Origin of the sequence: Pseudoalteromonas lipolytica, from assembly GCF_001306915.1 — a bacterium.
In the GTDB taxonomy this organism is placed as follows: Bacteria; Pseudomonadota; Gammaproteobacteria; order Enterobacterales; family Alteromonadaceae; genus Pseudoalteromonas; species Pseudoalteromonas simplex.
Genome location: NZ_LJTC01000015.1, coordinates 57,672 through 101,570, shown reverse-complemented (window position 1 = coordinate 101,570; position 43,899 = coordinate 57,672). Strand labels below are relative to the sequence as shown.

Sequence of the window (43,899 nt, the reverse complement as noted above, 5' to 3'; positions counted from 1 at the left end):
CCTTAGGAGCTTTATATTATTTGTGTACAGAGAACTGTTTTATTTTTGCCAGAATAATACGCCTATTTTTATAAAGATCAATATAAATGCAAATTGTTCCTATTTGCATTATTGTAATGGTGTGTGTTTTCACGTACATTTGAGCCCGTCAAATTTACTGGGGCAATAATGTGAATATCCAAATAATCGAACAACTTATGGCTGATGTGTCAGCTCTTCTAATGGCACCTGTGATTTTAGTGATTGCAGTACTCTTTGTTTATGCGTTTTTCGCAGCAGGGAGGTTTGTATCTGAATATCTAATCAGAAGAAAAAATCAGCTTGCTTATCAGCGAGATATCGATACTAAAACGGCCACGAATTACAGAGGCTTTTATGTCCATAATTACTATGTAGCGAATCCAACTGCATCTGAGGATGAGCTTGAAGTGTTTGCGTTAAAACAACTAGAAGTACTTAGAGTTGTTACCCGTATTGCACCTATGCTTGGACTAATTGCGACGATGATCCCAATGGGACCTGCATTAAAAGCCCTTGCCGATGGCAACATTCAGGGGATCAGCGAAAATTTAATCATTGCCTTTGCAGCGGTTATTTGGGGCTTGGTTATTTCGACCCTAACGTTTTGGCCAGCTTCGGTTAAAAAACGTTGGTGCGCTCAAGAACTTATCAATATTCGTAAATTAAGAGGGCAATAACATGCGCTTTTTAGACGAAGATGAAGAGTTAAACCCAATTGTCAGTGCCGTTAATCTGGTTGATGTATTTCTGGTGATTATTGCTGCACTTCTTATTGCAATTGCACAAAACCCACTCAGCCCTTTTACGGCAGAAAACGTGACTGTTGTTAAAAATGCCGGTGAGCCAAATATGGAAGTAATTGTTAAAGAGGGCAAGGAGATTAAACAATATAAATCTAACGGTGAAATCGGTTCTGGCGAGGGCATGCGCGCTGGTGTGGCTTATAAAATGGCTGACGGTAGCTTTGTATATGTCCCCGAAAGTGATGGCTCAGCAACGGGCAAACAAGAGAATACACAATGATAAGAATAATAACGTATGCGCTGCTTTTATTCAGCGCACTGACTTCACATGCAGCACAAAAGCCTGAAGTGCTTATAATGATGTCGGGTCATGTGGCTAAATCGAAAGGGGCATTGCTAACAAGCCTTGCTGAAGATCAACCGTTCACCTTTACTAATTTTAGTACTAAAGGCAAAACAGACGAAGAGATTAAACAAGCTTGGCAAAATGCTGAGCTGATTTTGTTGGATGGCATCAACCCTGCGCTTTCAAAATATATGTTTGCTAAGTATCAGCCATATTTAACTGAGTACCCCAATGTGCCAGTGATCTCACTCGGTGATATGGAAAACTCAGCAATGAATAGCGGTTTATCTGAGCAGCAACATACTCACCTTGGCGGTTATTACAATAATGCTGGGCGCGATAATTATCGTAATATGATGCTTTATATTGCAAATGCCATTTTTAAACTCTCAGATGTGCCAGCAGAGCCAGTTAAAGTCATTCCAAACGTTGGTTTATATCACCCTGAGTTTGACGGCCATGTTAGTGCTGATGAAACGCAGTTTTTTAATTGGTTAGAGGCTAAGCCAACTCAACCAGTTATAGCGATAGCGATTCATCGTTCAGTCATTGATTATGAACAGCAACAAATAGTTGATGCATTAATTACTGGTCTTCAGAACAAAGGTGCGAAAGCATTGGCGTTTTTCTTTGAAGGCAATGACGAAGCATTAACCTACCCAGAGTTACTGAGTGATGAAACTGGCTCACGGGTAGATTTAATCATTAACTATCGCTCATTGCACTATGTTGAGAAACGCCGCGCAGAGTTTATGCAAATTGGTGTGCCTGTTATTCATGCACTTAACTATACCGAAGGCGATGAACAGGCTTTTAAAGAAGATCATGCGGGTGTATCACCAGCACTCACTCCGTTCTTTCTTGTAATGCCAGAAGATACGGGTAGCACCGACCCAGTTATTATTGCCGCTAATGAAAAGGGCAGTAAGGTGGCAATGCAAGCGCAACTTAATGCGTTGGTTGAGCGTGCATTTAACCATGCCAATTTAGCGCACATTAAAAACACAAATAAAAAAGTCGCCACCTTTATTTGGAACTACCCGCCGGGTGAAAAGAATATTGGCGCTGCATTTTTAGATGTACCGAGTTCGATTGCTAACATCGCAAAAGCGATGCTCGATAAGGGTTACCAAGTAAAACAAACGGATACAGCCACGTTAGTTGAGCAAGCGGGTAAGTTGCTCCGTCCTTATTATCGTGGTGAAGATGCTGAGGCTTTGGTAAAACTCGGACTCGCAGATTATTTACCGCTAAGTATCTATCAAACTTGGTTTGATAGCCTGCCTCAGGATGTCACTCAGCCAATTATTGATAAATATGGCCAACCAAGTGAAAGCGGTATGTTGCGTATGCACAATGGCGAAATGATGTTTGTCATTCCGCGCATGGAACTGGGTAACATGATTGTACTTCCTCAAGGTGTGCGTGGTGAAACGGCAAAGCAGCATGCTGCCCAGTATCACAGTACTAAATCGGTCATCAATCATAGTTACTTAGCTATTTATCTATACGCACGTGATGTTTTTAATGCTGATGCGGTGGTGCATTTAGGTACTCATGGTTCACAAGAGTGGCTTAGTGGTAAAGAGCGAGGCTTATCGGTTTATGATGCGCCAAACTTAGCGATAGGCAATATTCCTGTTTTCTATCCGTACATTATTGATAATGTCGGTGAAGCGATGCAGGCAAAGCGTCGTGGTCGTGCCACCATGATCAGCCACTTAACCCCAGGCTTTGCAAAAGCAGGGCTATACACTGAAGTGGCAAAATTAAACGAACTGATCACCAACTATTTAATGTTGGATGAAGGGCAAACAAAATCAAATACGCAGCAAGAAATAATTAAGCTTGCTAAGCAATTGAATATGTTAAAAGACCTCGACCTTGATGAAGCTACTTTAGCAGCTCAATTTGCTGACAAGATTACCGTCTTACAAGATCACTTAAACACACTGGCACAGATGAGCCAGCCGCTGGGAGTTCATATTTTTGGTGAGCTACCAATCAATGCCCATCTTTACAGTACTATTTTGCAAATGCTTGGTGATGATTTCACTAAACAAGCAGGTGAATTTGAGCGAGAAATCGGTATTGCTATTGGCGAGTCTGAACGTGAGGACGAGCGCAAGGTTGTAAAGTTAGAGGCATTAGAAGGATTTCAGTTACTAGCGCGAGTGCTGGGCGAAAATAGTAACTTAGCCATCCCTGAGTCGTTACAAAGTGATATTGCGACAGCAAAAGAGTACTGGCAAAACTTTCACAAAAGTGAAGAAATCACCGGTTTGCTAAACGGTTTGAATGGTCAGTATATACCAGTAAGTCACGGTAATGACCCTATTCGTAATCCGGCGGCTGTACCAACAGGTCGAAACTTAATTGGCTTTAACCCAGCGAAAGTACCTTCGAAAGAAGCTTATCAGGCTGGGGTAAAGATGCTTGAACAAACTGTACAGCAGTATCAAGCAGAACATGGCCGCTACCCACAGAAGCTTGCTTTTTCACTTTGGTCACTTGAAACAATGCGTCATCAAGGTGCATTAGAAGCACAAATTCTCCATGCAATGGGGATAAAGCCGAAGTGGAATAATCAGGGCAACATTGTTGGCACTGAAGTGATCCCATACTCAGAGCTTGGCAGGCCACGTATTGATGTAGTGGTTTCTGCGACAGGCTTGTACCGTGATGCATTTCCTAATGTCATGCTTTGGATTGCCGAGGCAATAGATAAAGTGGCAAAGATGAAAGAAGACAATAACTTTGTTTATCGTCACTCAATGACCCTCAAGCAAACACTATTAGACGAAGGTAAAAGTGAAGAGGATGCAGATTACTTATCTTCTGTACGTATTTTTTCTAATGAAAGTGGAGCATACGGTACAGGGCTTGCGGGGGGAGCGCTTGACTCTGATAGCTGGGAAAATGACAGTAAGCTGGCTAATTTGTATTTAGAACGAATGGGCTTTGGTTTTGGTAAAGATGAGGCTCGCTGGAGCGAAAATTTATCAGAAACAGGGCTATACGAAAAGGTGTTGTCGGGCACAGATGGGGTGGTGTTTTCTCGTTCAAGTAACCTTTATGCACTCATGACAAATGATGATCCGTTCCAATACTTTGGTGGCATAGGCCTAGCGGTTCGTAATATTGATGGTAAAACACCACAAATGTATGTCTCTAATTTGCGCCGTAAGGGGCAGGAGAAAATTCAAACTTTAGATCAGTTTATCAGTAACGAGATGCGCAGTCGTTATTTTCACCCTCGCTGGATTAAAGCGATGCAAGACTCAGGTTATGCTGGGGCTACTGCTATTTTAGACCGTATGAACAACATGTGGGGCTGGGAAGTTATGACCCCCGACGCGGTAAGAGATGATCAATGGCAAGAATTCTTTGAAGTGTATGTTGATGATAAATACGATATGCAAATGCGCGAATTCTTTGAGCAACATAACGCTGAAGCATTAGCACAAATCATTGAGCGAATGTTAGAGGCTGTTCGCAAAGGTTATTGGCAAGCTGATGCCGAGACACTGAAGAAAATGCTTGAAACCTACACTGAAATTGCTAATCAACATGATGTTGTTACAGACAATGAAACATTTACCGAGTTCGTAAAAGAGCAAAATGCTGGCTTTGGTCTTGCACCTTTAGTACCTGGGCAAGCGGCACCAGAACTTGCCAACAGTGTAAGTTCTGCTAGTCAGCAAGTGAGTGGCCAAAAACTTGAACAGGTTGAACAAGGTAAACAGACAGAATCTGACTATACATTATGGTGGCTATTAGGCGGGATTTTCTTTACTGGAATGATTAGCCCCTTTATAAGAGTGAAACAATAGCATTACCTTACAAAAGGCGGTCGAGGCTAGGTTTTTGGCCGCCTTTCATAACTTTTTAGTGCGTTTAGCCGCGTCACGTATTACAATTGCGACTTTATATCATTTCCATCTCCAGCGAATAGGTTTTCCACTTCTTCATGACAGATATTACAACACACCAAGCTTCTAGACGCCGCTTGTTAATTGCTTTAGCCATAACGTGCTCGTTTATGGTTATTCAGATTATTGGTGCCTATTATTCTAATTCGCTTGCTGTACTTGCTGATGCTGGGCATTTGTTTGTTCATAACAGTTCTTTATTTATTGCACTTATTGCTTCAAGCATGGCGATTTACTTTGCAAAAAACTTTAACGATGGTTACCAACGAGCTGAACTGACCGGTGGCTTGATCAATGGTGTTTTGTACTTAAGCATTAGCTTAGTTATTCTTTACGAAGGTGGAGAACGTTATTTCCATCACAGTGATGGGCATGAACTACAAATCAATAGCTATTTGATGTCAGTTATATCTGCTATTGGATTTTTGTTTCATGGCGCAGCTGCATGGGTTTTGTATAAAGGGCGTAAGGCAAGCATTAATGTATATGCGGTATTTCTCCATTCGTTCTTTGACTTAATTTCGACAGTTTCTACTTTCTTTGCTGGAATTTTAATCTACTTAACCGGGTGGGCAGAAATCGATATTATTTCGAGTATGCTCATAGCGATCTTTGTATTGTTCACTGGGGTTAAAGTGATTATTCGCTGTATTAAAGGGTTACTGGAAAACCGTAGTAAGCTTCCTGATGTAGCAGCTATTGAGCAAAGTATTGCATCAATAGAACACGTTCAAAATGTGCATAATGTAACGGTAATGCGCCAAGACAAAGATATTGTTGTGGGAGCACATGTGGTGTTAAAGCAGCATTGTACCGTGGAAAAGCATGATGAGGCGTGTCGACTTAAAGTAGAACAGCTATTGCTTTCACGCTTTAAAGTAAACAAAAGTGTTTTACAAATCGAAAGTCATGAATGCCATTATGTTAATTAAAGTGGCAAAATGTTTAATTTTCTTTTAATTTAAAGGTATCGCTAGGGTGTTAGGATGCCTTTTTTGCTTCAAAATAAGCCATTTTATATTAACTTTTTAGCTGCGCTGTTGCTTGGTTGCATTGCAGGTCTAGTTAATTTATTGCCAGTATTTTTTTTGGATAGCTCTGAGTTTCTGCTTGGGCAATTTTTTGTCATTTTAAGCCTGCTTTTACTCGGTTGGCGCTATGCAATTATCACCTTTATCATTAGTACTGGCTTCATATTTTATCGCTGGGGCCATGCTTGGCCATCCATTGTTTTTGCCTTAGAGCTTATATTTTTACAATTATATTGCCTGTCTAAGGCGCGTCCTGTCTTTTTGAGAGGGATGCTTTTTTGGTTTGTTATAGGTTCACCCATTCTTTGGGTATTTGGGCACTATTTTTTAGCATTACCCACACTCACTCTGTTGATAGCATTGGCTAAGTACTGTTTAAATGCAGTTATTTACTTGTCTGTAATAGATTTATTGAGCTTTTTCTTTAGTCGATACTCTTGGCACAAATATTATTCCTCTTTGGATAAAATACTTAATTACGTGGTTAGCTTGTTAGTCATTTTAGTGGTAATACTCACTTCAATTGTTTTGACTAACAATCACTATGCTCGCATAGAGTATGAGGTTAACGCTCAACTTAATGAAAAAGCGAATGAAATAGCGCGAGTTATCGATTCGCATTTAGAGCACCATAAAAAAGGAGTGGTTCTAACCGCAAAAAGTATTGCTCATGGGCTACCCAAACAGGTTGCACTTGAGAATATGGCTAATCTGTACCCAGATTTTAGAACTCAAATCATCACTGATGCTTTTGCAGATGTTACTCATTTTTACCCCCAATCATTAGCTGTAAGTTTGCAGCAGTCAAACATTCGCGCAAATGTTTCAGATCGTGATTACTTTATTCATGCACCGTCCAATAAGCAGGGTTATATTTCGACTATTTTTAAAGGGCGTGGTTTTGGTTCTCTGCCCATTGTTGCGGTTTCAGCGCCTATTTATATTGAGGATATGTTTACTGGCGTGGTCGAAGGCTCGCTGATGTTTGATTACTTTGCTAGTTTACGTCCAAGTTTATTTAGTCATCAAGGTGATTTACTAATACTCGATGCGGCTAATAAAGTTGTGTTTAGCACCATCGATGATTTTAAAGAGATGCAACAACTAAGCAATGAAGAGATTGATTCATTTGCGAATGAAGAGCGTTTTATCATATTTGATGCACACAATGAGCAGCAATATTATGCTAAGCAAGCGCGCTTAGCTGACCATAATTGGATGGTTATGACCATGCTAAACCGAAAACACGCGAATGATGTCGCTGTAAATGCATGGGGACAGTCATTGGTTATGATCATTTTTATTATTTTACTAACAAGCGTTTTCATCACTCAACTAAGTCGTTGGCTGACAACACCGATACGCAAACTTGCTGAACAAATTGATAAATTTGAGCCAGAAAATGCTGATACTGACACGTATTTACCGCAAACTTGGTTAGAAGTGAGCCGCTTGCAATCACAATTTTCGAGCCTTGCGAATAAGCTCGCACTGAGCTTCAATCGTCTACATCAAGCGAACCACGAAAATGAATTACTAAACGTAAGACTGAAAGACTTTAATGCACAACTAGAAAAACAGGTTGATGATAAAACCAATGAGTTGGTTGAAGCTGTACGGGCTGCAAATAATGCTAACCGCACTAAATCTCAGTTTTTGGCTAATATGAGTCACGAAATTCGAACTCCGCTAAATGGTATTTTAGGGATGACTCAGCTGTTACTAGATAATAAAGATTTAGCAGAAGAAGAACACGAAGAGTTAGTGATGATCCATCAAAGTGCGAATAACTTACTGCTGATTTTAAATGATATTTTAGATTTCTCCAAAATAGAGGCGGGTGCTTTAAAATTAGAGTATCGTGCAGTTGAAATAACTAAGTTACTTGAACAAATTGCCAAGGTGTTTAGTAGTACAAGCGTAAAAAAAGGGGTGACGTTTAAGCTTAACATTAGTGACTCTGTACCAAGTTGTATCAGTTTAGACCCTTTAAGGTTTAGCCAAGTTATAAATAATATTTTGAGTAATGCCGGCAAGTTCACAGAGTCGGGCGACATTACCATGAGCTGTACTATGGTTAATGACCGAATGCAGATCAGCATTCGTGATACAGGCATCGGGATTTCAAGTGAGCAGCAGGCAAAACTGTTTACCGAGTTTACTCAAGCCGACATTTCTACCACACGTAAATATGGCGGAACGGGACTTGGGCTAACCATTAGTAAGCGAATTATTGAGTTAATGGCAGGGGAGCTTAAGCTAACAAGTCAAGAAGGCGTTGGTAGTGAGTTCACCATCACGATGCCTGTAATTATTAGTAATTCAGCCTCAGTGGATAACCAAAGTACTGCGACTCCCCAATTAGCAGGTTTGAATATCTTACTAGTTGAAGATAACCCTGTTAATCAAATTGTATTGAAAAAGATGCTGCGTTCCACTCAGTGTAATCTCAAACAAGCAAATGACGGCCTTGAAGCACTTGAGATACTGCAGAGTTATCAAGCTGATATTATCCTTATGGACTGCCAAATGCCAAATATGGATGGCTATCAATGTACAAAAGAAATAAAACAGAACCCGCACTTGTATGGTCAGGCTATAATCATTGCCATCACTGCGAATGCATTTGAAGAGGATCAGCAGCGTTGCCTTGTTGCTGGCATGGATGATTTTATCTCAAAGCCAATTAATAAAGACCAATTATATGCGTGTTTAAACAAATGGCTTAAAGCTCTTTTAAACGAGCAACAATAGATTGCAAGTTTTGTTCTGCAAGTAGGTCTTCAGAAAGCATAGGTTTTGCAAAGTAGTAACCTTGAAAGTCATCACAGCCCATGTGTTGTAAAAATTTAATTTGCTCAATAGTTTCAACGCCTTCGGCAATACAATAAAGGCCTAAATTAGCGGATAACGCATGGATTGTTTTGATAATTGATTCGTTACTTCGATCATGCCCAATATTGCGCACAAAACTTTGGTCTATTTTAATGACGTCAATTGGAAACTGACTGAGGTAAGTCAGTGAAGAATATCCGGTACCAAAGTCATCAAGTAATAGTTTAAAACCCGCATTTTTTAACTTTCGTAGCTGCTTTGAGGCTTTATCTTTGTCTTCTAGTAATGTGTTTTCAGTAATCTCTAAGCGCAATTGCGCAGGCTTAATGCGAAAATTATTCAGGATCAACAAGAGTCTTTCGGTTAAGTTCGCCTTTAATATGTGCGTTGGCGATACATTTAAAGAAAGGTAAAAACGAGGGTTTGATCTTAAAATTGGCTGCAATTCTGTTAAAGCTCGATTTAAAGCCTGTTCTGTAAGTACATCGATTAAACCAATTTCTTCTGCAATAGGGATAAACTCAGCAGGTGAAATAAAACCTTGTTCTGTCTTCCAGCGCATTAATAATTCAACACCATTAATTTGCTTCGTTTTAGCATTAACAATTGGCTGATAATTATTAAAAAGCTCATCATCTTTAAAGGCATCTTTTAACGCATTTTCGAGTAATAACTTTTTAGTGAGCTGGTTATTCATCTGCTCGGTAAAGTATTTGAAATTGTTTCGCCCAGATTGTTTGGCATGCATCATGGCAATATCAGAATTGCGTATTAACTCATCAGCTGTTTTAGCATCAAAAGGATAGAGTGCAACCCCAATACTGGCTGAAATATTGATAGAAAAATCGTCAATAATGACTTTATTTGCTAATTCTTGTGTAAGTTGCTTAACTAATTCGCTCAACGTTTGAGGCGAATGAAGATCTTTGACTAACACTAAAAACTCATCGCCACTTTGTCTACCAACCGTTGCATTATTAGGTAAAAGTAAACTTACACGTTGCGTAATATTGCACAGCAATTGGTCACCAACAGCATGGCCAAAAGAGTCATTCACTGGCTTAAATTTATCTAAATCAATAAATAACAAGGCTGCTAACTTGTTGTGCTTTTTAGAATGATTTATACAATTATTGATTTTTGAATGCATTAATGAACGATTTGGTAAGCCCGTTAATGGATCGTAATTCGCTAAATAACGTAACTCATCTTCAGCACGCTTTTGTTCTGTAAGATCTGAAATAACAATCACATAATGACTAATCGCTTGATTATCTTTCGCAACTGCAGTAACACTGATATGAACAGGGTGGGATGGATTTTTTTGAGTGTGTATATAAGCTTCTGTTTTCCAGTTTTGTTTTGGTTTTAATGTTTTTAACACATTGATGTATCTTAAGAACTGAGCCCTACCTATTGTGCGAACAAAGTCCTTAATTGTTAGATCAGTTATATTGCCTGTAATAGCAAATGTATCACTGAAGCTTGTATTTGCTGAAAATGGTTTTAACTGGCTGTCTAAAATTAAAAGCCAGTCATTTATCTGGCTGAAAGCTTCACCGAGCACACTTGCTTGTAGTGCATTTGCTCTTTGTTCGGTAATGTTGGTATAGATACCTGTTACTTTTATTGGCTTATTTGCTTCATCAACTTCGACGACACGGCCAATGTCCTGATACCATAACCACTTACCATTTTGATGATTTAAACGGTAGGTGATATTCCATTGTTCTTGATTTGATTGTTTTGCAAAGGCATTCCAATGGTTTAAGTAGGCACTACGGTCTGCTGGATGAATAAAATCAAGGAACTCAATGAGGGCTAAACTCTCGTTACTCTTGTGGTAACCCAGCTCTGTCACAAAGCGATTATTTAAAAGCGTTTGCTGGCTTAAATTGGCTTCCCATACCCCACTTTTGTTACTGCTCAGTGCTAATTCAGTTTGTTGTTGCGATTTAACAACATCAGCATGCGCTTTATTCAGTACTTGTTGACGTGCTCTGTATTGCCAAAAAAAGAAAAAGAGTATGGCAAAAATGAGCAGCACATAACCTGTTATCGCAACTGGTGAAGACCAAGGTGCATAGGCAATATTAAACTGTAGTTGTCTTGTTGCTGAACTGACTTTGGAGCTCTCGGAGTTAGAAGCAACAGACAAGATATATTGTCCGGGAGGTAGCTTGGTAAAAAATACTTTGTTAGTGGTTAATTTGTCGTAATTTAATGACGTTGGTCCCTCTAAAGTTACTTTATAAGTTGTTTTATCCTTATTGATAGTATCAAAGTTAGAAAAGCTAACCTCAAGACCGATGTCTTCAGCAGTCATTTGAAGAGGGTTATTGATATATTTGTATGGATGATAGTTCAGCTCGCGAGAGAGCAAAGAAACATGAGTAATTTCAGTATTTATCGCATCTAATTCTGTTGGTGAAGTTAAAAAGTCTTCAGGTGCGATTAACAATAAGCCCCTTGTCGAACCAAAGCCAATTTGGCCATTGTCTAGCGTTGCATCGGCATCAACATTAAACTCATTAGCTGAAAGGCCATCACGGATAAAATACGAATTGATACTTCTTGAACTTAAATCAATTCTATACAGGCCATTTTGCGAACTAGCCCATAAAAAACCAAAGCGGTCGATTTGTAAGCCATACACTGATTTTGCATTGAGACCAGATTGAGTGCCTAAGCGATGTTTAATAGCGTAGGAGTGAGAGTCAACAGCAATTAACCCTTCGTTAGATGAAGCCAGCCAAAGTGTATCATTGTGGTCAATAACCCAATCATCAATCACAGAAAATGTGAGTGGATTGAAGTTTTCGACTTGATAAACAAGTGTCAATTTTTCAGTTTGCTCATTATAACGATACAAATGGCCAGACATACTTAACAAATAGTCGTTAGGGTGACTCGAGAGTGGCTTTAAAAAAGAGTGCGCATTGATAATATCGACTTGTTCTTTTAGTCCCTTAATAGTTCGTAATTCACCTGTTTTACCATTGTAGCGATAAAAGTTTTCTTGAGTAATAAATGCAAATTGATCTGAACCTAAAGTATGAAAGCCCCAACTTGGCTCATTTTCTAATATATTAATCACTTCTTTACTGCCTTTTAAAGGCACTAAATCACCGCTGATCTTATCAAAGAGCGCTAAGCCTCTGTACTTCATAAGCCACAGAAAGCGTTCAGATGGTTCTATTTCTGCCTGTGCAATGCCATATACAGCATGTTCTCCATGAAAGGCTTTTATATCATCATTAACTAGGTAAGGGCTGATGGAGTTTGTTAATTGGTTATACTTCAGCATGCCATTTTCGGTGCCGATCCAAATAATGTTTTCGCTGTCTTGCAATACCGCCCAAACACTATTGTTGACATTACCAGAAGTAGACGTTGATTCGATATGCTTAAAACGCCTTGCTAAGGTGGACCATGTAAAAACTCCCTGCGAACGAGATGCAAGCCATAGCAATCCTGTTTTATCAATCATCACGTCGACAATTGTATTGTCGGTCATTAAAAATTTACTTTGCTCATAGCTCAAAATAAATTCGGCGGATAGAGTTTCCCTATTAAATTCGAATAAGCCTTTTTCAGTGACAATATACTCACCAAATTTACTAGATGCGAAATCCCAAATATTTAATTCAGGAACCAATAGTTTGGTTTTATCTACTGCGAGAAGTTTATCTGCATTAAATGGAATGTTGTACATTCCTTCGACTGTACCAACTAACAGACCTAATTGAGGATCCAGATGCAAAAATTTTGCGTTTTTATTATCGTTATTTAATTTATTTTCATCAGCAAGCTCAATACGAGAAACATGATCATCCACTAAGTTTTTTGAAAAAAGTCCTGCGGTTGTTCCAATGTATAAAAAATTATCATGCAGAGCTAAAGCACGAATAAAGTCATCTTGCTTATCGATTGAAAACTCATGCAAAAACTTTTTGGTTTGCTTATGGTAAGAATAAAGGTGCTGATTGATTGCGAAAAAGAAATGACTGTCATCTTCTTCGAGTGCAAGAATAGGGGAAAAATAAACATCTTCAGGGGTTAGTTTTCCTGAATAGACTTTTTCGACACTGAGTGTTTTTGGGTTTATGAAGTAAGCACCTGAAAACTCAGTACTCACAAAAATCTTGCCATCACTGGTTTTAGTCATAAAAGTGATCTGTCGTTGATCAAGCATATATTCGCCAGCAAAAGCGGCTACTTGATAGCCGTCATATCTATTTAAGCCTTGATAAGTGCCAACCCAAATAAAGCCTAAATCATCTTGCACGATTTTAGTAACACTACCTTGGGTTAACCCTTCATCTGTAGAGATCCGCTGCATTTGCAAAGCATAGTTTTGTGCATTCACTGAAAAGGTGAGCGTGAAGAACAGCAAATTGAATATCAAAAGAAAAAGTTTAGGCACCGACTGATTAACCCTAAATTATTATTTGCATATAATTTTTAACAAAATATAGCACAATTATGAATGTTATTGAGTCAGCTGAAAAGATAAATTAGTAAATGTTTAATTAAGGTACAACATAGTGTTAGCTGTGCTATAAATAGCCCATAGGCAACCTAAGGGAAAGTTATGCGTCATTCATTTATAAGTCAAAAGAATCATGCCTTGTTATTAATTATTGACCTTCAAGCAGGGCTTGAGCCTGTCATAAGCGACTTTGGCCAAGCTGTTAATTACACCGAAAAGTTGATAAATGCAGCTAAAGCTTTAGACATTCCCTATTTATTTACTGAACAAAACCCAACCAAGTTAGGTAAAAGTAGTGAACAGCTTTTACCCTTCATAAATGGTAATAATTGCTATCACAAAATACATTTTAGCGCATGCCAAGAAGCGCAATTTAACCAACAATTAGCTGGCTTCAATCGTAAGCAAATAGTGGTGACGGGTACAGAGTCGCATGTGTGTGTACTGCAAACCTGTTTAGACTTAATTGCTAATGGCTATCAGGTGTTTGTGGTTGAAGATGCCATTGCATCACGCAACGAAAAACACAAAGAGTTAGCAATTAAGCAGCTATTGGCAGCAGGTGCTATTATTACCTGTACAGAAAGTGTGATATTTCAATGGCTAGAAAAAGCAGGGACCGATCAATTTAGAGCATTATTGCAATTAATAAAGTGAACCACGATGCGGTTCGAACCGTATTGGCTCGATTAATTGTATTTTTGTAAAGTATTTAATCATTAAGGCTTTATCTATGACGAGTGTGCGCCGCCTTTTTACTTATTTGTTCCTTTTATTGTTTGTTGAGTCTTTGGTTTTAGGCTTTATCTATTCGACCTTGATAACGGGTGTAGTAACTGGTTTATTATTGCTGTCTTTACCACTTTGGATGCTTCATCAATACCCAACGAGCAAATTAACGGCTCATGTTGTAGCTGCCGGTTGCATGATGTTTTCGTTTTTACACATCCAACAAAGCTACGGCCTTATTGAAGTACATTTTGAAATTTTCATTTTAATGGCCGTATTGATCATGTTTGTTGAATGGCGCGTGTTTATAACTGCACTTGCTTTTGTGGCCGTTCACCATTTGAGCTTTTACTTTTTACAGATTAACGAAGTAGGCTTATACGTTTTTGACCCAGACAGATTATATTTTAGCACGGTACTTATTCATGCCGTGTATGCCATTGTTGAAGCAATTGTAGCGGGTTACATTGCTAAAACCCTTCACCGCGAACGCAGTTCTGGCTTATCGTTAAGCACAACGACTGAGCAGATAATGGCTGACGAAAACAGCATTAATATTAGTTTAAGAGCAGACGACTCCCACAGTGAAGCCGTAGCGGGTTTTAACCGTTTACTGGGTTTTGTATCGAGTGTGATAGGTGATGTTCAAAGCCAAAGTAGTGTTTTAAAAAATCAGTCTAAACAATTACTTGAAGTACACGACGAATTACATGAGCAAGCACTTCATCGTGAGCAGTTATCTGCAGATATCGCGCAGTCAGGCGAGCGAGTCGCCGAAGGCTTTGCCCATGTTGAACAAGAAAGTAATGAACTACAAACACAGTTTGAGCAGCTCCATTTAAGTGCCACAGAGGCACTCAATGAAGTGGCGAATACCGACAGCAAAACGGCGGAGCTTGCTAATAACCTTCAAGAGGCTGACCAAAATATTAGCCAACTGGTGAGTGCATGTTCGCATATCTCAGAATTACTCAATGAGATTTCGTCAATTGCTGAGCAAACAAACTTACTTGCACTAAACGCTGCAATTGAAGCTGCGCGTGCTGGAGAACAAGGTCGCGGCTTTGCAGTGGTGGCTGATGAAGTGAGAAACTTAGCAACACGCAGCAAAAACACCACAGATAAAATAACCAATACGCTTGAAAGCTTGATGCAAAACAGCGCATCATCAACTAAGTCGATGCAGGGTAGTGTTGCGCTTATAGAGCAGTTATCGGCCATTAGTTCGCAGATGAAACTGCAAATTACCGAGATGACAGAGCAGGTGAATGTTGCTGCAAGTAGCTCACAATCGGTTGCACATGTAGTGCAAAATCAAGCGGGTAATACGCGTGCTATTGCCGAGAACTCACAAGCCTTAATTGCTAACCAAGCCAACGATAATCTGATGATTGAAAAACTCACCGATCGCGTACAGTTAATTGATGTAAGTATCGATGTACTGGAGCAAGGTATTGCTAAATTCAAATAGCAAATGGCTGATAATGGCAACTCTACTTTGGGTTGCCTCTGTGGCATTAGCCTTGGTATTTGCTTATTCTCAACAAGCAAGCACCTTTGATCCAGATAAAAAGCTGGCAACAGCTAACTGGCTGACTACATTTCAACAAAGTATGGGACTTGGCATCACCCATACAGATACCTTGTACATTATTGATGAAAATACCTGTGTATGCTCAGAGCGCTCACAACCGCACATAACAAGCCTTAGCAGCTATGCAGCAGAGCACGGTATTGAAGTAATAAAACTTAAACCAACATCTGCGGTTGCTGCAATATTACCCGCTCAACCTGCCGCAGTACTTGTTTCTGAAAATCAACAGCTTGTGTATGCAGGGCCATTATCAAAAGGACTCGCGTGTTCAAGTCAGAATGGCTTTGTTGAGTTAGTAATTGCAAACTTACGAGCGGGTTTTAATAGCCAGTTTATTAATTCAGACGCCGAGGGATGTTATTGTGAAATTAATTGAGCTTGAAAGGTAAGTAAAAGAGGCCAAGTATGTTGGCCTCTGTATTTAATATTTATTGAATTTGGCCTCGTATCTCACCGCTTGGGTTTGCAGGGGTATGAATGTTTACATAATGACCGCCTGAAACTAAAACTGAAAAGATATCGGCGTCTATCATTAAGCCTGTGCTACTCATCCAGCGATTCATATCATCACTGTCTTGTACAAGTGGAGCTAACACAGGGCCATTTTCACCTGCTACACCGGTATGAATATGGGCAGCAGTTGCATCGCTTACACCTGATGTAAGCACTTGCAACTCAACACTGTAATCATTGGTATTCACTAGCGCATAACCATCGCCAGACGCATCCGTTGTGACCGCAGGTACTTCTTGTTCACCACTTAGCGGAAAGGTGACAAACACATAGTTGTCGGTAAGGATTTGACCGCGAAGTTCGCCACTTGGGTTAGCAGGAGTATGCACATTAACGTAATGACCACCTGATGCAAGTACTGCAAAAATATCTGCATTGATCATGGTGTTTTCAGGTGTTTGCCACAGGTTCATGTTATCGCTTGATTGCTCTAACGCGGCAAGTACGTCGCCATTAGTGCCTATACGACCCGTATGAATGTGAGCAGCAGTGGCGTCACTCACACCTTCGGTTAACGCTCTTAATTCTAGATGGTAGTTATCCATGTTAACTAATGCATAACCACTACCTGATGCCATCGTATCAACCGCTGGAACTTCTTGCATACCACTAAGTGGGAAAGTAACGAGTTGATAGTTATCTGTTAGGATCTGACCTCTAATTTCGCCACCCGTGTTAGCAGGTGTATGTACGTTAACGTAATGACCACCTGATGCAAGTACCTCGAAGATCTCTGCGTTGATCATGGTATTTGCTGGCGTCATCCACATGCCTGCATCAGTTGTTGACTGCTCAAGCGCTACTAGAACGTCGCCATTGGTGCCAATTCGGCCAGTATGAATGTGTACACCTGTCGCATCATCAACACCCATTGTGTTTACTAATAGCTCTAAGCCATAGTTATCCATGTTAATTAATGCATAACCTTCACCACTTGCATCAGATTCGACAGCAGGAACTTCTTGCTCACCGCTTAGTTTAAAGCTCGTAAAACCATAGTTACTGGTTAGGATTTGCCCACGAAGCTCGCCGCCAGCATTAGCAGGTGTATGAACATTGACATAGTGACCGCCAGAAGCCAGCACTGCAAAAATATCCGCGTTGATTTGTGTGTTGCTTGGTGTCATCCAGACGTTACTGTCGTCCATTGATTGTTCAAGAGCCACTAATACATCGCCATTAGTCCCGATACGACCTGTATGAATATGCGCAGCACTTGCATCGTCTAAGCCTGATGTTACAACAGTAAGCTCTACGCTGTAGTCTGTTGTATCAACAAGGGCATAACCATCACCATCAGCCATGGTGTTGACCATAGGCACTTCTTGATTACCACTTAAGTCAAAGGTCGCAACTGCATAGTTGTCTGTTAAGATTTGGCCGCGAATTTCGCCACCGGCAAATTCAGGCGTATGAACATTAACATAGTGACCGCCGTCTAAAAGTACTGCCAGAGTGTCGCTGTCAATCATGGTATCTTCTGGTACAACCCAGTCAGTCATGACTTCGTCGTCTTGCTCTAAAGTTACGAATACGTCACCATTTGAGCCTAATTTACCCGTGTGGATATGAGCTGCTGTTGCGTCATCAACACCCATAGTCACCGCGCGAAGCCGAAATTCTGTCGTGGCGCTATCATAAGATGCATAGCCATAACCCATTGCGTCACTGTCGTTCATAGGCACTTGCTGATCGCCATTTAAAACAAACGTGATGATACTCGTTGTATCTGGCACAATTTGCGCACGAAGTTCACCGTTTGCATACTGTTCGGTATGAAGGTTTATATACCAATCGCCATCCATTAAATCAGCAATTAGGCTTTCATCAAGGTCGGTAATTGCGACTTCATACATACCATCGGTAGTGGCTTCAAATGCAAAAGCAACATCACCATTAGCGCCTAAATCGCCGTCGTGTATGTGTGCTGCGCTAAAACCTTCGACTGAGCTTGCATCAAGTGTTGCACGAAATTGCATTAAACTTTCGTCAAGCTCTACCGTTGCAGACGCTGTTTGCATTGAGTCATTCATTGGCACTTCTTGTTTGCCACTTAAAGTTACAGAATAGGTTTTACTTGGAGTGAATTCTTGAACTGGGGGTGGGGTAACAACTTCGGTATTATCGTCATCATCATCGCTACACGCGGTGAGAAAAAGTAAGCTGCTAGCCAGGAGTATGTATTTCATCGTTGTTCCTTATATCTTTGTATGTTCGGACGTTACGACGTGTCCACTTCAATAAGGCGTACGGGCGGTGTTTAAAAAAAGATCAAAAAAGGTTGTTTAAAAGTTAAAAAGTAGTTCTTTAGTGTTGGTTTATTTGAAGTGAGGATTCAAAATTAAAGTTTAATAACGCTAACTTTAGAGGATTTGACATATTTAGCCGTATAATGGCTTTTGGGTTCCAAATGGGTACGGATCGTGCATCTAGTTTGATTTTAAAAAGTTTATAGCTAAACGCCAAAAAATTAACGATAGGAAAGCTATGCAGCTAACTTCGTACACATCTTCATTCCTAAAAGAGCCATTATTAGATCAGCAAAATAAAAATGAGCTAAACCCAGCAAGTGAAAGAGCAACAAACCTTCAAGGCTCTAAACAACAAGAAGCGGGCGTTGATTCTGAACCGGAAGTTGAGGCTCAACCAAAGACATCACAAACACAACAAGAGATAGTAGTAAAAATAAAGGAGTTACAAAATAAGATTAATAGTTTAAAAAGTAACGAAGACCTAGCTCCAGAACAACGAGAAAGTGAGTTACTAGAGCTTAATAAACAACTTGATGAAGAAATAAATGCAGTCCAGCTTGCCGTAAAAAGTAATGTTTCTACGATGATAAACTCTTTGTTTGCTCCTACGTCTAGTAATCACTCTGGTATGCTGTTTAACAATAAAGCGTAAGTTTAAGGCAAAGGCTTGTTCGCAGTTACTTTGCCAATTGCATATTTATAAGTCCGCTAAATTACATACTTTATAAGTGAGTAGATGAGAGTACATATAAAGGTAAATAGGAAGAACCATTTTATGTGAACTGTTATTGGTGACCCGCGTTTGGCTGTTCTGATCATAGTGACTGGGTAATCATACTCAACAAGTGTCTTGAAAAGCTCAGGATGTTCTAAGCTCCAGTCATTTAAAGGAATTGAATCACCATAGCGAGTTTTAAAAATAACAGAAAATAGATAGGCACGCCTAGGTTGTGGATCGTTAATATCGTAGCCGCTTTTGGTGCGTGTAAAATTCCATACGGCCTCAACATTAAGTAAATCTTCTCTTTTAAGTGTTCGTGCTTTTCTGTCATCGAATAAAAGTGCAGGCAGGTAAACCTCTTCTTTGTTTATTTTAATTTCGCACAAGGGAGATTCATGGATGAAATAACGCTTATTGGCAATAAACATCTGAATTAAAAAATAACTAAGATAAGTAATGACCACAGCGGCAATTGCACCTGCACCGGATTGTGTTTTCCAAACAAGGTGGCAAGCAATAATGAAAATAACGGCAGTAATTAATTTTGCCTTGAATTTCTGTGCTTTCGGTAAAGGCACTGCGCATCTTATGATAGGTATTTCAGGTTGCACTTTCGTTTTTATGAAAGTCTGAAAAAAGATTGAGTTAAAGTTATCACGGGTTAATTCAAAAGTAGGCGCTTCCATGTGTCCTCGATTACTGATTTAGTGTTAGACGTAAAATAGCAAACGCAGTGCTTTACTATCAACTAAAAACACCAGATTGTGTTTAAGTTTGGTTGGAGCATAACTTGCTTTTTATTGGTATAGTAAGTTACTGATAAATATGTAAATGTGAACTGGTGAAATGATAGATTATTTTCTTATTATTTTGATGGTACTTTCGGCTGTTTTATTTTTGTTTGTAATGGTTTTGTTTATCTTAGCTCCAAAATACGCAAAAAAAGAGCTTTTCATAAACTACTACAGTGGAACAGGTGCAATTTATCATGGTTTTAAGCTGTTCAGAGTTGAATCCTATCGGGAAGACAAAGTGTGGGCTTGTAAAGCCATTAAATACTCATCTATAGCAATTGTAGTAATGTTTTTCATTATGGTTTTTTTAATAAAATTGAATGGAGTTCAACAGAGCTAGGAGTCGGCTCTTGTGTTTCTTTCGTGGATTATGGTTAAGCACTATGCCAAAAAACGTAACAGTTTTTTTCTGAGCTAATCGAAGAGACTCAAGTTAAATAGTGGAGATACTATGAAGTATTTAATTTTTATCCTTTTATTCCAAAGTGGCATTTGCATGGCGTTACAGCCCATATCAGAATATTGTGAAGACACTAACTTGTTAAGCAGTTTTGCTGGTGATACCTTTGCAGCAACAAATTGCTTGGCTTATGGATTTAATGCGGAGAATGCGTTCTTTTCTAAAGCTATTAATACAAGTATTAGATTTGAAAAAATTAAGCCTGCAATTGATACATTTGTCAAAATTGTCAATACCGATGGAGGGTCATCCTTTGACAAACAAGAAGTTTTTTATAAGTACGTTGGGGAAATAGATAGTTTCTCAGTGCCTCTATTTGGGAGCTATGATGAATTCGAAGATGCTAAAGCTTCATTAGTATTTTCGATTAACTACACAACTCATTGTAACATATCAGTTTTAGATTACAGTGGAGGTGATAAATTCATGATTGGATATAAACTTAATCGAATGACTGATGAAGGTAAATATAACTATGATTATTTGTATATAGAGCTCCCTAAAGAAGCAAAAATAAATAAAGCGGATAGTGATGGTTTAATAGATGCTTTTTGTCATAATGATTTAAGCTTTAAAAATAAAGAATAATGGTAAGTAGCTTTTATCTATCCAAAGAGGTCGAGCTACATTTTCCTTCTAAATCATAATAACCACTTCAGTTTAGTCTTTAATTTAGGTAAAAAAGAGAGGCCTGAACCCATTTTGTGTTCGTTCGATATTGGCTCGGGGAAAAGAAACTAGCATGGTTCATACGGCAACTTCGGCCCATAGATTAGCCATAGGAGATTTAGTTAATGTATGAACTTTATTTTCAGTCTGATTTTTCAGGCACCAGGCTTGGGTTTTATTTTTCACTTGTTTGTTCTGTTCTACTAATATTGTGCTGCCCGAAAATAAAATACTGGTACGAAAATAAACTACAGTTTGAAAAGAAAGTTAACTTCTGGTTTGGCTTCTTATTTTTATTTGGCTTTTCTGTAATGCAGTCACTGCCATTTTATTGCCTAGTATTAAAATCTAATGACATAGATTCTGGAAATTATTCTACAGTTGAAGGAGCTATTGAAGATATTCAAATTGTTGAAAGAAATAGTAGAGAAGAGGTTTTTACTGTCGATGGAGTACGCTTTAAGTACAATGATTACGGAACTGAAAACTCCTTTTTTGCGAATAGAAAGCATGATTCAGATACAATCCAAGAGGGGCGAGTTGTTAAAATTGCTTACCTTAAAGAAGGGAATGAAAACCTGATTTTTGAGTTGAGTGTCAAAAAGTAGTGTTTTAGGATGCAAACCAATAGAGTCAGGTCTTTCTTTTTACCTTTTAACTAGTCCAAAGTTGTATATAAGCAATGGTTTAATAAAAGTTCTCAACGTGTTGGTCATTTTGTGATGGGAAAGCTCAAGCTCCGGAATGAATTTAAACCGATAAAATGTTACTTCAATTTGGCAAATCTAAAGCGATAGCAAGCCGAAAATTTGCGCTAGCTATTTGTCGAGCAAGGAAAAAGTTGGGTGATTATCTTAAGCTTCATTACTCCTACTCAAGCGCGAGTCGGTTAGTGGCAAAAGAAAGACCTGACCCCTATGGTTCAAGCTCGGGGGATACTAGGAGTTTGGGGTGCTACCTTAACTGCAGATCAGTACTATTATAAATCAAACTCTTTCATGAAAACTATTAATGAAATTGAAATGTCATGTATAAGAGATATAGCTCAAAAATGAGGGGAAACTATGTGATGTTGGTGAGGTTTTTTTTATTTTTGATAATAGCTTTCCCTGCTTTTTCGTGTGAAAAGTCACTGGAAGCTGTAAGGCTTATTGATATTGATTATGTAACAGATATTGAAGGTATATTTAAAAAATATAAAGTTGAGGTTGAGAAGAAGGTTATTTTTGGACAAGAAATATTAACTGCAAAATCTGATTTTATAAGTAGAGGTTTTTTGGATGTTGAAGTTTATAAATTCGAGATTATAAAATTTAAAGGTGAGCGTTTGATAATTGAATATTCAATAAACAATGGGCGTTCATTTAAACACGATATGATTAATTTTGATGATTTGATTAATAAAATTAAAAATATAGAAAAATCTACTACATGCAGTGATGAAATTTCTGAAGCTTGGATGGATCTGGCTGTGCTATTAGAAATCACAGCTAAACCAAGAAAGCGTAATCTTTATGTAGATGAACAAAATAGACAAGTGATTATCTTTGATGGTGATAACTGGAACAGTTTTTATCCATCTAAGGATGGTAAAAGTATCATAGTTGCAAGTGCCTACATTGATAACTGATTTCATAGTTTTTTGGTTCTTACAAAGTTTATAAAAGAGGTTAAAGATATCTATTAGTAAAACAAACAGGCTCAGGTCTTTCTTTTTTACTTTTACGAATCAAATGGTGTGTTTATGTAATGGTCTAATAAGAATCATTAAAATGTTGGGCATTTTACGATGTACAAGCACAAAGTCAGATAGTGGCAAAATGAAAGGCCTGCCCCCATGGTTTTGGAATGAAATTAGGGCTTATCAATGGGGGCTGTCAAACTCTAAAGTTATGGGTCTCAGTAATAGGGGATGAACTTTGTCCGAGATAGCATGAAGGATAAGAGAAGCTTTTTAAAAGATGATAATAACTATTGGAAAGCAAGAGATTTAAATATGCCTAAAATCATAATATTTCTTATATTAGTTACAACAATGGCCAACTCTCAAGAAATAGAATTAGCACTCCAAAAGTTAGATGAAGATACAGTAACTTTAACTATTTCAAGCTCTGATAATTTAGAACGAAATGATATGGATGATCGTAATCTATGCTTACGCCCTATTGGAGGGGTTGACTTTTATATTGTGGATGAAAAATTAAATATGTACTTATCTTATACTCATTTGAATTCAAGGTGCATTTCTCCATCAGAGCAGAAAGTAAAAGGTGATGATCCATTTTCAAAAAATTATAATTTTAAGAGATTATTTAATAGTTTTGCTTTTTACAACGATGGAAAGTATATAAAACCTCCAAAAGGAAGGTACACTGTAAAGTCAAAATCTTGTATTTATGGCAAAAATAGAAAAGTAACTGATTGTATTTACAGTAATGGTATAGGCTTAATAGTTTCAGAAAATGGTGCCTATAAGCTTCAAGTGGAACAAAAAAATTAATTGGAGAAACATAAAAGCTAGAGGCTGAGTAAAGTTTAACGAAAAAACAAATAGGGTCAGGTATTTCTTTTTGGTTTTTAGCTAGTCCAATGTTGTTTATAAGCAATGGTTTAATAGAAGTTCTCAACGTGTTGGGCATTTTACGATGGGCAAGCACAAGCACCAGAGTGGCTTGAAATCGACAAAATGTTCGTTCAATTTGGAAAATCTAAAGCAACATCAAGCCGAAAGTTTGCTTAATTTGATAGCAAAGAAAAGAGTTGGGTGATTATTTTCAATTACACTATTCGCGTGTTAGTAAGATTGTTGCAAAAGGCAAGACCTGACCCCTAGATGCTTGTGACCCCTAGATACTTGCTGACACTGCTACAATCTCAATGACCCCAGTTGGTAAATAATGGACAAAATATTAGAAAAATTTTTACGTAAGCGTAAGCTGGCGATAAAAAATCCTGAAAAGTATAGAAAGGTTTATATAAATAATACAAAAGAGCTTAATTTTTATATTGAGCAAGGAGAAACGAAAAGAGGTATACCTAGCAATGATAAATTGCCTTTCTTTAACTGGGAGGTATTAAATACAGAGTTGTCAATTCCATGTGATTATTATGAGATGGATGCACAAGCTAGTTTTGTAGATGATAACTTACTTGATTTAGGTAAGTTAAGCATATGCTTAACTTATGGATATCACCTGCTTATGATAGAAAACTATAACCTAAAACGCTTCACACATCGCTTTAGTCGTGAACCTTTAAGGTTGGTATCACCAACATCTGTATTTCAGCTAAGTATTGCAGTGATATTGCATAATAATGAATATGCTCGCCAAATTTATACGTTATATCAAGCAGGTTACATGAAGCACTGGGTGAATAGATCAAAAAGTCACATTGGTGATTTTATTATCTTGCTGTTTGATAAGGTAAAAGGTGGTAATACCCTAAAGCCGATCGTAGATGATTTTGCTTATCAAGCTATTTTAGATAACTGGGATAGTACAGACTTAACAAAAGTTACCGCTTATCTAAATCAGTTATGTGACGATCAAGTCGCTCAGGTTGCATCACCACCGAGTAAGATGTTTTTTGAGTTCGATAATATGAACTGGCAATTTACACCTTATGCTGCACTTATGCTGCTAACGCTAAGAGCACAACATGGCCTTGAAAACCCTGGTTTTGAGCACCCTGGTTTTGGTAATGTGACTTCTTTACTATTAACGCAGCCTGTAGCCCCTGAAAAAGATGACGTGCTTGAACAGCTTGTAGTCAAATTACATGAGCAGGGCTTTGATGAAAAAGCGTTACTAGCGTAGCATCTAAAAACTGTCACTAAAATGGTCAGGTCTTTCTTTTTGCCTTTTAGCTAGTCCAATGTCATATATAAGCAATGTTTAATAAAAGTCATCAAAATGCTGAGCATTTTGTGATGGGCAAGCACAAACTCCAGAATGGATTTAAATCGGCAAAGTGTTACCCCAATTTGGAAAATCTAAAGCAACATCAAGGCGTAAGTTAGCTGTAATTGTCGAGCAAAGAAAAGAGTTGGGTGATTATTTCAAGCTGCACAATTCAAGCATGAAGTATGGTAGTGGCAAAAGAAAGACCTGCCCCCTAGATGCTTGCTGACACTGCTACAACCTCAATGACCCCAGTTGGTAAATAATGGACAAAATATTAGAAAAATTTTTACGTAAGCGTAAGCAAGCAATTAAAAACCCAGAAAAGTATAGAAATGTCTACGATAGAAATATAACGAGAATTACTTTTTACTTAGAACATGGCAAAACAAAAGGTGAAGAATTTTTTAATGAGAGTTTACCTTTTGCTCCTTGGGAAAAGCTTAATGTTGAATTGTCAATTCCAGGTTATTTTTATGAAATGCAGGCACAAGCTAGTTTAGTGAAGGGTAGCGTACTCAATATCGAGCAGTTGGGATATTATTTGAGCTATGGGTATTATCAGCTAACTATTGCTCATATAAGACAAAAGCGCTGTGTTATTCGCTTCGGGGAAGATAATGAAAGAGTGATATCACCTGGAAGTGTATTTCAATTAGCTACAGCTGTTTTATTACATCAGTATGATTATGCGCAGCAATTTTATAAATTATTTCAAAATGGTTACATGAAAAATTGGATAAACCGTTCGAAAAGTCATATTGGTGATTTTATTATCTTGCTGTTTGATAGGGTCAAAGGTGACAATACTTTAAAACCGATCGTAGATGATTTTGCTTACCAATCTATTATAGATAACTGGGATAGTACAGACTTAACAAAAGTTACCTCTTATCTAAATCAGTTATGTGACGATCAAGTCACTCAGGTTGCATCACCACCGAGTAAGATGTTTTTTGAGTTCGATAATATGAACTGGCAATTTACACCTTATGCTGCACTTATGCTGCTAACGCTAAGAGCACAACATGGCCTTGAGAGCCCTGATTTTGAGCACCCTGGTTTTGGCAATGTGACTTCTTTACTATTAACGCAGCCTGTAGCCCCTGAAAAAGATGACCTGCTTGAACAGCTTGTAGTCAAATTACATGAGCAAGGCTTTGATGAAAAAGCGTTACTAGCGTAGCATCTAAAAAGTGTCACTAAATGGTCAGGTCTTTCTTTTTGCCTTTTAGCTAGTCCAATGTTGTTTATAAGCAATGTTTAATAAAAGTCATCAAAATGTTGGGCATTTTGTGATGGGCAAGCACAAGCTCCAGAGTGGCTTGAAATCGACAAAGTGTTACTTCAATTTGGAAAATCTAAAGCGATAGCAAGCCGAAAGTTTGCTTACTTTGTTGAGCAAAGAAAAGAGTTGGATGATTATTTTAATTACACTATTCAAACTTGAGTCAGGTAGTGGCAAAGAAATACCTGCCCCATAGATGCTCCGTTTTTAATGCTAAATAATACTTAGTGAGGATTTTGGTTTGAAAATTCAATCGAATGAAATTATTTCAGTAAAAGTTAAAAGCATTGAGCAATATGGTGTTCTAGTAGAGGCAGATGGTTACGAAGGGATTGTTCACATTCCTAATTTATCATGGAATATTTATGGAGTTCAAAAGGGAATGAGCAACTATTTTTCCATAGGTGATATTTTAGATGCAATGGTGCTTGATAGCTCAACAGTACCCTTTAATGCCTCTTTTAAAGACGCTCACCAAGAGCTAAGTCCGTGGAATAAAGTAAGTAAATACTTAATAAATACTATTCATAAAGCAAAAGTAGTTACGAGAACTGATTTTGGCTATTTTCTGGAACTAGAAAAAGGATTGAGAGTTCTGCTACATAATGAAAAGTCTATACCTGAGATGTCTGAAGGTGAAATTGTTTCAGTTAAAATTAACTCCATTGATCAGGAAAAGAAAAAGATTGTTGTTTCTTATGTTTTTCCTGAAAATAATAGCAATAAACCCCAGTAGAACAGTGCACTACACTACTAGCTGATTGTGCAATCTGTGTCGGAGCCACTAATGAGACAAGCAATAGCTCCAGATTGGCTTGAAATCGGCAAAGGAAAAACAAACAGGGTCAGGTCTTTCTTTTTGCCTTTAAGATTATTGAAGCCTAATTTTTAGTTATTAACTAACCAAGATTGATACGTGAAAGGATGGCTAGGCTACTACGATTAGAGTTTGCAGGTGCTTTGTATCATGTTACACCGTAAGGGAATGAGCGCACACTCAGCTAGCTGAGGTCTAGACAAGTCCCCCCTTACAGCATTAAGCAACTTGAGTATTTTCTAGCTCATTTTAAAAAGGTAATGCATTTGCATTGCCTGTTCGTTCGTACTAGAATCAAAGCTAATGAAGCAAATAAAAGACAGAGGTTGTTATGGCACAAGTTGCTTTAGAAACTGAATCAACATTGACAGACCGTTTTCAAACTACGGTGCCTAGCCCTGTTCGTCAGGCGTTGCACTTAGGTAAAAAAGATAAAATTAAATACACGATTCAATCTGATGGCAGCGTTGTTATTTCGCGTGCAGCAGTGCAAGAAAGCGATCCTGTGCTTGGCGAGTTCTTATCATTCATAGCGCGTGATATGCAGGCTCATCCTGAAAGAATAGAACCGTTATCAACAAGTATGCGAGAAAACGTTGATGTGTTGATTGAAGGTGTTGAAATCGATTTAGATGCTCCGTTATTGGATGAGGACGAGTAAGTTTGCAAAAAACGATACCAATGGTCGTAAATGGTTGGACACTTTACACTCATCCATTGTTTAAAGAGCAATACATAAGCCTTAAAGTTCAAGTTGAGGCTCTTCGGAATAAAGATCCAAAGGGCTACCTTAAAAAAAATGCCACGAAACGATTAGCCGCTATTCAACGGTTAATCTTTGAACTCATACCGCACGATCCTACCAGCCCTGAATTTCGCCAAGGAAGCACATTAGGTGATGATAACAAGCACTGGTTTAGAGCAAAGTTCTTCCAACAATACCGTTTGTTTTTTCGATATCATTTAGGGTCAAAAATCATCGTTTATGCATGGGTCAATGATGAAAATAATAAACGTGCATACGGTAGTAAAACCGATGCCTACAAAGTATTCGAAAAGATGTTAAATTCTGGTCATCCACCTGAGGGATGGGATGAACTTTTAAAAGCAGCTAAGGACGAGTTGCTCTTCCCTTAATCAAGGCGCATGTTTTTCCAGTTGTTGAAGTGTTGGCTTCTCTGTTATTTACCAATGCTCTGTATCTGAGCCATCCTCTCTTTTTCTTTCAACTCCAAACCAAACCCTCTCAAAAAAGTTAGAAATTTTTTCTTTATTCGCCTTTAACTAACTGCCCAAATCATAAGGGAAAATTTTTAGCTGTGTGCCATTTATGAAATTTCAGTATAAAAGTTATGCAAATATTGCCTATAACACTATTGCGAACTATTACCGTTTAGATTAATATGCTGACCATCAAGAGAAATGAGAGTGGTTTGCATTCATGTATATCTGTTTATGTCATGGTGTGACTGATAAAAAAATCGAACAAACAATTGATGATGGCGCTATGACGATGCGCGATTTATCAAAAGAGCTGCAAGTGGGTAGCCAGTGCGGCAAGTGTTGCGGTTGTTGTAAAAAAATTCTTAATCGCAAACTGATCGAAATTGCAGATATCACTGAGCAAGTAGCGTAGTTACTTGCTCTTAAGCATGCGTGCTTAACTATTTTTTCTTCGTTCAATTGTTCTAATTAATCCCCATACTTACGAGTTTTTATTTGCTTTTAACCCCTTCATTTATTAGGGTTATAACAAAGCAGATACGTGTATCACACGGTCATTGGTAGGAAGCCATGATAATAGACTCTTCAAAATCACTTTTTTGTGCAGTACTGATTTTAATCACCGCGGGCTGCGCGCAATTACCTTCACGAGAGTCCATTCAACCAAGCTATGCCATTGCAGCAGATACACCCAGTACCATAGGAGATGCAGTGGGTAATAATCATCCTGGGTTATCAGGGTTTTATCCTTTAGCAGATGGGGTCGATGCCTTTGTAGCTAGGTTGGCGCTCATTGATTCTGCAGAGCACACCATTGATGTGCAGTACTATTTATACCACAGGCAGCAAACCACCATTTTATTTACGGCCTTTTTATTAAAAGCCGCAGATAGGGGGGTAAGAATTCGCTTGTTGCTCGATGACTTATCGCAAGCCGACAGTGAGCTTGATTTAGCCGCTCTGGCTGTTCACCCTAATATTGAAGTTCGATTATTTAATCCATTCCCTAACCGTCGTTTTAGGGCGCTCGGCTTTATTACCAACTTTAGACAGCTTTCTAGGCGCATGCATAATAAGAGCTTTATAGTCGATAATCGTATTTTTATTACTGGTGGGCGAAACATTGGTAATGCGTACTTTTCGGCTGAAGATCATTCTGAGTTTATTGATTTAGATGTAATGAGTGTTGGTGAAATTGTTCCAAATGCATCAAAAGCATTTGATTTATATTGGAATCATCAATTGTCTTATCCAGTTGAAGATTTACACGGTAAACGTGATGAACAATCACTTATAGATATCACTAAAACATTGTCGACCTATGTTGAACAAAACCGACAGAGCAATTATGTTCAGCAGCTACATGAAAGCGAGTTTGTTAAACGCTTGCTTGATGACGAAATTACATTTGACTGGCAAACCTCAGAGCTGTTTTTTGACCATCCTGATAAGGTTTTAAATGATGTACGTGAAAAGTCGTCAAATATGTCGCCACGTTTACTTAAAAGACTTGGGCAACCACAGCAAAGAGTTATTATCATTTCGCCTTACTTTATTCCCAAAGAGCAAGGCGTTAAGTTGCTAACAAACTGGGTGCGGCAGGGCGTTAACGTTACTGTGCTAACAAATTCACTAGCCGCCACGGATGTCTCAGCTGTGCATGCAGGATATAAAAAGTACCGCAAAGATTTAATTTCTGGAGGGGTAAAACTTTGGGAATTAAAGCCAAGTGACTTGATGGCCGTTAAGCGCAAAGCAGGGCGTAAGGTTACTGGGTCATCACAAGCAAGCCTACACGCAAAAACCATGACCTTTGATGATGAAAAGATCTTTGTCGGTACCATGAACCTTGACCCTCGCTCACTTGATTTAAATACTGAAATGGGTGTATTGATCAACAGCTCTAAATTAAGCCGATCATTATCAAAGTGGGTTGATATTGATATGGCTGAGTATGCTTGGAAAGTTGATTTAAAGGGTGATGATTTAGTTTGGCTCGACACAGTGAGTAATGAGCAATTTGATGAAGAGCCACAAACTTCTTCTTGGCGACGTTTTCAAGTGTGGTTTATTTCGTTATTCCCTATCGAGGATGAGCTATAAAGCATTCCTTCAGCATTTACACCTAAGCCCAACTTTTTAGTTGGGCTTTTTATTGTCAGCCTTTAGTTGTTAACCATTTTGGGATAAAAAATAGCGTTTGAGCTTACACGTGTAAACCCATTGTATTCAAGTGCTTAGCATGCAAAGAAAAAATAAATATAAAAAAATGTTAAAAAAACTGGTTGGACCAATTGATCTATTGCTTATTTTATGACGTAATGTAGGTATTACTATCTGGTCGGATGAGTTTATTATGAGCTTACGTACAAAATTAAAAAAAGTATTACCTAGTATTTCAATTACAGAACAAGAAGCGTTAGATGCGGGTGATGTTTGGTTAGAAGGTTCAATCTACCAAGGTAAACCTGATTTCGATGCACTTCGTGACGTGCCAGCAGCTAAGCTGAGCGCTGAAGAGCAAGCATTCTTAGATGGCCCTGTGAAAGAATTATTATCAATGATTGATGATTCTGAAATTCAAAATGGTGTTCATCTTCCTGACTACATTCTTGATTTCTTGAAAAAAGAGCGCTTTTTCTCGCTTATCATTCCTAAATCATTCGGCGGTTTAGAATTCAGCCCATATGCAAACTCAACAATCGTTGCGACTATCGCGACTAAGAGTTCTGCGGTTGCGGTAACCGTGATGGTTCCTAATTCATTAGGCCCAGGTGAGCTATTACTTCACTTTGGTACTAAAGAGCAACAAGATCACTACTTACCACGTCTTGCAAATGGTCGCGACATTCCTTGTTTCGCACTAACTAGCCCAGAAGCGGGTTCAGATGCGGGTGGTATTCCAGATATCGGTGTTGTTAAACGTGGTCAGTTTAATGGCGAAGAAGTGCTAGGTTTAGAAATTACCTGGGACAAACGTTACATCACACTTGCGCCAATTGCGACAGTATTAGGTTTAGCATTTAAAGTAGTTGACCCTGATGGTTTACTCGGTGGCAAAGAAAACCTCGGTATTACCTGTGCGCTAATTCCTAAAGATCACCCTGGTGTTGAACTTGGTAATCGTCATGATCCTATGGGTATCCGTTTTTACAACGGTACGACTCGCGGTGAAAAAGTATTTGTACCAATGGACTTCATCATTGGTGGTCAAAAGAACATCGGCCGTGGCTGGCAGATGCTGGTTAGCTGTTTAGGTGCAGGCCGTGGTATCTCTTTACCGGCACTAGGTGTTAGTTCATCACAGGTAGCATTTAAAGGTGCTTCTGAGTACGCAGCAGTTCGCGAGCAGTTTGGTCTGGCGATTGGTCAATTCGAAGGTATTCAAGAGAAGCTTGCTGATATCGCAGGTAAAACTTATCTTCAAGAAGCAATGCGTGTATTAACAACAGAAGGTTTAGGCATGGGCTTAAAACCATCTGTAGTCACTGCTATTGCTAAATACCACATGACAGAAATCGGTCGTAACGTGCTTGATTCAGCAATGGATATTCAAGCAGGTAAAGCAATTCAAAATGGCCCGCAAAATACATTAGCAAGTGGATATGTTGCACAACCAATCGCAATCACGGTTGAAGGTGCAAACATTCTTACTCGTAACCTAATGATTTTTGGCCAAGGTGTAATGCGTTGTCACCCTTACCTTCAATCTATGGTTGAGTCTATCCATAGCGAAGACAAAAATGCAGATAAAGAATTCAACAGCATCTTACGTAAAACAGTAGGTTACAGCGTAGCTAACAGCTTACGTGCTTTCCGTTTAGGTGTATTACCGTTTACTGCCGGTGCTAAATCGTCACTACCCGAAGTACGTGAATACGAAAAAGCAGCGCATAAATTATCTGCAAAACTTGCAGTTTACGCTGACTTCTCGTTATTGGTACTGGGCGGCAAACTTAAGCAAGCAGAAATGCTATCTGCACGTTTAGGCGACGTAATGAGCTTCTTGTATGCGGCGATGGCATCAATTAAATACTACGAGCAAAAAGTAGCAAGCAGTGAACGTGAGCAAGCTGCGCCTTACTTCCATTATGCGACTCGCTTTGCACTACAAAGCGCTGAAGAAGCATTGCATAAGTTCTTAGATAACTTCCCTGCAAGTGGTACTCGTAAGTTCATGCGTTTCATTACGATGAACTACTCAATGAAAATGCCTAAAATCAGCGATGATTTAATCCGTGAACTTGCCACTCAAGCGCAAATGGATACGGCATTTAAAGCGCAAATCACTCACTTGGTTAATCCAATTGAAGGTGATGGTCATTACATCAATGAGCAAGCGTACAAAGCGAAAATGGCGTGCCTTGATTTACTTGCAAAAGTTAAAAAAGCACTGCGTGCTAAAACTATTAAGCCGGGTGTTCGTTTTGCAGAAACGCTTGATAATGCACTTGTTGCAAGTGTTATCAACGAAGAAGAGTATGCAAAACTGATTGATTACAACAAGAAACGTGAAAAAGCGATTCGTGTTGATGAGTTCGACTTTGACATGAACTTACTGGATGACAATGCAAAGCCAGTAAACCCACTTAAAAGTGTGGTAAACGAGTAATTCAACAATGCAAGTCCTGAGCAGTATTAGGACTTTATCTTCGAAAACCCGTGCTTAGCACGGGTTTTTTATTGCTTATAGGTCGTTGTACCAATAGCCAATATCACCTACCATTGCCATCGGTTTATATAAATTACAGAGCGTTATGGATCTTAGGCAATTTGTTACTTCTCACTTTTCAAACATTACAGAGCTACGGCAAGCGGCATCAGTATGGAGTGGTTGCGGTGAGATTATTCGTTGCCAAATGAATGGTGCTGCTAGGGTAATTAAAGCGATTGAAGTGCCAAGTCAAATTAATCATAGTCGTATAAAACAAAGTGATTTTGCGCTTGCCAGAAAGCGGCAATCTTACTTAGTCGAATTTAATTGGTATCGGCATTACGCTAAGCAATTGCCCCATGAAGCTGCGGCTATTCATTGTATTGAGGCAATCCAAGAGGGCAGTAAGCAAGCGCTGTTATTTAGTGATTTCAGTGCACTTGGCTACCAGCAAGCAAGTGCTACACACCGCGACATTGAAGCAATTATAAACTGGCTTGCACACTTTCATGCTTTTCATTTAGCAAGCTCTGCCGATGGCCTTTGGCCGCGAGGTAGTTATTGGCATTTAGCAACACGGCCCGATGAGCTAAAGCGTATGAGCGATTTAAGCTTAAAAGCGCAGGCACACGCTATTGATACTGCGTTGAATGAGTCACCTTACCAAACATTAATTCATGGTGATGCTAAGCTTGCCAATTTTGCTATTGCGCCACAAAACCAGCATGTTCTTGGCTATGATTTTCAATATGTAGGCAGGGGTGTTGGGGTGATTGATGTCATGTATTTTTTAGGCAGTTGCTTAAATGATACGGCATTAAAATCAGTTGCAGATGACTATTTAAATCGCTATTTTGACACCCTCACACAGGCACTAAAACGTTATCAACCAAATGTAAACCCAGCGCATGTTGTTAGCAGTTGGCGAGCGCTTTGGTGTTACGCATGGAGCGATTTTTATCGCTTTTTAGCAGGTTGGAGCCCTGCTCATGCAAAAATAAACGGCTACATGCAGCAGCAATTTGTAACGTACTTAAAAATAAAGGATTAGCAATGAATAAGCCAATGCGATTTGCCATTATCGGCTGTGGTGCTGTAACCGAAGTGAAAAGCGGCCCTGCTTATCAACACGCAGAAGGTATTGCGCTTATTGGGGTAACACGCCGCGACTTAGAAAAAGCCCATGATTATGCTAAACGCCACAATGTTGCAAAGGTGTTCGCATCGCCGAGCGAACTCATTAACGATAACAGTGTTGATGCCGTGTATATTGCCACGCCGCCAGATAGCCATAAAGCGTTTGCTCTTGAGGTTGCTGCGGCAGGTAAACCGTGTTGTATCGAAAAGCCACTGGCGCCAAGTTATCAAGATAGCCTTGACATTGTTACAGCATTTAAAGAGGCTAAACAGCCGCTATTTGTGTCTTATTATCGCCGTTCATTACCACGCTTTAATCACGTTAAACAATTACTTGAGCAAGGTGCCATTGGTAAGCCTCGTCATGTAAGTTGGCATTTAAGTAAAGCTCCTAACGCTCTTGATTTGTCGGGTGAATACAACTGGCGCACAGATCAAAACGTGGCACGAGGAGGTTACTTCGACGATTTAGCCAGCCATGGTCTTGATTTACTTGCTTACCTTTTAGGTGATTTTAATAAGGTGCATGGTTTATGTGCTAATCAACAAGGCTTATATTCTGCGTTCGATGCTATTACCGCGCACTGGCAGCATCAATCTGGTGTTACCGGCACTGGGAGCTGGAACTTTGCTTCATCTAATCGTTTTGATGATGTGATGATTTTTGGCAGTGAAGGCGAGCTTAGCTTTAGTGTTTTTGACGAAAAACCGATTTTGCTTAACAACGCACAGGGCAAACAACAGTTCGTAATTGATAACCCCGCGCATATTCAACAATATCATGTTGAAAACATGGCGAACTATTTTCATGCTCAGCAACCACACCCATCAAGCGGTGAAAGCGCACTTCATACAAGTTGGGTTATGGAGAAAATACTATCGGGTTGAAGAAGTTATACAGGTATGTTTGCTTTTTATTGAATAAAATTAAGTCATTTAAAAGAATTAATGCAAATGTTGTGCATTTTTTGCAGTAGAGCTCATTAATTTACGCTAAAATAGGCGTAATTTATTTCATTTAGGTTCTACTTATGTCTATCCATGTAATTACTCATCCGTTAGTTCAACACAAACTTGGCCTTATGCGCGCAGAAGGTATTAGTACTAAAAGTTTCCGTGAGCTAGCGTCTGAAGTAGGTACCTTGCTTACTTACGAAGCAACAAAAAACCTACCATTAGAAAGCGTACAAATCACTGGATGGGATGGTTCAACATTAGATGTAGAGCATATCAAAGGTAAAAAAATTACTGTTGTGCCTATTCTTCGTGCCGGCCTTGGTATGATGGATGGTGTAATGCAGTTATTACCTGCGGCAAAAGTAAGTGTTGTTGGTCTTCAGCGTAACGAAGAAACACTTGAGCCAGTTCCTTACTTTGAAAAACTCGTGGGTAAAATTGATGAGCGCTTAAGCCTCGTTATTGACCCAATGCTGGCAACCGGTGGTTCAATGATTGCAACTATCGATATGCTTAAAAAAGCTGGCTGTAAAGATATTAAAGTGATTGTATTAGTTGCAGCGCCAGAGGGCGTAGAAAAAACCCTTGCAGCCCACCCTGATGTTGAAATTTTCACAGCATCATTAGATAGCCACTTAAACGAAAAAGGATACATCATTCCAGGCTTAGGAGATGCCGGTGACAAAATTTTTGGCACAGTGTAAGGCGCTCACGTGGAAAATCATCAAACATTTTCGTTAAAAACCATTCTAACTGGCGCGCAAATGCTGTTTGTTGCATTTGGCGCCTTGGTACTTGTGCCGCTACTGACAGGCCTTGATCCTAATGTGGCTTTATTTACCGCAGGTTTAGGAACCTTGTTGTTTCATGTGGTTACCAAAGGCCAAGTTCCTATCTTTTTAGCATCGTCTTTTGCTTTCATCGCACCTATTATCGCCTCGGTACAAATGTGGGGCATTCCCGCAACTATGGGCGGTTTGATGGTGGCAGGCTTTTGTTATGTTGCGCTTAGCTTGATTGTAAAATTTAAAGGCGTGAATGCGCTGCACAAGGTGTTACCGCCTGTGGTTGTTGGCCCTGTGATTATGGTGATTGGTCTAGCCTTAGCCCCCGTCGCTGTGAATATGGCAATGGGTAAAACAGGGGATGGCAGTGCACAATTAGTTCCTTATGATCAAGCAATTTTAGTGTCTGGTTTATCATTACTGGTTACGCTGATTTTTGCGGTATGGGGCAAAGGTGTATTTAAACTTATTCCTATTCTTGCTGGTGTGGTAGCAGGTTACCTTGCTTCGTTATTTATAGGTATTGTTGAATTTAATGCGGTCACTGAAGCAAACTGGCTAGCAGTGCCTGCATTTACTTACCCTGAGTTTAAGTGGCAAGCTATTTTGTTTATGGTGCCAGTAGCCATTGCACCAGCAATTGAACATATTGGCGACATGATGGCTATTAGCCAAGTAACAGGTAAAGACTATTTAAAGAAACCAGGTTTACACCGCACTTTACTAGGTGATGGCTTAGCAACCTCTGCGGCATCGGTTTTTGGTGGTCCACCTAATACAACGTACTCTGAGGTAACGGGGGCAGTAATGCTTACGCGTAACTTCAACCCTCGAGTGATGCTTTGGACCGCAATCATCGCTATTGTGCTGGCGTTTGTGGCAAAAATGGGCGCGGGTTTACAAACGATTCCGGTACCTGTGATGGGCGGCATCATGATTCTACTATTTGGCTCTATCGCCGTTGTTGGTTTAAATACCTTAGTAAAATCAGGTGAAGATCTTACCGCGCCTCGCAACTTGACTATCATCGCACTGATTTTAGTGTTTGGTATTGGTGGCATGCATATAGGTGGTGATGAGTTTAGTTTGCAAGGTGTGAGCTTATGCGCAATTTTGGGGATTATCTTAAATGCTGTTCTCCCCAAAGCAGTGCAACAAGCTGATTAGAACTTAAAAACAGCTTGAATATTGCACCAAAAAAGCGCATTTAATATGCGCTTTTTTTGTAACTAACTAAAATTTAAGGAATTATAAAACTGGTCTACTAACTGCATTTATCTCTATGTCATACTGGTAGGAGCGATTATGCAAGAGGCAAATGTTGTGGATATTACCCCGTTTTTAGCGAAGCATCAGTTACCACTCAAGTATCAATACTTAAGTGAGCAGTTTTTTATACCCCTCGCGCACGATATCTTAAGCGCAAAAATGACCGGCCAACCTATGCTGGTGGCGATTAACGGCTGCCAAGGCTCAGGTAAAACGACCCTCGCTGACTTCTTAGTGACCTGGGTTAATAGCAATACCGAATTTAATAGCGTGTCATTATCAATCGATGACTTTTATTTAAGTCGTGATGCACGAAATGAGCTTGCTAAAGATGTTCATCCTTTGTTTGCGAGTCGTGGTGTACCGGGTACACATGATACGCAATTAATGGAACAAACCTTATCAGCTTTGTTGGCTGGTAAAGTGGATGTGCCATTACCTCAATTTGATAAGCTAACTGATGATCCGGTGCCAAAAGAGCAGTGGCCTAGTAACCAAAAGCCGATTGATATCGTGTTTTTTGAAGGCTGGTGTGTAGCCAGTACGCCCCAACAGCCTTATCAACTGCAAACTCCGGTAAATGAATTAGAGCAACTAGAAGATGCTGACGGTATTTGGCGCCGCTGCGTAAATAGTTGCTTAGCGAATGAATATCAACATGTATTCGCAATGGCCGATTACACCATTATGTTAAAAGCGCCTTCATTTGAAGATGTGTATGCGTGGCGCTTGGAACAAGAGCATAAACTAATTGCCAAAAAAGGCCAGGGGCAGGGCACGTTTGACGAAGTGAGTTTAAAGCGTTTTATCTCTCATTTTGAACGTATTACGCGGGAAAACTTAGCCACGCTTGCGCACAGCGTTGATGCGTTATTATTGCTTGATACTGAGCGTGATATCACCAAGATGGAACTTCTCGCAGACCAGATTGCTCAACCAATTATTTTTACTGATTTAGACGGCACATTGCTCGATCACGACAGTTACGAATGTGAAGTGATCAAACCATTTTTGGCAAAGTTGAATGATACCGGTGTCAATGTGGTTTTTAATACCAGCAAAACCTTTGCTGAAGTTACTGATATTCAAAAAGGTTTGGATCATCACCAACCCTTTATTGTGGAAAATGGTGCGGCTGTTTATATCCCGAAAGACCATTTTAAAGTAAAGCCAATTGGCTGTGATGAATATAAAGGTTATTGGCGCTTTGCCATGACGCAAAGTACCGATAAATTGCATGACGACCTTAAACAATATGCCAGTCAATTTAGCCATTGTGTACGCTTATTTAGTCAATTTAGTGCACAAGAAATAGCCCAGTTAACAGGACTACCCGTCGATAAAAGTGAACTGGCTTTAAAGCGTCAATATTCAGATCCGGTTTGTTTCTCTGGCAGCAATGAAGAAAAGCAAGGTTTGATAGATGCAATGAGCCAAGCAGGCTACGAAGTGCTTGTTGGCGGCCGTTTTATCCATTTAACTAAAGGTAACAATAAAGGACTTGCACAAAAGTGGCTGTTAAATCAGTTCAAAAAAGCCTACCGCAATCCATTTACTGTGATAGCGCTTGGCGACAGTCAAAACGATGTAGCCATGCTAAAAGCGGCCGACACCGCTATTTTAATCAATAACCCTGGCAGCCAAGTACAATCACAAATATTACAAAAAGCATGGCAGCTCAGCGAAAAGCCCGCCCCTGCAGGTTGGGTTCAAGAAGTTTCTGCGTTAACTATCATCAAAGCGCGTTTTGCAGCAAAACAGGAGCAATCTCATGGCTGATTTTTATCAAAATGGCATTATCACGACCTTACACAATATTGCTGACCGCCCAGTAGAAGAACTAGAACAAGAGTTACTGAGCTTTTCAAAACAACGCCCAATGGGCCTAATTTTACCCTCGCTTTACAGTGAGTTAGAAGGACCCGCTCTGCAAAATATTATTGCTGAGCTGAAACATGTGCCTTATTTATCGCAAATTACAATTGGTCTAGATCGCGCTGATGAAAGCCAATACCGTCTTGCACTGCAGTTTTTTGCGGAGCTTGATCAGCCTCATAAGGTACTTTGGAATGATGGCCCGCGTTTACAAGCGCTAGATAAAGAACTACAAAAATTGGGCGTTGCGCCACGAGAGCTAGGTAAGGGCCGTAATGTTTGGTATTGCATGGGTTATAAGCTGGCAACCTCAAAAGTAGAGTCAATTGCACTGCATGACTGTGATATTTTGACTTACGACAGAGCGCTATTAGCACGTTTAATTTACCCCGTTGCTCACCCTCGTTTTAACTATGAATTTTGTAAAGGGTTTTACCCGCGCACCGCTGAGGGCAAAATTAATGGTCGCGTGTCACGATTGCTGGTAACGCCGTTATTGCGTTCATTTAAAACCATTTTAGGCAGCAACGATTACTTAGAATATATGGATTCTTTTCGTTACCCGTTAGCGGGTGAGTTTTCATTCCGTCGCGATGTACTTAACGATATTCGTATTCCAAGTGACTGGGGCTTAGAAATTGGCGTGTTATCAGAGATGTATCGCAATTACTCGCATAACCGTTTATGTCAGGTCGATATTGCTGATAACTATGATCACAAACACCAAGACTTATCGCTAGAAAACCAAGCGGCGGGCTTGTCGAAAATGTCGATTGATATCACCAAAGCTTTATTCAGAAAGCTCGCTACCCAAGGCGTTACCTTTACGACAGAAACGATTCGTTCATTAAAGGCAACCTATTACCGAATTGCACTCGATTTTATTGAAACCTATCACAACGATGCGTTAATGAATGGCTTAACACTTGATATTCACCACGAAGAAAAAGCCGTTGAAATGTTTGCTCAAAATATTATGAATGCGGGTCAGCACTTTTTAGAAAATCCAATGGAAGCACCCTTTGTGCCGAGTTGGAACCGAGTAGCTTCGGCAATGCCGGAGGTGTTTGCTCGTTTAGAAGAAGCCGTAGAGCTTGATAACAAAGAATATATTTAACGGGGAAGGCACGTGACTTTAGAGCTTTTGCAACAAAGGGTTATTCAGCATTTAACCTGCATCTACAGCGAGGTTGAGCTATCAACAACGCTTGAACAACTCGCAGACAGACTAATTAGTACCATGTTAGGTGATGATCCTGTTCGAGACCCAACGCCGCATAAAAACCGTTGGGATGAGCAAGATATGATTTTAATCGCCTACGGTGATTCGATTATTCGTCATGCTAATACGGATGAAGCCGTTGCCAAGCCCGAAGAACCACCTTTGCAAACGTTACATCGCTTTGTAAAAAACCAATGCTTACCTGAACTTAATGCACTGCACATCTTGCCGTTTTACCCATATAGCTCAGATGAAGGCTTCGCGGTAATGAATTATGTGCAAGTGAATGAAGCGTTAGGTAGTTGGCAACATATCCGTGATATTTCAGCGGATGTTAGGTTGATGGCAGATTTGGTGATCAACCATTGCTCTAGCCGCAGCGTTTGGTTTGAAAACTTTATTCAGGGTAAAGTGCCGGGAAAAGGGTATTTTAAAACGGCAAGCCCAAGTGACGATCTTGTACAAGTTGTTCGCCCGCGAACATCGCCCCTTTTACAAGCGGTTGAAACAAAAGATGGTTTGCAGCATGTGTGGTGTACCTTTAGTCACGACCAAGTTGACTTTGATTTTGCTAACCCAGATGTGCTTAATGAATTTGTCAGCATTATTCGTCATTATTTAGATAACGGTGTACGTATATTCCGCCTTGATGCGGTGGCTTTTTTATGGAAAAAACTCAATACCCGCTGCATTAACCTGCCTGAGACACACGAAGTGATCAGGCTGCTTCGCACCCTTATTGAGCATTTTGAGCCTAATGTGATTATTATCACAGAAACTAATATCCCGAACCGCGAAAACCTATCGTACTTTGGTAATGCCAACGAAGCGCATTGTATTTACAACTTTTCATTACCACCGCTGTTATTACATACCTTACTCAGTGGCGACAGTACCGCATTAAAACACTGGATGATGAGTATGCCACCTCCTCAAGAAGGGACGGCATACTTTAACTTTATAGCTTCACATGATGGTATTGGCCTGCGCCCCGTTGAAGGCTTGTTAGAGCAAAGTGAAATTGCCGAAATGGTGAATACGACTGCGAAATATGGCGGTAAAGTTTCATTACGTACCGCCCCAGATGGCACCAATACCCCTTATGAGTTAAACATTGCCTTATTTGATGCGTTGCAAGGTACCCATAAAGGCCCAGATAAATGGGGTGTTACACGATTTTTATGTGCGCATGCCATTATGTTTGCGCTTGAAGGTATTCCAGGTTTGTATATTCATAGCTTACTCGGTACTACCAATGATTATGAACGCTTTGAAAATAGCCAACATAACCGAGCGATTAATCGTCACCGCTGGCAAGAGTCAGATTTACTGGCCAAGTTAAGTAACGAAAATGCCCATCATCGTACTGTGTTTAAAGCGATGAAAAGCCTAATGGCTATTCGAAAGGCGCAAAGTGCATTTCACCCCAATGCGACGCAATATACGTTACATTTAAGCGAAGGGCTCTTTGGTTTTTGGCGACAAAGCATCAATCGTTCGCAAAGTATGTTTTGTGTTTATAACATTAGTGACGAGCCGCAAACGCTTACGCTTGCCGACTTAAATTTGATTGGTACCGAGCAATGGCGAGATTTAATTAGCGGTGAGCAAATTACCGAGCAGACAAAAACAATGTCGCTAACGCCATATCAAGCTGTATGGCTCAGTAATAAGTAATGTAAACGCCCTTTACAGTGCGCTTTTGGTTGCTTCTAACAGAAGTGATTCAACACTGAAGGGAAGGGGATTTTCATTTGATTTACTGAAAACGCGAAAGTTAATTGCTAAGTTATCACTGTGAATTTGTTCAACAAGCTTGAGTGTTTGTTCGTTATGTTGGCTGAAAATTGCCACTTCATGATGCATAGGTGCGGTTTCGTGTTTATTCAATAAATCATAAATATTTACCAAAGCAAACGCCCCCAACGTAACATGGCCGCCGATAGTGACGTCTATCTTCTCTGATACGGCTCTGAGCGGCCAATTTATTGCTCCAACTAATACATCTTTGCGTTTGTTTAACTCATCAAGCGCAGTAATTGCTCCTAATGCCATAGCATCGTTGGCAGCCCAGACAATATTCATGTTTGATTGATGGCTAAAGTAGCCAAGACTAAGGCGATACGCTTGTGTTGCTGACCAGTTGGCAACCGTTTTTGCGGTGATATTAGCATTCTCATGCGTTTGAACACTTTGCTCTAAACCTTCTTCTCTATCAAGTGCTGCATGGGTGGTGTAATCACCATTTATAGCGAGAAAATTGGCCGCGTACTGAGCTTTTTCAATCAGTTTATCTGCGAGTAATTGCCCTGCTTGTTTGTTGTCGGGTTCCACACTACCTGCGATTTTAATGCCATGATCAATCAAACGTTTTAGTTCTAATTCTGATGGGCGGTTAAGTAGAAAATAAATAGGTGTAGAGGTGCTATTTAAGCTTAAAAGTTGTTGGGTGAGCACGCTTTTTTCGTCAACTAAAATCAGCATATCAGGCTTTGCTTCAATCGCCTTAGCTACTAATGACTTCATTTCAATATGATTTCGATTGGCATAATGAATCGTTAAATCGAGATCAAAGTCTTTGGCAGCATCACGCATCAACTGAGACACTTCAAACCAAAATGGGCCTGTGACATTCGTATTTTCATAGCCAGGGTTTATAAAAATAATACTTTGTTTGGCAAAAACACTTGGTAAGTAAAATAGGCAAATAATGAAAAATACTGTTCTTGGCATAATCTGATTAGGTTAAAAGGTTGTTATGGTGAAGTATAGCGCGAATTGGTAGGTTTGAGATTGGGTTTATTATTTGTTTCGCTTTATAATGGTCCATAAATAGCATTTGGTTGAGGGTGTATGAAAGCCATTATTATTAGTATTTTAATCGTTTTTTCGAGTGTGAGTGTAGCCTCTGATATTGATCTTGAGGCCAATATGAAAAATATGGGGCTTGCTTATAAAAACTCCGTACGGGCTACTGATTTAGCTACCTTTAATGCCGCTATTGATGAGTTTATTGTGTTGTTAGAGACAGCTAAAACAGCTGATTTTAAACAGCATAAAACAGCGTCTCTAGAAGGGCTTGATAAAGTCATAAATCAAGCAAAGCAAGCGAAGCAACTTGCAACGACTCGTGGCCTTGAAGCTGCAAAAGCGCCGCTTAAATCTATTGATGAGTTACGTAAAAAATACCATGAGCTACATGAGCCGCCAGGCTTTTGGGAGTTGTTATTTGGCAACTAAGCTATTGAGTTAGATTTACTTTAATTAAAAAAAGGTGCCGAGGCACCTTTTTTAACGCTTTTTCTTTTTACCTTGAACTGCTTTAAAACGCGGGTTGTCTTTATTAATAACATAGACACGACCTTTACGTTTTACGATTTGGCAGCCCGGGCGGTTCTTAGCGCTTTTTAATGAACTTAATACTTTCATGTTCTTTCCTTAAAGCAACTATTTGCTCGCCAAGTTTTTGAAACGACGATTAAACGCTGCAACACGGCCATCGCTCGCAACGGCTTTTTGTTTACCGGTATAGAACGGGTGCGAATCGCTTGATACGTCAATTGGTACATAAGGATAAGTTTTGCCTTTAAGTTCGATCGTACGTGTAGTTTTAATTGTCGAACCAATAATAAAATAG

At 39.4% G+C, this 43,899-nt stretch carries 35 protein-coding genes (1 of these 35 cut by a window edge); 29 read left to right on the top strand and 6 right to left on the bottom strand.

Going from position 1 to position 43,899, the window contains the following annotated elements:
• Positions 1-170 precede the first annotated feature (170 nt).
• From AOG27_RS19130 to AOG27_RS19110, 5 genes are all read left to right on the top strand, one after another.
• Positions 171-698: a MotA/TolQ/ExbB proton channel family protein gene (locus AOG27_RS19130; RefSeq protein ID WP_054554592.1), complete on the top strand. Its 528-nt coding sequence runs from the start codon at positions 171-173 to the stop codon at positions 696-698.
• A 1-nt stretch (position 699) separates the two neighbouring features.
• A complete protein-coding gene (locus tag AOG27_RS19125) occupies positions 700-1,044 on the top strand; it encodes a DUF2149 domain-containing protein (RefSeq protein WP_054554591.1) in 345 nt (114 codons plus the stop codon).
• A complete protein-coding gene (cobN, locus tag AOG27_RS19120; RefSeq protein ID WP_054554590.1) occupies positions 1,041-4,943 on the top strand; it encodes a cobaltochelatase subunit CobN in 3,903 nt (1,300 codons plus the stop codon). The genes AOG27_RS19125 and cobN overlap by 4 nt, the downstream gene beginning before the upstream one ends.
• A gap of 137 nt (positions 4,944-5,080) precedes the next feature.
• A complete protein-coding gene (locus tag AOG27_RS19115; RefSeq protein ID WP_054554589.1) occupies positions 5,081-5,974 on the top strand; it encodes a cation diffusion facilitator family transporter in 894 nt (297 codons plus the stop codon).
• 579 nt (positions 5,975-6,553) lie between these two features.
• A complete protein-coding gene (locus AOG27_RS19110) occupies positions 6,554-8,827 on the top strand; it encodes a response regulator (protein WP_235523722.1) in 2,274 nt (757 codons plus the stop codon).
• On the opposite strand, the gene AOG27_RS19105 is transcribed toward AOG27_RS19110, so the two are convergent.
• The gene (locus AOG27_RS19105) at positions 8,799-13,250 is read right to left on the bottom strand and encodes an EAL domain-containing protein (protein ID WP_054554598.1); all 4,452 of its coding nucleotides are present in this window, start codon (positions 13,248-13,250) and stop codon (positions 8,799-8,801) included. The two genes, AOG27_RS19110 and AOG27_RS19105, sit on opposite strands and share 29 nt — an antisense overlap.
• A 252-nt stretch (positions 13,251-13,502) precedes the next feature.
• Between AOG27_RS19105 and AOG27_RS19100 the strand changes: the two genes are divergently transcribed.
• The 3 genes from AOG27_RS19100 (at position 13,503) to AOG27_RS19090 (ending at position 16,099) form a co-directional block, all read left to right on the top strand.
• A complete protein-coding gene (locus AOG27_RS19100; protein WP_054554587.1) occupies positions 13,503-14,057 on the top strand; it encodes an isochorismatase family protein in 555 nt (184 codons plus the stop codon).
• Positions 14,058-14,133: 76 nt separating this feature from the next.
• The gene (locus AOG27_RS19095) at positions 14,134-15,600 is read left to right on the top strand and encodes a methyl-accepting chemotaxis protein (RefSeq protein ID WP_054554586.1); all 1,467 of its coding nucleotides are present in this window, start codon (positions 14,134-14,136) and stop codon (positions 15,598-15,600) included.
• 13 nt (positions 15,601-15,613) lie between these two features.
• The gene (locus AOG27_RS19090) at positions 15,614-16,099 is read left to right on the top strand and encodes a DUF6436 domain-containing protein (RefSeq protein WP_082389332.1); all 486 of its coding nucleotides are present in this window, start codon (positions 15,614-15,616) and stop codon (positions 16,097-16,099) included.
• Positions 16,100-16,151: 52 nt separating this feature from the next.
• Here AOG27_RS19090 and AOG27_RS21325 read toward each other — a convergent pair whose 3' ends face one another.
• Entirely contained in the window at positions 16,152-18,425 is a 2,274-nt protein-coding gene (locus tag AOG27_RS21325) for a CHRD domain-containing protein (RefSeq protein WP_082389331.1), read from the bottom strand.
• Positions 18,426-18,723: 298 nt separating this feature from the next.
• Between AOG27_RS21325 and AOG27_RS19080 the strand changes: the two genes are divergently transcribed.
• Complete coding sequence (locus tag AOG27_RS19080) at positions 18,724-19,140, top strand: hypothetical protein (protein ID WP_054554584.1); 417 nt, start codon at positions 18,724-18,726, stop codon at positions 19,138-19,140.
• Between the two features lie 56 nt (positions 19,141-19,196).
• Here the strand turns inward: AOG27_RS19080 and AOG27_RS19075 are convergent, their stop codons facing one another.
• Positions 19,197-19,895 carry a hypothetical protein gene (locus AOG27_RS19075; protein ID WP_054554583.1) on the bottom strand — a complete coding sequence of 233 codons (699 nt, stop codon included), beginning with the start codon at positions 19,893-19,895 and terminating at the stop codon, positions 19,197-19,199.
• A 559-nt stretch (positions 19,896-20,454) separates the two neighbouring features.
• On the opposite strand from AOG27_RS19075, the gene AOG27_RS19065 reads away from it, so the two are divergent.
• The 19 genes from AOG27_RS19065 to AOG27_RS18975 all read left to right on the top strand — a co-directional run bounded on the left by AOG27_RS19065 (position 20,455) and on the right by AOG27_RS18975 (position 41,939).
• Entirely contained in the window at positions 20,455-21,051 is a 597-nt protein-coding gene (locus AOG27_RS19065; RefSeq protein ID WP_054554581.1) for a hypothetical protein, read from the top strand.
• A 206-nt stretch (positions 21,052-21,257) separates the two neighbouring features.
• On the top strand, positions 21,258-21,740 hold the full coding sequence (locus AOG27_RS19060) for a hypothetical protein (RefSeq protein WP_054554580.1): 483 nt from the start codon (positions 21,258-21,260) through the stop codon (positions 21,738-21,740).
• A 419-nt stretch (positions 21,741-22,159) separates the two neighbouring features.
• Positions 22,160-22,762: a hypothetical protein gene (locus AOG27_RS19055; RefSeq protein ID WP_152967173.1), complete on the top strand. Its 603-nt coding sequence runs from the start codon at positions 22,160-22,162 to the stop codon at positions 22,760-22,762.
• A gap of 303 nt (positions 22,763-23,065) precedes the next feature.
• Positions 23,066-23,632, top strand: a complete 567-nt coding sequence (locus tag AOG27_RS19050; protein ID WP_152967172.1) for a hypothetical protein — start codon at positions 23,066-23,068, stop codon at positions 23,630-23,632.
• Between the two features lie 397 nt (positions 23,633-24,029).
• Complete coding sequence (locus AOG27_RS19045; protein ID WP_054554577.1) at positions 24,030-24,950, top strand: hypothetical protein; 921 nt, start codon at positions 24,030-24,032, stop codon at positions 24,948-24,950.
• A 349-nt stretch (positions 24,951-25,299) separates the two neighbouring features.
• On the top strand, positions 25,300-26,220 hold the full coding sequence (locus AOG27_RS19040) for a hypothetical protein (protein ID WP_054554576.1): 921 nt from the start codon (positions 25,300-25,302) through the stop codon (positions 26,218-26,220).
• A gap of 343 nt (positions 26,221-26,563) precedes the next feature.
• The gene (locus AOG27_RS19035) at positions 26,564-27,058 is read left to right on the top strand and encodes a S1 RNA-binding domain-containing protein (RefSeq protein WP_054554575.1); all 495 of its coding nucleotides are present in this window, start codon (positions 26,564-26,566) and stop codon (positions 27,056-27,058) included.
• Positions 27,059-27,470: 412 nt separating this feature from the next.
• Positions 27,471-27,800, top strand: a complete 330-nt coding sequence (locus AOG27_RS19030; RefSeq protein ID WP_054554574.1) for a type II toxin-antitoxin system PrlF family antitoxin — start codon at positions 27,471-27,473, stop codon at positions 27,798-27,800.
• Positions 27,801-27,820: 20 nt separating this feature from the next.
• Entirely contained in the window at positions 27,821-28,276 is a 456-nt protein-coding gene (locus tag AOG27_RS19025) for a type II toxin-antitoxin system YhaV family toxin (protein ID WP_054554597.1), read from the top strand.
• 304 nt (positions 28,277-28,580) lie between these two features.
• On the top strand, positions 28,581-28,775 hold the full coding sequence (locus tag AOG27_RS19020; protein ID WP_054554573.1) for a (2Fe-2S)-binding protein: 195 nt from the start codon (positions 28,581-28,583) through the stop codon (positions 28,773-28,775).
• 158 nt (positions 28,776-28,933) lie between these two features.
• Positions 28,934-30,466 carry a phospholipase D family protein gene (locus AOG27_RS19015; RefSeq protein WP_054554572.1) on the top strand — a complete coding sequence of 511 codons (1,533 nt, stop codon included), beginning with the start codon at positions 28,934-28,936 and terminating at the stop codon, positions 30,464-30,466.
• Positions 30,467-30,719: 253 nt separating this feature from the next.
• Entirely contained in the window at positions 30,720-32,975 is a 2,256-nt protein-coding gene (locus AOG27_RS19010) for an acyl-CoA dehydrogenase (RefSeq protein ID WP_054554571.1), read from the top strand.
• A gap of 145 nt (positions 32,976-33,120) precedes the next feature.
• Positions 33,121-34,068 carry an aminoglycoside phosphotransferase family protein gene (locus AOG27_RS19005; protein WP_054554570.1) on the top strand — a complete coding sequence of 316 codons (948 nt, stop codon included), beginning with the start codon at positions 33,121-33,123 and terminating at the stop codon, positions 34,066-34,068.
• Between the two features lie 2 nt (positions 34,069-34,070).
• Positions 34,071-35,042, top strand: coding sequence for a Gfo/Idh/MocA family protein (locus AOG27_RS19000; RefSeq protein ID WP_054554569.1), 972 nt, complete (start codon positions 34,071-34,073; stop codon positions 35,040-35,042).
• Between the two features lie 143 nt (positions 35,043-35,185).
• Complete coding sequence (gene upp, locus AOG27_RS18995; protein ID WP_054554568.1) at positions 35,186-35,815, top strand: uracil phosphoribosyltransferase; 630 nt, start codon at positions 35,186-35,188, stop codon at positions 35,813-35,815.
• Between the two features lie 9 nt (positions 35,816-35,824).
• Positions 35,825-37,063 carry a uracil-xanthine permease family protein gene (locus tag AOG27_RS18990; RefSeq protein ID WP_054554567.1) on the top strand — a complete coding sequence of 413 codons (1,239 nt, stop codon included), beginning with the start codon at positions 35,825-35,827 and terminating at the stop codon, positions 37,061-37,063.
• A gap of 138 nt (positions 37,064-37,201) precedes the next feature.
• Entirely contained in the window at positions 37,202-38,944 is a 1,743-nt protein-coding gene (locus tag AOG27_RS18985) for an HAD-IIB family hydrolase (RefSeq protein WP_054554566.1), read from the top strand.
• Complete coding sequence (locus AOG27_RS18980; protein WP_054554565.1) at positions 38,937-40,157, top strand: hypothetical protein; 1,221 nt, start codon at positions 38,937-38,939, stop codon at positions 40,155-40,157. Before AOG27_RS18985 ends, AOG27_RS18980 begins: the two co-directional genes overlap by 8 nt.
• A gap of 12 nt (positions 40,158-40,169) precedes the next feature.
• On the top strand, positions 40,170-41,939 hold the full coding sequence (locus AOG27_RS18975; protein ID WP_054554564.1) for a sugar phosphorylase: 1,770 nt from the start codon (positions 40,170-40,172) through the stop codon (positions 41,937-41,939).
• 12 nt (positions 41,940-41,951) lie between these two features.
• Here the strand turns inward: AOG27_RS18975 and AOG27_RS18970 are convergent, their stop codons facing one another.
• On the bottom strand, positions 41,952-42,995 hold the full coding sequence (locus tag AOG27_RS18970) for an ABC transporter substrate-binding protein (RefSeq protein ID WP_054554563.1): 1,044 nt from the start codon (positions 42,993-42,995) through the stop codon (positions 41,952-41,954).
• Positions 42,996-43,115: 120 nt separating this feature from the next.
• On the opposite strand from AOG27_RS18970, the gene AOG27_RS18965 reads away from it, so the two are divergent.
• Positions 43,116-43,502, top strand: coding sequence for a cytochrome b562 (locus tag AOG27_RS18965; RefSeq protein ID WP_054554562.1), 387 nt, complete (start codon positions 43,116-43,118; stop codon positions 43,500-43,502).
• Positions 43,503-43,553: 51 nt separating this feature from the next.
• Here AOG27_RS18965 and ykgO read toward each other — a convergent pair whose 3' ends face one another.
• Both ykgO and AOG27_RS18955 read right to left on the bottom strand, forming a co-directional pair.
• Positions 43,554-43,691 (bottom strand): type B 50S ribosomal protein L36, encoded by a 138-nt coding sequence (gene ykgO, locus AOG27_RS18960; protein WP_054554561.1) that lies wholly within the window; start codon positions 43,689-43,691, stop codon positions 43,554-43,556.
• A gap of 18 nt (positions 43,692-43,709) precedes the next feature.
• Positions 43,710-43,899: the 3' portion of a type B 50S ribosomal protein L31 gene (locus AOG27_RS18955; RefSeq protein ID WP_054554560.1), read on the bottom strand. 62 nt of this gene lie beyond the right edge of the window; the window shows 190 of its 252 coding nt (coding positions 63-252); its start codon lies beyond the right edge, outside the window; it ends in the stop codon at positions 43,710-43,712.

Coding starts and splice junctions, on each gene's coding strand:
- AOG27_RS19125 (WP_054554591.1), top strand. CDS start 700: ATGCGCTTTTTAGACGAAGATGAAGAGTTAAACCCAATTGTCAGTGCC.
- cobN (WP_054554590.1), top strand. CDS start 1,041: ATGATAAGAATAATAACGTATGCGCTGCTTTTATTCAGCGCACTGACT.
- AOG27_RS19115 (WP_054554589.1), top strand. CDS start 5,081: ATGACAGATATTACAACACACCAAGCTTCTAGACGCCGCTTGTTAATT.
- AOG27_RS19105 (WP_054554598.1), bottom strand. CDS start 13,250: ATGCAGCGGATCTCTACAGATGAAGGGTTAACCCAAGGTAGTGTTACT.
- AOG27_RS19100 (WP_054554587.1), top strand. CDS start 13,503: ATGCGTCATTCATTTATAAGTCAAAAGAATCATGCCTTGTTATTAATT.
- AOG27_RS19095 (WP_054554586.1), top strand. CDS start 14,134: ATGACGAGTGTGCGCCGCCTTTTTACTTATTTGTTCCTTTTATTGTTT.
- AOG27_RS19090 (WP_082389332.1), top strand. CDS start 15,614: ATGGCAACTCTACTTTGGGTTGCCTCTGTGGCATTAGCCTTGGTATTT.
- AOG27_RS21325 (WP_082389331.1), bottom strand. CDS start 18,425: ATGAAATACATACTCCTGGCTAGCAGCTTACTTTTTCTCACCGCGTGT.
- AOG27_RS19080 (WP_054554584.1), top strand. CDS start 18,724: ATGCAGCTAACTTCGTACACATCTTCATTCCTAAAAGAGCCATTATTA.
- AOG27_RS19075 (WP_054554583.1), bottom strand. CDS start 19,895: ATGGAAGCGCCTACTTTTGAATTAACCCGTGATAACTTTAACTCAATC.
- AOG27_RS19065 (WP_054554581.1), top strand. CDS start 20,455: ATGAAGTATTTAATTTTTATCCTTTTATTCCAAAGTGGCATTTGCATG.
- AOG27_RS19060 (WP_054554580.1), top strand. CDS start 21,258: ATGTATGAACTTTATTTTCAGTCTGATTTTTCAGGCACCAGGCTTGGG.
- AOG27_RS19055 (WP_152967173.1), top strand. CDS start 22,160: ATGTATAAGAGATATAGCTCAAAAATGAGGGGAAACTATGTGATGTTG.
- AOG27_RS19050 (WP_152967172.1), top strand. CDS start 23,066: ATGAAGGATAAGAGAAGCTTTTTAAAAGATGATAATAACTATTGGAAA.
- AOG27_RS19045 (WP_054554577.1), top strand. CDS start 24,030: ATGGACAAAATATTAGAAAAATTTTTACGTAAGCGTAAGCTGGCGATA.
- AOG27_RS19040 (WP_054554576.1), top strand. CDS start 25,300: ATGGACAAAATATTAGAAAAATTTTTACGTAAGCGTAAGCAAGCAATT.
- AOG27_RS19030 (WP_054554574.1), top strand. CDS start 27,471: ATGGCACAAGTTGCTTTAGAAACTGAATCAACATTGACAGACCGTTTT.
- AOG27_RS19025 (WP_054554597.1), top strand. CDS start 27,821: ATGGTCGTAAATGGTTGGACACTTTACACTCATCCATTGTTTAAAGAG.
- AOG27_RS19020 (WP_054554573.1), top strand. CDS start 28,581: ATGTATATCTGTTTATGTCATGGTGTGACTGATAAAAAAATCGAACAA.
- AOG27_RS19015 (WP_054554572.1), top strand. CDS start 28,934: ATGATAATAGACTCTTCAAAATCACTTTTTTGTGCAGTACTGATTTTA.
- AOG27_RS19010 (WP_054554571.1), top strand. CDS start 30,720: ATGAGCTTACGTACAAAATTAAAAAAAGTATTACCTAGTATTTCAATT.
- AOG27_RS19005 (WP_054554570.1), top strand. CDS start 33,121: ATGGATCTTAGGCAATTTGTTACTTCTCACTTTTCAAACATTACAGAG.
- AOG27_RS19000 (WP_054554569.1), top strand. CDS start 34,071: ATGAATAAGCCAATGCGATTTGCCATTATCGGCTGTGGTGCTGTAACC.
- upp (WP_054554568.1), top strand. CDS start 35,186: ATGTCTATCCATGTAATTACTCATCCGTTAGTTCAACACAAACTTGGC.
- AOG27_RS18985 (WP_054554566.1), top strand. CDS start 37,202: ATGCAAGAGGCAAATGTTGTGGATATTACCCCGTTTTTAGCGAAGCAT.
- AOG27_RS18980 (WP_054554565.1), top strand. CDS start 38,937: ATGGCTGATTTTTATCAAAATGGCATTATCACGACCTTACACAATATT.
- AOG27_RS18970 (WP_054554563.1), bottom strand. CDS start 42,995: ATGCCAAGAACAGTATTTTTCATTATTTGCCTATTTTACTTACCAAGT.
- AOG27_RS18965 (WP_054554562.1), top strand. CDS start 43,116: ATGAAAGCCATTATTATTAGTATTTTAATCGTTTTTTCGAGTGTGAGT.
- ykgO (WP_054554561.1), bottom strand. CDS start 43,691: ATGAAAGTATTAAGTTCATTAAAAAGCGCTAAGAACCGCCCGGGCTGC.